General features: G+C 73.9%; 33 protein-coding genes. 10 read left to right on the top strand and 23 right to left on the bottom strand.

The genetic code is table 11. The features are described from left to right. A partial coding sequence (locus tag IEY99_RS33400; RefSeq protein WP_229799496.1) for a non-ribosomal peptide synthetase occupies nucleotides 1-4,432 on the bottom strand: 4,432 nt, incomplete at its 3' end. Nucleotides 4,433-4,466: 34 nt separating this feature from the next. Next, the gene (locus IEY99_RS33395) at nucleotides 4,467-4,670 is read right to left on the bottom strand and encodes an MbtH family protein (RefSeq protein ID WP_189208121.1); all 204 of its coding nucleotides are present in this window, start codon (nucleotides 4,668-4,670) and stop codon (nucleotides 4,467-4,469) included. Nucleotides 4,671-5,195: 525 nt separating this feature from the next. On the opposite strand from IEY99_RS33395, the gene lepB reads away from it, so the two are divergent. After that, nucleotides 5,196-5,828, top strand: a complete 633-nt coding sequence (gene lepB, locus IEY99_RS33390) for a signal peptidase I (protein ID WP_189208120.1) — start codon at nucleotides 5,196-5,198, stop codon at nucleotides 5,826-5,828. 74 nt (nucleotides 5,829-5,902) lie between these two features. On the opposite strand, the gene fahA is transcribed toward lepB, so the two are convergent. The 6 genes from fahA to IEY99_RS33360 all read right to left on the bottom strand — a co-directional run bounded on the left by fahA (nucleotide 5,903) and on the right by IEY99_RS33360 (nucleotide 12,297). Continuing rightward, a complete protein-coding gene (fahA, locus tag IEY99_RS33385; RefSeq protein ID WP_229799495.1) occupies nucleotides 5,903-7,132 on the bottom strand; it encodes a fumarylacetoacetase in 1,230 nt (409 codons plus the stop codon). After that, on the bottom strand, nucleotides 7,129-7,977 hold the full coding sequence (locus IEY99_RS33380) for a hypothetical protein (protein ID WP_189208119.1): 849 nt from the start codon (nucleotides 7,975-7,977) through the stop codon (nucleotides 7,129-7,131). The genes fahA and IEY99_RS33380 overlap by 4 nt, the downstream gene beginning before the upstream one ends. Further along, the gene (locus IEY99_RS33375; RefSeq protein WP_189208118.1) at nucleotides 7,974-9,179 is read right to left on the bottom strand and encodes a homogentisate 1,2-dioxygenase; all 1,206 of its coding nucleotides are present in this window, start codon (nucleotides 9,177-9,179) and stop codon (nucleotides 7,974-7,976) included. Before IEY99_RS33375 ends, IEY99_RS33380 begins: the two co-directional genes overlap by 4 nt. Before the next feature lie 69 nt (nucleotides 9,180-9,248). Next, nucleotides 9,249-10,454 (bottom strand): 4-hydroxyphenylpyruvate dioxygenase, encoded by a 1,206-nt coding sequence (gene hppD, locus IEY99_RS33370; protein WP_189208125.1) that lies wholly within the window; start codon nucleotides 10,452-10,454, stop codon nucleotides 9,249-9,251. Nucleotides 10,455-11,644: 1,190 nt separating this feature from the next. Next, nucleotides 11,645-11,998, bottom strand: a complete 354-nt coding sequence (locus IEY99_RS33365) for a PadR family transcriptional regulator (RefSeq protein ID WP_189208117.1) — start codon at nucleotides 11,996-11,998, stop codon at nucleotides 11,645-11,647. Nucleotides 11,999-12,108: 110 nt separating this feature from the next. Continuing rightward, entirely contained in the window at nucleotides 12,109-12,297 is a 189-nt protein-coding gene (locus IEY99_RS33360) for a hypothetical protein (RefSeq protein ID WP_189208116.1), read from the bottom strand. 99 nt (nucleotides 12,298-12,396) lie between these two features. On the opposite strand from IEY99_RS33360, the gene IEY99_RS33355 reads away from it, so the two are divergent. Both IEY99_RS33355 and IEY99_RS33350 read left to right on the top strand, forming a co-directional pair. Next, complete coding sequence (locus IEY99_RS33355; RefSeq protein WP_189208115.1) at nucleotides 12,397-12,690, top strand: hypothetical protein; 294 nt, start codon at nucleotides 12,397-12,399, stop codon at nucleotides 12,688-12,690. Nucleotides 12,691-12,766: 76 nt separating this feature from the next. Next, nucleotides 12,767-12,973, top strand: a complete 207-nt coding sequence (locus IEY99_RS33350; protein ID WP_189208114.1) for a hypothetical protein — start codon at nucleotides 12,767-12,769, stop codon at nucleotides 12,971-12,973. A gap of 24 nt (nucleotides 12,974-12,997) precedes the next feature. Here IEY99_RS33350 and IEY99_RS33345 read toward each other — a convergent pair whose 3' ends face one another. Genes IEY99_RS33345 through IEY99_RS33335 form a run of 3 tightly spaced genes read right to left on the bottom strand, consistent with a single transcriptional unit; the run spans nucleotide 12,998 to nucleotide 17,530 of the window. Then, nucleotides 12,998-14,233: an ATP-grasp domain-containing protein gene (locus tag IEY99_RS33345; protein ID WP_189208113.1), complete on the bottom strand. Its 1,236-nt coding sequence runs from the start codon at nucleotides 14,231-14,233 to the stop codon at nucleotides 12,998-13,000. A gap of 14 nt (nucleotides 14,234-14,247) precedes the next feature. Beyond that, on the bottom strand, nucleotides 14,248-15,513 hold the full coding sequence (locus IEY99_RS33340) for an MFS transporter (RefSeq protein ID WP_189208112.1): 1,266 nt from the start codon (nucleotides 15,511-15,513) through the stop codon (nucleotides 14,248-14,250). 13 nt (nucleotides 15,514-15,526) lie between these two features. Then, nucleotides 15,527-17,530 carry a PEP/pyruvate-binding domain-containing protein gene (locus IEY99_RS33335; RefSeq protein ID WP_189208111.1) on the bottom strand — a complete coding sequence of 668 codons (2,004 nt, stop codon included), beginning with the start codon at nucleotides 17,528-17,530 and terminating at the stop codon, nucleotides 15,527-15,529. 466 nt (nucleotides 17,531-17,996) lie between these two features. Between IEY99_RS33335 and IEY99_RS33330 the strand changes: the two genes are divergently transcribed. The 3 genes from IEY99_RS33330 (at nucleotide 17,997) to IEY99_RS33320 (ending at nucleotide 21,012) form a co-directional block, all read left to right on the top strand. After that, nucleotides 17,997-18,704: a 2-phosphosulfolactate phosphatase gene (locus tag IEY99_RS33330; RefSeq protein WP_189208110.1), complete on the top strand. Its 708-nt coding sequence runs from the start codon at nucleotides 17,997-17,999 to the stop codon at nucleotides 18,702-18,704. A 68-nt stretch (nucleotides 18,705-18,772) separates the two neighbouring features. Beyond that, nucleotides 18,773-19,015, top strand: coding sequence for a hypothetical protein (locus IEY99_RS34775; RefSeq protein WP_229799494.1), 243 nt, complete (start codon nucleotides 18,773-18,775; stop codon nucleotides 19,013-19,015). 266 nt (nucleotides 19,016-19,281) lie between these two features. Next, a complete protein-coding gene (locus IEY99_RS33320) occupies nucleotides 19,282-21,012 on the top strand; it encodes a CAP domain-containing protein (RefSeq protein WP_189208108.1) in 1,731 nt (576 codons plus the stop codon). Nucleotides 21,013-21,129: 117 nt separating this feature from the next. Here the strand turns inward: IEY99_RS33320 and IEY99_RS33315 are convergent, their stop codons facing one another. The 5 genes from IEY99_RS33315 to IEY99_RS33295 all read right to left on the bottom strand — a co-directional run bounded on the left by IEY99_RS33315 (nucleotide 21,130) and on the right by IEY99_RS33295 (nucleotide 26,941). Continuing rightward, nucleotides 21,130-22,191 (bottom strand): M15 family metallopeptidase, encoded by a 1,062-nt coding sequence (locus IEY99_RS33315; RefSeq protein WP_189208107.1) that lies wholly within the window; start codon nucleotides 22,189-22,191, stop codon nucleotides 21,130-21,132. Nucleotides 22,192-22,430: 239 nt separating this feature from the next. Further along, entirely contained in the window at nucleotides 22,431-23,249 is an 819-nt protein-coding gene (locus IEY99_RS33310) for an alpha/beta hydrolase (protein ID WP_189208106.1), read from the bottom strand. 264 nt (nucleotides 23,250-23,513) lie between these two features. After that, a complete protein-coding gene (locus tag IEY99_RS33305) occupies nucleotides 23,514-23,948 on the bottom strand; it encodes a VOC family protein (protein WP_189208105.1) in 435 nt (144 codons plus the stop codon). A 31-nt stretch (nucleotides 23,949-23,979) separates the two neighbouring features. Continuing rightward, the gene (locus IEY99_RS33300; protein WP_189208104.1) at nucleotides 23,980-25,503 is read right to left on the bottom strand and encodes a serine hydrolase domain-containing protein; all 1,524 of its coding nucleotides are present in this window, start codon (nucleotides 25,501-25,503) and stop codon (nucleotides 23,980-23,982) included. A 22-nt stretch (nucleotides 25,504-25,525) separates the two neighbouring features. Next, nucleotides 25,526-26,941: a DHA2 family efflux MFS transporter permease subunit gene (locus tag IEY99_RS33295; RefSeq protein WP_189208103.1), complete on the bottom strand. Its 1,416-nt coding sequence runs from the start codon at nucleotides 26,939-26,941 to the stop codon at nucleotides 25,526-25,528. 80 nt (nucleotides 26,942-27,021) lie between these two features. Between IEY99_RS33295 and IEY99_RS33290 the strand changes: the two genes are divergently transcribed. After that, the gene (locus tag IEY99_RS33290) at nucleotides 27,022-27,435 is read left to right on the top strand and encodes a winged helix-turn-helix transcriptional regulator (protein ID WP_189208102.1); all 414 of its coding nucleotides are present in this window, start codon (nucleotides 27,022-27,024) and stop codon (nucleotides 27,433-27,435) included. Here IEY99_RS33290 and IEY99_RS33285 read toward each other — a convergent pair. Further along, a complete protein-coding gene (locus IEY99_RS33285) occupies nucleotides 27,432-28,343 on the bottom strand; it encodes a 2-dehydropantoate 2-reductase (protein WP_189208101.1) in 912 nt (303 codons plus the stop codon). The two genes, IEY99_RS33290 and IEY99_RS33285, sit on opposite strands and share 4 nt — an antisense overlap. 102 nt (nucleotides 28,344-28,445) lie before the next feature. On the opposite strand from IEY99_RS33285, the gene IEY99_RS33280 reads away from it, so the two are divergent. After that, nucleotides 28,446-28,997, top strand: a complete 552-nt coding sequence (locus tag IEY99_RS33280) for a CGNR zinc finger domain-containing protein (RefSeq protein ID WP_189208100.1) — start codon at nucleotides 28,446-28,448, stop codon at nucleotides 28,995-28,997. Nucleotides 28,998-29,089: 92 nt separating this feature from the next. Here the strand turns inward: IEY99_RS33280 and IEY99_RS33275 are convergent, their stop codons facing one another. After that, entirely contained in the window at nucleotides 29,090-29,659 is a 570-nt protein-coding gene (locus tag IEY99_RS33275) for a hemerythrin domain-containing protein (protein WP_189208099.1), read from the bottom strand. A 226-nt stretch (nucleotides 29,660-29,885) separates the two neighbouring features. On the opposite strand from IEY99_RS33275, the gene IEY99_RS33270 reads away from it, so the two are divergent. Both IEY99_RS33270 and IEY99_RS34770 read left to right on the top strand, forming a co-directional pair. After that, entirely contained in the window at nucleotides 29,886-30,245 is a 360-nt protein-coding gene (locus tag IEY99_RS33270) for a PepSY domain-containing protein (protein ID WP_189208098.1), read from the top strand. A gap of 120 nt (nucleotides 30,246-30,365) precedes the next feature. Further along, the gene (locus IEY99_RS34770; protein WP_229799493.1) at nucleotides 30,366-31,088 is read left to right on the top strand and encodes a response regulator transcription factor; all 723 of its coding nucleotides are present in this window, start codon (nucleotides 30,366-30,368) and stop codon (nucleotides 31,086-31,088) included. Between the two features lie 19 nt (nucleotides 31,089-31,107). On the opposite strand, the gene IEY99_RS33260 is transcribed toward IEY99_RS34770, so the two are convergent. From IEY99_RS33260 to IEY99_RS33240, 5 genes are all read right to left on the bottom strand, one after another. After that, nucleotides 31,108-32,331, bottom strand: a complete 1,224-nt coding sequence (locus IEY99_RS33260; protein WP_189208123.1) for an aminotransferase-like domain-containing protein — start codon at nucleotides 32,329-32,331, stop codon at nucleotides 31,108-31,110. 68 nt (nucleotides 32,332-32,399) lie between these two features. After that, nucleotides 32,400-33,446, bottom strand: a complete 1,047-nt coding sequence (gene hppD / locus IEY99_RS33255) for a 4-hydroxyphenylpyruvate dioxygenase (RefSeq protein ID WP_189208097.1) — start codon at nucleotides 33,444-33,446, stop codon at nucleotides 32,400-32,402. A gap of 16 nt (nucleotides 33,447-33,462) precedes the next feature. Beyond that, on the bottom strand, nucleotides 33,463-34,455 hold the full coding sequence (locus tag IEY99_RS33250) for a methyltransferase (protein ID WP_189208096.1): 993 nt from the start codon (nucleotides 34,453-34,455) through the stop codon (nucleotides 33,463-33,465). After that, a complete protein-coding gene (locus tag IEY99_RS33245; protein ID WP_189208095.1) occupies nucleotides 34,448-34,675 on the bottom strand; it encodes an MbtH family protein in 228 nt (75 codons plus the stop codon). Before IEY99_RS33245 ends, IEY99_RS33250 begins: the two co-directional genes overlap by 8 nt. 39 nt (nucleotides 34,676-34,714) lie before the next feature. Further along, nucleotides 34,715-44,956 (bottom strand): non-ribosomal peptide synthetase, encoded by a 10,242-nt coding sequence (locus IEY99_RS33240; protein ID WP_229799492.1) that lies wholly within the window; start codon nucleotides 44,954-44,956, stop codon nucleotides 34,715-34,717. Nucleotides 44,957-44,972 lie beyond the last annotated feature (16 nt).

Here is a 44,972-nt window from a genome sequence, read left to right as displayed (position 1 = left end):
CCTTCTCCCGCTCGGCGGGAGTCAGCACGTCCACCTGGCCGATCCGGCGCTGCGGGTCGGCGGCGACCGCCTCCAGCACCCGCACCAGCCGGCCGGCCAGCGCCTCGATCGTCGGCCGGTCGAACACGTCCTCGGCGAATTCCAGGTGGGCGCTCAGCCCGGCGGGGTGGCCGGACCCGTCGAGCTCCTCCACGAAGGACGCGGTCAGGTCGAACTTGGCCACGCCGAGCGCGACCGGCTCGATCTCGGCCCGCACGCCGGGCAGGTCCAGCGCCGAGCGGGTGGCGTGCTGCAGCGTCAGCATGACCTGGACCAGGGGGTGCCGGGCGGCCGAGCGGTCCGGGGCCAGCTCCTCCACCAGGGCGTCGAACGGCAGGTCCGGGTGGGCGAAGGCGTCGAGGTCGTGGTCGCGGACCCGGCCGAGGAGCCCGCGGAAGTCCGGGTCGCCGGACAGGTCGGCCCGCAGCACCAGGGTGTTGACGAAGAACCCGACCAGCTCGTCGAGGGCCTCGTCGGCCCGGCCCGCGACGGGGGTGCCGATCAGGACGTCCGCCCCTGCCCCGATCCGGTGCAGCAGTACGGCGAACGCCGCGTGCAGCACCATGAACAGCGTCGCGTCCTGGTCGTGCGCCAGCCGCAGCAGCTCCCGGTGCAGGTCCGGGGAGACCGTGAACGGCACCTGGCCGCCGCGGTGCGACGGCTCGGCCGGGTGCGGCCGGTCGACGGGCAGCTCGAGGTGCTGCGGCGCGCCCGCGAGGGCCTTGCGCCAGAAGTCCCGTTGCCGGGTGAGCACGCTGTCCGGGTCGCCCGCGGCGCCGAGAAGCTCGCGCTGCCACAGGGCGTAGTCGGCGTACTGCACGGGCAGCGGCGTCCACGCCGGGGCGGTGCCGCCGAGCCGGGCGGCGTACGCGGCCGACAGGTCCCGCAGCAGCGGGCCGACCGACCAGCCGTCCGCGGCGATGTGGTGCAGCACGAGCACCAGCAGGTGACCGTCCGGGCCGGTCTCGCCGAGGTGGGCCCGCACCGGCAGGTCCCGGGACAGATCGAACGGGCGGTGGGCCGCCTCGGCCGTCCAGGCCGCCGGGTCGCCGGTCGCCCGCTCGATCTCCACCCCGGGCGCGTCGAGGACGACCTGGTGCGGTACGCCGTCGCGCTCGGCGAAGACGGTGCGCAGGCTCTCGTGCCGGTCCAGCAGGTCGGCCAGCGCCGCGTGCAGCGCGGGCACGTCGAGCGGGCCGGTCAGCCGCAGCGCGTACGGCATGTTGTAGGTCGCGCTCGGCCCCTGCATCTGGTGGACGAACCACAGCCGCTGCTGGGCCGGGGACAGAGGCAGCATCTCGGGGCGCGGCGCCGGCCGCAGCGCCGGGCGCGGGCCGTACCGCGCGGTCGCCACCACCTCCGCGAGCCGGGCCGGGGTGGGTGCGGCGAACACGTCCCGGATGGACAGCTCGACGCCGAGCGCGGTGCGGATCCGGCCGGTCAGCCTGGCCGCAAGCAGCGAATGCCCGCCCAGGGCGAAGAAGTCGGCGCCGGGATCGACGGCGCTCACGCCGAGCAGGTCACCGAAGAGCCGGCACAGGATCTCCTCGCGGGCGCTACGCGGGGCGCGGGAGGGCTCGGCGGCGGGAAGGAACGGCGCCGGCAGCGCCCGCTTGTCGATCTTGCCGTGGGGGGTCAGGGGCACCCGGTCGATCGGCACGATCGCCGCGGGCACCATGTGCGCGGGAAGCCGCGCCGCCGCGTGGGCGCGTACGGCGGCGGGTCCGGCGTCGCCGGTCACGTACGCCACGAGCCGCTGGTCGCCCTCGCGGTCCTCGCGCACCACGGCGACCGCCTGCCGGACCCCGGGTTGCCCGGCCAGCACGGCCTCCACCTCGCCGAGCTCGACCCGGAAGCCGCGGATCTTCACCTGGTCGTCGGCCCGGCCGGCGAAGACCAGCCGGCCGTCGGTGGTCCAGCGGACCAGGTCTCCGGTGCGGTACATCCGGGTGCCCGGCGCGCCGAACGGGCAGGCCACGAAGCGCTCGGCGGTCAGGCCGGGCCGGCGCAGGTAGCCGCGGGCCAGCCCCGCGCCCGACACGTACAGCTCTCCCACCGCGCCGGGTGGCAGCGGGCGGAGGCGGTCGTCCAGGACGTACGCCCGGGTGCCCGTGATCGGCGTGCCGATCGGCACCGGGCCGGCGGCGCCGAGCGGCTCGCTGAGGGTGGTGGTCACGGTGTTCTCGGTCGGGCCGTACACATTGATCATGCGACGGCCGGCGTGCCACTCCGCGACCAGGTGCGACGGCACGGCCTCGCCGGCCACCGCGAGCACCCGCACGCCCGCGAGCGCGTCGCCGGGCAGGACGGCGAGCGCGGCCGGGGGCAGCTTCACGTGGGTGATGCCCCGGGCGGCCACGGTGGCGGCCAGCGGCGAGCCGACCGCGAGCCGCTCGGCCGAGGGGGTCACCAGGGTCGCTCCCGACAGCAGGGTCACCCACAGGTCCGACTGGGCCGCGTCGAAGCTGGGCGAGGCGAACTGCAGCATCCGGTCCCCCGGGCCGACCCGCAGGCGCTCACCCTGGGCGGCGGCGAGGCTCGCCAGGCCCGAGTGGGTGACCGCGACGCCCTTGGGCCGGCCGGTGGAGCCGGAGGTGTAGATCACGTACGCGGTGTCGGCCACCCGCACCGGGCGCCGCAGCTCCGCGGCGTCCAGCGGGGCGGCGGACCCGGCCGCCTCCAGCAGGCGCACGGGAACCTCGGTGGACGGCAGCACCGCCGCCGTCTCCGGCACCGCCAGCAGCAGCGCGGGCCGGGCGTCGGCGAGCATGAAGCGGATCCGGTCCGCCGGGTACGCCGGATCGACCGGCAGGTACGCCGCACCGGTCTTGGCCACCGCCAGCATCGCGACGGTCCAGGACACCGATCGGGGGAAGCAGAGCGCGACCAGGTCGTCCGCGCCCACGCCCTGCGCCAGCAGCCAGCGCGCGATCCGGTTGGTCTCGCCGTCGAGCTGCGTGTAGGTGAGCGTGACGTCGTCGCCGGCGAGGGCGACCGCGTCCGGCGTCCGCGCGACCCGGGCGGCGAAGAGCTCCGCCAGCGGGGCCGGCGCGACGGCCGGTCCGCCGTCGGCCCAGTCCGCCACGAGTTGCCGCTCGCCCTCCGCGGGCAGCGCGACGTCGGACACGGCGGTGTCCGGGTCGGCGCCGGCGAACCGGGCGAGGAAGGCGAGGAACCGCGCCCGGTGGCCCGCCACGTCGGCGCCGGAGTACAGCCGCGGATTGGCGTCCACGGCCAGCAGGTAACCGTCGCCGTCGCGGTGGTCGAAGACCATCATCGCCAGGTCGTCGACCCAGCCGGCCGCCAGGTTGTGCGCGGACGCCGGGGCGGTGCCGAACCGGAGCCGGTAGTCGAAGCTCATGATGTTGGCCCGGGGCCCGACGAGCCGCGTCCGGCTCGCCGTCCGGTCGCGGCGCATCTCCTCGACCCGGTAGCCCTGGTGCCGCAGCACGGTCCGGGCATCGGCGGCGACCTGGGCGATCAGGCCGGCGACGGTGGTTCCCGGCGCGATCGGCACGCGCAGCGGCAGCAGGTTCGACACCATGGCCGGGGTCACGCGGTCCCGCGGGTCGCGGCGCGCGGCGGCGGGCAGCCCCACGACGACCTCGGGTACCGCCGTCATCCGGTGCAGGTAGCAGGCCCAGGCCGCGACGACGACCAGCGGCCAGCGGGTGCCGCGGGCGGCGGCCACCTCGTCCAGCCGGCGGGCGGTCGCGGTGTCGACCGGCCCGGTCCGGCGGATCACACCGTCGGGCGCGGTGGGCCGGCGGTGGGCCAGGCCGGCCGGCTCGGGGCAGTCCCGCAGATAGCCGGCCCAGAACTGCCTGTCCCGGGTGTGCTGGTCGGAGTCCGCGTACTCCCGTTCGCGCCCGAGCAGCTCGGCGAGCGTGCCGAACGGGTTGTCCGGCACCGGCGTGCCCGCCGCGAGCGCCGAGTAGACCTCGGCCACCCGGCGCGCCACCAGGCTCATGCCGAAGCCGTCGAGGACGAGGTGGTGGTAGCTGTGCCACCACAGGTGGCGGTCGTCGGCCAGCCGGAAGAGGGCGAACCGGAACAGCGGGCCGCCCAGGTCGAAGGGCCGGGCCAGATCGGCGCGCATCCTCGCCACGGCGGCCTGGAACGGGTCCGCCTCCTCACCGACGTCGTGGACCCCGAGCTCCCAGTCCCCGACCGCGCCGAGGTGCTGGCGCACCTCGCCGTCGGCGGTCTCGGTGAAGCGGGCGGTCAGGCACTGCGCCTCGCCGACCGTACGGCGCAGCGCGACCTCGAACAGCTCCGCCCGCACGGGACCGGAGATGTCCAGATACTCGCCGAGGGAGTGGAGCAGGCTGTCCGGGGCGAGCTGCTGGGCGTACCAGACGCCGTGCTGGGCGGCGGTGAGCGGCAGAGACATGGTGACTCGGGGACCAGGCATCACGAGGGAACCGTCAGCCCATCGCTTCGATCAGGCTCTGCGGACGCATGTCGGTCCAATGCTCGTTGACGTAGTCCAGGCACGACTGGCGCGAGCCGGGGCCTTTGGCAACGGTCCAGCCGGCGGGGACGTCGGCGAATTCCGGCCACAACGAATGCTGGCCCTCGTCATTGACCAGGACGAGATAAGTGCCGTTCTCTTCCTCAAACGGATTCACAGCGTTTCCTTAAGTTTCGGCGGGGGCAGGGGTGGCCTCATCCGGCGTGCGCCGGGTATCCGCCCGGTGGTCGAAACCGGACGCGGCGCGACACTACACGAGAAAAAAGCGGGGCATATTAGCTCGAATTGGACCTAGCGGTCCACGATGTGAGACGCCGCACTGAGTGACCTGGGCCACGACCATCGCACCCATGAATGTCTTGTCGCTAATGGAATCGAAAGCCACCTAGCGCACCGTGACCGCGGCCGGATATGCACCCGCCGTGCCGAATGCGAACCGCGGACGAACATTCACGGAATGGCTTTCCGGCGAGCCGCCGGCCGAACGGACGACAATATCCAGGTAGGGACCGCTTCCGATGGGCGCTCGTTACCGCGCCGCAACCGGAAAAAGGTCGCTCAGAACCATTCGGGCCGGTGAATAATCATCCGCGGAGGGCGGCGGCCCTCACTCATCGTGAGCAAGCGGTCCGGGCTGTTCGGGCACTGATCTTGGAGTGCGCGGGAACGGTAGGCTGCGTCCGTGCCGACACAGAACGACAGCGCGAGCGACAAGAACCGCACCACCCGGTCCGGATGGTCGCGCCTGCGGGAACTGCTCATCCTCGCCGTCGTCGGTGTCCTGGTCGCGGTCGGCGTCCGCACGTACCTGCTGCAGACCTTCTACATCCCGTCCGGCTCGATGGAGCAGACCCTGCTCATCGACGACAAGGTGCTGGTCGACAAGGTCAGCTACCGGATGGACGGCCCCGAGCGCGGGGAGATCGTGGTGTTCAGGCCGCCGTCCGGCTGGGCGGCCGGAGCCGGCCAGGAGTTCATCAAGCGGGTCGTCGGCGTGGCGGGCGACCGCGTGGTCTGCTGCGACGGCACCAACCGGATCACCGTCAACGGCCGCGCCCTCGACGAGGACTACCTGTTCCCCGGCGATGCGCCCTCGGAGCGGACGTTCGACGTCACCGTGCCGGCGGGGTCGGTGTTCCTGCTCGGCGACCACCGCAGCGCGTCCGCCGACTCCCGCGCCCATCTCGCGGAGAACGACGGGATGGTGCCCGTGGACAACGTCGTGGGTCGCGCCTTCGCCACCTACTGGCCCCCGTCCAGGGTCCGTACGCTGTCCGTACCCGAGACCTTCGCCGGCGTGCCCGCACCGCACTGACCCGGATTCGGGCAGCGGCCACGACCATCCCGGCGCGGCGCCGTCCTCACCGCGCCGTCACCGGGCCGGGCGGCTCATTCCGCCGGCAGGATGCGGCCGCGGACCTCGCCGAGACCCACGACCGCGCCGCCGGGGCCGGGCGCCGTCGCGGTGATGACCACCTCGTCGCCGTCGCAGAGGAAGGTGCGGGTCGTCCCGTCCGGCAGCGCCAGCGGCTCCGCACCGGCCCAGGACAGCTCGATCAGCGAGCCACGCTGGTCGGGACGCTCGCCGCTGATCGTGCCGGAGGCGTAGAGGTCGCCGGTGCGCAGCGAGGCGCCGTTGGCCGTCATGTGGGCCAGCATCTGCGCGCCCGTCCAGTACATGCCCTCGAACCGCGGGCGGGAGACGACGTGCCCGTTGAGCCGCACCTCGAGCCGGACGTCGAGACCCCACGGCGGCGTGGCGGCGTCGTCCAGGTACGGCAGCAGTGGCACGGTGCGCTCCGGCGGCGCCACCCGAGCCGCCTCCAGCGCGGCCAGCGGGAGGATCCACGGCGAGATCGACGTGGCGAAGGACTTGCCGAGGAACGGGCCCAGGGGCACGTACTCCCACGCCTGGATGTCGCGGGCGGACCAGTCGTTGACCAGGCAGACGCCGAAGACGTGCTCGTCGAAGCGGTCCAGGCCGACGGGCCGGCCCAGGGACGAGCCGGTGCCCACGACGAAGCCCAGCTCGGCCTCGATGTCGAGGCGCTGCGACGGCCCGAAGGTGATCTCGCCGTCGGCGCCGCGGCGCTGGCCGCGCGGGCGGACGATGCCGGTGCCCGAGGCGACGACGGTGCCGGCCCGCCCGTGGTAGCCGATGGGCAGGTGCTTCCAGTTCGGCGTCAGCGGGTCCTGGCCGGGCCGGAACATCCGCCCGAGGTTGGTGGCGTGCTGCTCGGAGGCGTAGAAGTCGACGTAGTCGGCGACCGTGAAGGGCAGGTGCATGACCGCGTCCCGCGCCGGCACCAGGTGCGCGCTCACCTCGGCGCGGTGGGTGTCGTCGGTGAGCCAGGCGGTCACCGCCGAGCGGACCTGCGACCACACCCGCGGCCCGGCGGCCAGCAGCGCGTCGAGCGACGGTCCGGCGACCGCGGGGGCCAGCGCCGGGGCCAGTGCCTGCGCGGCGGCCGCCAGGTCGAGGACCATCTCGCCGACGGCGACCCCCACCCGGGGGCCTGGCCCGGCGGCCGTGCTGAAGACCCCGTAGGGCAGGGCGGCCACGCCGAACGGGTGGTCCGCCGGGATGTCGAGCCAGGTGGCGGGGATGACGCTGGTCAACGCGAGTCCTCCGGGAGAAGTCCGTGGTGCCGCAGGCCGTCGATCGGCTCGATGACGCTGCACGTGCCGAAGCTGATGAAGTGCCGGCGGATCCGGCCGGCCGCGGAATCGTCGAGCGCGGCGACGGCGGCCGCCACCCGGGCGCCGTCCTGGTCGGCCAGGGCCTCGGCGACGGCGTCCGTGCCGGCGCCCGCCAGCGCCCGGGCCGTCGCCAGGATGACGTTCAGAAACCCGTGATGTTCGAAGCCGGTCGCGGGATCCCGGTGCCGCACCGGGTCGTGCAGCCCGGCGGTGAGCTTGAAGGCGGCACCGCCCCGCACGGCCGCCAGCAGCGCCCCGGCCAGCTCCCGCTCGCCGGGGAACGCGGCCGCGACGACGCCGCCGGTGCGGATCTTGAGGCGGAGGCCGGCGCCGGTGAGGGTGCCGACGGCCCCCTCCGTGACGTCGCCGACGGGCAGCTCGACGTAGACGGCCACCCCGGGCGGCACGTGCCGGTCGAGCGTGGCGACGGCGCCGGGCAACGCGGCGGCCGACGCCGGCACTTCCAGCGCCACCAGACGCACGCCGGGCTCGGCGCCCGCCTCCGCGATCGCGGCGGCGACCTGCTCGGCACCGCCCGGCAGGGTCAGGGAGACCGCGAGTGGCGGTCCGCCGGTCAGCTCCGCCGTCAGCTCGGCCCACCGGGGAAGGGAGCAGATGAACGGGCCGAGCAGCGGCGCCTGCGGGGTCGACCGGCGGCCGAGGTGCGCGCGTACCGCGTCGGCCATCGGCGCGTCGCCGGGAGGGAAGATGGCCGCGTCGTCCAGCAGGCCGTCGAACAGCCCGCTCGGCGGGGTCGTGGTCACGAAGCCGGGCCTCGTCCCGCCCAGGTCCAGGCGTACTTGCCGTCGTCGCAGGCCCGTCCGCCCTCGCCGAGACCGAGCGGCCGGAAGGTGTCGACCATGACCGCGAGCTCGTCGAAGCGCTCCGCGCCGAGGCTGCCCTCGATGGCGCCCGGCTGCGGGCCGTGGGAGTGGCCGCCGGGGTGCAGCGAGATGGAGCCGACGTTGATGCCGGAACCCTTGCGGGCCTCGTAGTCGCCGCCCACGTAGAACATGACCTCGTCGCTGTCCACGTTCGAGTGGTAGTACGGCACCGGCACGGCCAGCGGGTGGTAGTCCACCTTGCGCGGGACGAAGTTGCAGATGACGAAGTTGTGCCCCTCGAAGACCTGGTGCACCGGCGGCGGCTGGTGGACCCGCCCGGTGATCGGCTCGAAGTCGGCGATGTTGAACGCGTACGGGTACAGGCAGCCGTCCCAGCCGACCACGTCGAAGGGGTGGTGGGGCACCACGTGCACGGTCCCGGCGAGCCCGGCGGGGCCGTCGCCGCGATGCTTGAGGTAGACCTCGACGTCCTGCTCGTCCACCACCCGGGGTGCACCGGGCGTGCGCAGGTCGCGCTCGCAGTACGGCGAGTGCTCCAGGAACTGCCCGTAGCGCGACAGGTAGCGCTTGGGCGGTCCGATGTGGCTGTTGGCCTCGATGACGTACAGGCGCAGCGGCTCGTTGCCCGACGGCACCCAGCGGTGGGTCGTGGCGCGCGGCAGGATCACGTAGTCGCCGGGCCCGACCTCCAGGTCACCGAAGATCGTCTCCACGGTGCCGGCGCCGGACTCGACGTACGCACACTCGTCGCCGGTGGCGTTGCGGTAGAGCGGTGAGGCCTCGCCGGCCACGACATAGTTGATCCGGACGTCGGCGTTGCCGAGGACGAGCCGGCGGTCGCGCACCGCGTCGCGCGACTTCCATTCCTGCTCGCCGAAGAGCTCGTGCAGCCGCAGGTGCCGGGGCAGCAGCGGCTGGTTGGGCACGGTCGCCTGGTCGGGCAGCTCCCACCCGCGCGCGTCGACGACGGCCGACGGGACGTGCCGGTGATAGAGCAGCGACGAGTCCGAGGAGAAGCCCTCCTCGCCCATCAGCTCCTCGTAGTAGAGGCTGCCGTTCGCGTCGCGGTGCTGCGTGTGACGCTTGGCCGGGATACTGCCGGTTCGCTGGTAGTGAGCCATCCGTGACTCCGTTCGCCCGATGCCGAAGGTGCGCGAGTGCCGGGGCGGCCGGGACCGCCCCGGCGCCGATCAGAAGTTACCGCGCCGCTCCTGCTCGCGCTCGATCGCCTCGAAGAGCGCCTTGAAGTTGCCCTTGCCGAAGCCCAGGGAGCCGTGCCGCTCGATCAGCTCGAAGAAGACCGTCGGGCGGTCGCCGATCGGCTTGGTGAAGATCTGCAGCAGGTAGCCGTCCTCGTCCCGGTCGACCAGGATGCCCCGCTTCTGCAGCTCCTCGATCGGCACCCGGACCTCGCCGATGCGCGCCCGCAGCTCCGGGTCCTCGTAGTACGAGTCCGGCGTGCTGAGGAACTCGACGCCCTCGGCGCGCAGCACGTCCACGCTGCGCAGGATGTCGTTGGTGGCCAGCGCCAGGTGCTGGGCGCCCGGGCCGCCGTAGAACTCCAGGTACTCGTCGATCTGCGACTTCTTCTTGCCGATGGCCGGCTCGTTGAGCGGGAACTTCACCCGGTGGTTGCCGGAGGCGACCACCTTGGACATCAGCGCGGAGTAGTCGGTGGCGATGTCGTCGCCGACGAACTCGGCCATGTTGGTGAAGCCCATGACCCGGTTGTAGAACTCCACCCACTCGTCCATGGCGCCCAGCTCGACGTTGCCGACGACGTGGTCGAGGGCCTGGAAGATCCGCTTCGGGGCGCCCTCGCGCTTGGTGAACGACGAGGTCCGGGTGACGTAACCCGGCAGGTACGGACCGGAGTAGTTGGTGCGGTTGACCAGGGTGTGCCGGGTCTCGCCGTACGCGGCGATCGCGGCCATCCGGACGGTGCCGTGCTCGTCGGAGACGTCGTGCGGCTCCTCGATGATCGTGGCGCCCTGGGCCCGCGCGTGCGCGATGCACCGGTCGACGTCGGGCACTTCGAGGGCGATGTCGGTGATGCCGTCGCCGTGCCGCGCGTGGTGGGCGATGATCGGGCTGTCCGGCTGCACGCCGCCCTGGATCACGAAGCGGACCGCGCCGCTCTTGAGCACGAACGACACGTGGTCGCGGTTGCCGGTCTCGGGGCCCGAGTACGCCACCAGCTCCATGCCGAACGCCGACTGGAAGAAGTGCGACGTCTGCGTGGCGTTGCCGACCGCCCACACGACCGCGTCCCAGCCGGTGACGGGGAACGGGTCGCCGGCGGAGTCGTACTCGACGAGCCCGACGAGCTGCTTGAGGGTGTCGAGGTCGAGCTCCGCGAGCCGCTCCTCGTTGGTGAGCGTGTCGTGCACGGACATGGCGCTGGTCTCCTTCAGCTGAGTCGGCTGACGCCCTAGTTTTGTGAAAGCGCCTCGGGTGCACAACACGCACAGTTCGCGGCGAGCAGATTGTTCAGACTGACCGAGCCTCCGCCGTCGAGCCTGAACAATCTGCCCACCATCGTCCCACTCCGTCCGCGCCCGGGACCGGCGTTCGCGCAGGTACTGCCCGATCAGCCGAGCCAGGTTCCAGATGAGCACCACGGTCAGCGGCGCGGCCACCAGGAAGGCGGCCCACTCGTGCCCCTCGGCGCGCCAGCGCGAGAACGCGTCGACGCCCCAGCCGATGGGGATCGCCGTGCTGAGCATCTGGGCGGGCGTGCTGCGCCACCACGGCTCCCGCCGGCTCGGCTCGTGCTCGGCCAGGCGCCGGGCGTAGTCGTCGACCGAACCGAACTCCTGCTCCGGGCCGGCGGAGGCGGCGGCCAGGTGCGCGCGGGCTTCCCTGACCAGGTCGGCGGCCCGCTCGGGCGCCAGATCGAACCTGCCCACCAGCACCCCGGCGAGGCGTTCGAGCCAGTCCTCGGCGTCCGCGGGACCGCTCGCCCGCCCGCGCGGCCTGGGCGGTGTCCGCGGCCCCGGTCGAGGCGGCCTGGGCCCGCGGATCACCAGGACGAGGACCAGGACGGCGACGGCCGCGATGCCGAGGGCGGGAACCCGGCCCACCTGGTGGTCGGGCAGCACCGTGAACGCCGTGGCGCTGGACAGGCCGAGCACGCCGGTGAGAACCCAGGACCACCGGACGAGCCCGGGCCGACCGGCCGCCCGCAGCGCGCCGGGCAGCGCGCCGGACGAGAACAGGCCCAGCACCAGCAGCGCCACTCCGGCCAGGATCGCCGGGGTGACCGGGAACGTCAGCGTCCGCTCCAGGACGGCGAAGAAGAGCGAGGCCGCCAGCGCCAGCAGGGCCAGCGAGAACGCCTGCCCGCTGAGGTAGTCGGTCGAGGTCAGGCCGTGGCGGTCCACGTTCTCCAGCGCCTCCGGCGGCTGCTCCGCGGCGGCCGAGGCGGCGAAGTCCTCCGGCTCGCCGAACGCCTCGGCCGGGCTCTGCCCGGAGGACGCGCAGTGCTCCCGCACGTCGGCGATCAGGGGATCTGCCGCGTGCGGCCGGACGCCGCGCTCCGCGAGCGCGACCCGGGCCCGCAGCTCCCACCGTTCGAACGGTTCCGTCATCGCTGTGCCTCCTCGCAGTGGGAGTCGAGAAGCCGGGCGAAGGCCGCGGCGAACTCCTGCCACCGGGCGCGCTCGGCGGCCAGCCGGTCGCGCCCGTCCGCAGTGATGGAGTAGACCTTGCGGCCCGGGCCGCCCTCGCCGGGCTGCCAGGTGGCGAGCACGGCCCCGGAGGCCTCGAGCTTGCCGAGCACCGGGTAGAGCGCCCCGCCGCGCACCGCGCCCAGGCCCGCCGCGGCCAGGCGGTGGACCAGCGCGTAGCCGTGCCGGTCCTCCTCCGCCAGCGCCGCCAGCAGGGCGAGTTCCAGGGAGCCGCGCAGCCACCCGTCCGCCGGATCCGCCTGAGCCGCCACCGCACTCTCCTCGATTCGAACTAGTTTCGTTTCAGACTAGTTCGGCCGCGCAAGACGCACGATCGCCCGGGGTCGTCCGACCCCGGGCGATCTCGTGGTATCCGGCTGTCTCAGGAGTTGTCGTCGGCCGTCTTTCCGTCCGGCCCGTAGGGCGATACCTGCCCGGCGGGCGTGGCCCGGTTGCCGGTCTTGTCGTGGCTGCCGTGCGGCCCGGTGACCGGGTGGGCGTCCTCGGTGCGCTGCTTGGTGGTCGGCGACTCGCCGCTGCGCCTGAGTTCCGGCTGCTGAACATTGGTCATGAGGATCTCCTCCTTCTCGACCGACGCATACCCGGCCCCACGCCGGATATGCCGCTATCGGCGGGTGTACCCGGAGCCGGACGGGGAAGACGAGGCGGCATGGCGAAGGTACGCACGGCCGCCGTGGCCGCCTCGGACGAGCACATCGGCGGCGACGGCATCCGTCAGCCGGGCGGCGACGTGCACGCGTGGGCCCCCGGCACGAACCAGACCGTGTGCGGCCTGGCGCTGAGCCGCTCGCGACTGCGGCGCTTCCCGCACGTGCCCTTCGACTTCCGGGCGACCGACGTGCTCACCGCGGAGGACCAGGTGGGTCACATCTGCCCCCGGTGCGTCGCGGCGACCAGCCGCCGCGGCGAACGCCCGTGGACGCGGACGTCGCCCCGGCCGTGACCCGGTCCGGTGAATCCTTCGGCGCCGACCGGGTATCCGCCGCAGACAAGCGACCCAACGGCGAGAGGACTCCACCATGACCACCCACGACCGGGCGGACGACGACACCGCCGGGACCGACGCGGGCAGCAGCACCGACCAGCACGTGACGGGCTACCCGGAGTCCGGCACGCCGCTCACCGACCAGGCGCCGACCGCGACGACCCCGTCGCACGGCAGCAGCAACGCCGGCATCAACGCCACCGGCGCCAACCGCGCCGACGGCGACGAGCCCGAGTCCTGAACCGGCCGGCGGTGAGCGGCCGGCTCAGCGCGGGGCCAGCGTGACCCGGACGTCGCGGGCGGCGGCCAGCGCGGCGTTGTACGCCAGGCTCGCGCTCTCCGCCCGGGTGCGGATCTGGCAGACCGCGCCCCGGAAGTCCCGCGGCGGGTAGACCTCGTCGCCGGGTCCGGCCGCCCACACCACGTCGGTCACGAACGGGCTGCGGACCACCGCCTCCCGGCCGGGCAGCGCCGCCACGACGCCCGCCTCGGCCGGATAGACCGTGGCGGTGCTGGCGTACCGGCCGTTGTGCGTCACGTCGGGCAGCCGCTCGCCGAGCGCCGCGCGGCACAGCAGCTCCCAGCACGAGACGGTGAGGCAATCGTTCATCATCAGGGCCAGCAGGCCGCCGCCCAGGCGGGGGTTGACCTCGACCAGCACCGGGCCGTCGGCGGTGAGCACGAACTCGGAGTGCAGGAAGCCGTGGGTGAGGCCGAAATGCTTGGCGCACGCCTCGACCGCGGCGGCCATCTCGTCGGCGACGCCGGCCGGCACGGTCGCCGGGAAGGTGTACGACACCTCGCAGAAGTGCGGGCGCGGGCCGAGCTGCCGGTCGGTGATGCCGAGGGTGACGACGCGGCCGTGGTCGACCACCGTCTCGATGCTGTACAGCGGGCCGGTGACGAACTGCTCGGCCATCAGGTCGCCGCCGAGGTAGCGCTGCCGGTCGGCCAGCGTCGCGTGGTGCTCGCGCACCTCCGCGGCGGTGCGGCACAGCAGGACGTCGAGGCTGCCCGAGCCCTTCACGTTCTTGAGCACGACCGGGCCGCCGACGGCGTCGAGCAGCGCCAGCGCGTCGCGTACGTCGTCCGCCGGGGCCCACCGCGGCGAGCGGATGTCGAGCGCCGCATAGTGCTCGCGGGCGACCCGCTTGTCGCGCAGCGCGGCGATCGCGTGCGCCGGGTGGAACGGGACGCCGAGCTGCTCGGCCAGCGCCGCCGCGTACGGCAGGTGACGGTCGCCGATGCAGACGACGCCGTGCCGCGTGCCGCTGGCGCGGACCCAGTCGACCAGGCCGGCGTCCGGGACGGACGCGTCGGTGTCGGCGCTGCGGAACACCCGGCCCCGGGCGGACAGGACGGGCAACAGCCCGCCGTCGGGCACCTGGGCGTACTGCTCGGGGGCGACGCTGACCAGCCCGGCGTCCAGGCCGTGGTCGACGGCCCAGGCGAGGGCGGACAGGCCGGTGCCGGCGATGCCGGCCTCGACGAAGACGAGCATGGTGGACCTTCCTTCTAGGACGGCGACCCGGCGGTGACGCGCCGCCGCCGGGAGACGAGCGCGGACAGGGGCGCGACGAGCACGATGAGCAGGACCGCGGCGCCCGCCGACAGCAGCAGGAACGTCTGCAGGCGCCCGGTCGCCAGGTAGCTGCCGAGCAGCAGCGCCACCACGGCGCAGACGGCGCGGTCGATCAGGGACTCGATGGACAGCAGCGTGGCGCGGTAGCGGGAGTCGGTGATCGCCTCGTTGAGCAGCTTGCGCTGAACCGGGTAGACCAGGCCGGCCACCAGCGAGAAGGCGCACAGGCAGACGACGGTGAGGACGCCCGGCGCGGGTACCACCAGTGCGAGGCTGGCCGCCATGACGACGGTCAGGACCGACACGGCGGCCAGGTCGCCGGTGAACCGGCGTACCCGATGGCTGGCGGCCGCCCCGGCCACCTCGAAGACGGTCATGGCGGCGAGGACCGTGCCGTGCCAGACGACCGGCGTGTCCTTGACGGTGAGGATCGGCTGGACGAGGTTCACCTGCAGGATGCGCGACAGGGTGAAGACCGCGATGCCCTGCACCATGACGAGCATCAGCAGCGGCGACCGGCGCAGGAACCGGGCCGCGCCACCGACGGTCCGCCAGGTCGACGCCCGGGCCTCGGGGTGCTCCGGGTCGGCGCCGAGCAACGCCGGCAGGCGCAGCGCCAGGACGAGCGCCACGGCCGCGTTGAGGGCCGTCAGCCAGTAGACGCTGGCCGGCAGCCACGCCATCAGCGCGCCGGCGGCCGGCCAGCACACGATCTTGCCGACCAGGCTGTACGCCCGCGCGTTGCCCTCGGCGCGCTGGTAGAACCAGGACGCGTCGTGGCGCTGCAGATACTCGTAGAGGTAGGCGCTCGCCGCGCCGGACACCAGCGACCGCGCCAGCGCGATGAGCAGCCAGTGCACGAGGAAGCCGGCGTAGCCGGGCGCGGCCACCGGCACCAGGTTGGCCAGCAGCAGCACCGCCGCGCCGCCGATCATGCTGCGCCGCAGGCCCAGGCGGTCGGCGAGCAGCCCGGTGGGGATCTCGAACAGGCAGAACGCGACGTAGTAGATGCTCTGGATGCCGAAGATCTCCCGGTCGTCCAGGCCGACGACGCGCTGGTAGGTGTAGAACACCGGCACCCAGACCAGCAGGCCGAAGAAGAACTGGAAGCCGTAGTGGATCCAGACCACCCGGCGGACGGACTCAGGCGCCCGGCGGGGAGTGACCGGCGGCGGCGTGACGGTGGTGGCGGCGGACATGGTGACTCCAGGCTCAGATCGAGTACGGGCGCAGCTGGACGATCGCGATGCGGTCGTCGTCGGCGACCCACTCGATGTCGACCGGCGCGGAGAACGTGTAGTCGGGCGAGAAGTGCGCCTGCAGCAGGCGCCCGACCACCGCGAGCCGTTGCAGCCGCGCCCGGGCGGCCTCGGGCAGGTCCCGCTCGGCGTCGCCCAGCGACACCGTGCGTCCGCCGCCCTCGACCGTGTTGAACAGGTACTGCATCGGCGCGTGCGAGCCGGCCACCACCTCGGTCACCGAGCGCGTGGACACGTTGAGGTAGACGTTGCGGAAGTCGGCGGGCGACAGCGGGTTCGTCGTCACCATGACGCCGCCCATGGTCGAGGCGACCTCCTCCTGGATCACCACGCCCATGTACGAGTCGTCCAGCGAGATGCCGGCCTGCTGGCGCAGCCGTACGCTGCGCGGCGACAGCAGCGACGCCCACACCGTCTTGAGGCTGTCCATGACGTGGTCGGCGGTGGTGACGTGGTTGACCGACTCGTAGATGCCCGCGGCCGAGAACCCGGCCAGGTCCTCGGCGTTCGACGAGCTGCGCACCACGAAGCTCGCCACGCCGCCCAGGTGGGTGACCAGCGCGTCGTCCACCCGGGAGCGGATCGACTCGGGCACCCGGGTCCGGCGGACCAGGCGCTGCAGCTCCAGACAGAGCGACTCCACCTCGCGCGCGTCCAGCTCGAGTGCCATCTTGAGCTTGCCGATGGTCTGCTGGATCGCCGGCGACGACTCGAGGAACTCGCGCTGCAGGGAGAACGGCAGGGCGATGCCGCGTGGTACCCACACCAGCTCGCGCAGCAACCGGTTCGCCGCCTGCGACAGGCTCGCCGGCCCGGAAACGTCCAGGAGCCGCTCCAGGTAGCCGAGCAGGTCGCGGCGCGGCGGCCGGGGTGTGCGGTAGAAGCCGAGCAGGCGCTCGGAGCCGCGGGAGAGCACGTGGTGCAGCTCGCCGAGGTTGGCCGCCTTGGTGCCGTACCGGTAGCGGTCGCCCGCGCGGATCTCGTCGAGACCGGCGATCGGGCTCAGGTGGACCTCGGGCTCCTCGACGGTGACCTGCTGCGTCACCCAGGCCGGGCGCCGGTCCAGGTGGTCCGGGCGCTCGATCGGCGTCAGCGCGATGGCGTCGGCGCTGGCGGCGACCTCGTAGCGCACCCAGGCGCCGTCGAGCCCCGCGGCGTCGATGCGGCTGAACGCGTCGAGCTGGATCGCGTTGGGGATCGCCCACCCGGCGGCCAGCACGTTGGTGTGCGACAGCGGCGTCGTGTGCTGCGCGTTGATGATGCCGGCCAGGCGGGGGATGTCGTCGGGCACCCGGTCCATCGCGATGATGTCGTACCACTGCAGCGGCGGGTCGGCCCGCCGGTACGCGTCCTCGTCGCGGAACGCCCGCAGCCGGCCCTGGGCGACGCCGGTCTGCAGCGCCACGAACGGCGCCGCGGAGAAGATCTCGTGCGCGGCGATGCGCGGCATCTCGGTGGCCGGCACGTCGCTGAGCTGCAGCTCCTGACGGTGGGTCGCGGGCTTGAACAGCAGCGGCAGGCCGGGGTCGAGGTGCTCGGCCACGAACGCGTAGAAGTACCGCAGCATCTCGGTCGACATCGTGTCGACCTCGACGGTCTCCAGGCAGAGGAACCGCCGGGTGCCGGTGTCGTCCTCCCGCGTGTGCAGCGACAGCAGGCCCAGGTAGAGCCGCCGGTCCGGGTCGGCGTAGAAGGCGTGGTTGTACTGGTCGACGTTCGCCTCCAGCTCCTCGCGCGGGATGTGCAGGATGTGCTCGGCGATGTAGTAGCCGTGGAAGGCGTACCGGCTGTTGTCGATGAAATGGATGACTCCCGCCGGGCGGTCCACCACCACCTTGACGAAACGGTGTCCCGACAGCGTCCCGGCGAGCTGCTCGAACGCCTCGAGGGTCAGCCGCTCTCCGACGAGGGCGGGCGGTGCCTGGTAGTCCTGGGAGATCAGAGTGTCCACTGTCATCATTCCTTCGCGCATCACGGAACGTGCGGGCTCGGGTCGCCGAGTCGCACAGGGGTGGGCCGGTTCACAGGCGCCCGTCGGGCAGGCGGAGACGCGGGGTGCCTACGGGCACGCCTCGCGGTGGGGGCGGGTGCGGCGGTGCGGCATCCGCGGACGCGTCGTCCCGCGTCGCGTCACGACGCGGTCGGGGCTCCGGGGCGCGGTTCCCGGGCGCGGCGGTGGACGGTCGGACGTCCGAGAGTCGAAGGATCGGCACCGGTCACGGCGGTGATCGCGGCGGGCCCGGACAGTGCGATGCGCTTGGTGAAGTGCAACGTCTCTCCTCGAAGCGATGACGGCGGACAGGTCATGTCGCCGATGCGATGACTCTAGAGATCGACATAGTCGCTCTCCGCAAGCTCCCCCGGCCGATCGACGCATCTATCTTTGTTAAGGGTCAGCGGCGTGCGGCCGCTACGCTGCGCGGATGTTCACGGACGTGCGGTTCACCGGAATCCCTACCCTCGGCGCCGACCCGGAAACCGTGGTCGTCATCGACGTCATGCGCGCCTTCACGGTGGCGGCGTGGGCCTTCGCCCGGGGAGCCGAGCGCATCCTGCTCGCCTCGGACGTCGCGCACGCCCTGACCCTCAAGGCGGACCACCCGGCGGCGGTCACCGTGAAGGACGGCCCGCCCGCCGCGGAGTTCGACACGGTCAACTCGCCCGGCCTGGTGTCCACACTGGACCTTACGGGCCGCACGGTGGTGCAGACGACCACCTCCGGCACGCGCGGCGCGCTCGCCGCCCGGCACGCCCGCCGGATCCTGTGCGCCGGCTTCACGGTCGCCGCCGCGACGGCCCGCACGCTGCGCGACGACCGGCCCGCAAGCGTCACCTACCTCGTCACGGGCGACGACGGCACGGCCGAAGAGGACCGCGCCTGCGCGAAGTACATCGCCGCGCTGGTCGAGGACCCCGCGACACCCGCGGCTCCGTTCGTCCACCGTGCGCGGACGTCGCCCGCCGCGAAGTCCCTGGCCGCCGGCGTACGGCGGGGCTACCGCGGCATCCACGCCGACGACGTCGCGCTGTGCCTGGAGGCGGACCGGTTCGACTTCGCCATGGAGGTCGAGGACACCGACGGTACGGCGGCGCTGCGACCCGTCGCGGCGCGGCTCACGCAACCCGATTGATCTTCGTACGGGATATTTACGTTCTTCTCCTTGACTGGGCGAGGCCGCGCGAGTGGAGGGGGAACATCGTGGGTCGGCGAGACTGGGCGCTGGTCAATCTGAAACGGGACGCGGGTCCGCGCCCGGACGAGCCGGCCGCCGCGCCCCGATCGGCCCCTCACGCGGTGCCGACCGGCCCGGTCCTCGGCGCCCACCGGGCCGGGCCGCCGCTGCGCTCCGCGCTCGGCGCCGGCGTCACCGCGCTCGTCACCGTCGGCATCATCGTCTTACTCCTGGCGACGGCGCCGGCCTGCTCAGGGGCGGGTTTCTGATCGACCGTCGACTACCCGGGGCGACCAGATCGGCAACTGCGCAACGGCCGGTGACGATCCGTCACCGGGAAGAACCGGGCCGCGCGACCCCGGCCCTTCCAGTGACCGACGTCTCAGTAAGGTGCTTCCTGACGACGTGTTCTGAACGTTGCCTAAGCCGTTTCTTAGGTTTTCCTGTGCCCGCATCCGCCGCCCGGCGGGCGACGTAAGAGTACCGGGGTCACGCCGCGGGACGCCCGGTGATCCATACCGGACCGTCACGCCTGGTGACGACCTACCGGCATCCGTCGGTGGTGTGCTGTGACGGAAGGGTGGAGATGCAGGCGAGACGGATCGTCGCGACGGTGGCAATGGTGTCCGCGGCGGGGCTGGCGGTCGTGCTGACCGTGCCGGCCCTGGCGGGAACCGAGGCGCGGCCGCAACGGTCGGGTGCCGCGCAGGCGCCGGGAGCGGCGCAGAGCGTTCCGGGCCCCGCGGACGCGTTGCTGGCCGCCATGGCGCGCGACCTCGAGCTGAGCCGGGGCGACGCGGCGCAGCGGCTCGGGGCGGAGGCGGTCACTCCGGAGCTCGAGTCCCGGCTGCGTACGGTCACCGGCGGCGCCTTCGGTGGCGCCTGGATCAGCTCCACGACCGGGCGGCTGACGGTCGCCGTCACCGACTCCCAGCTGGCCGACGAGGTGCGCGCCGCGGGAGCGGACGCGAAGGTGGTCGAGCAGAACCGCGGCGAGCTCGAGGCGGCGCAGAGCCGGCTGGACCGCCGCGCCGGCAAGGCACCGGCGCAGGTGTCCGGCTGGTACGTCGACCCCAGCACCAACAGCGTCACGCTGCTGGCCCGCGACGGCGGGGAGCAGAAGGCGCGCAGCTGGGCGCGCAAGGCCGGCCTCGGCGGCGACGCGGTGCGGGTGCAGACCGTCCCGGCCGACTTCACGGCCATGTTCGACGTCCGCGGCGGGGACGCCTTCATCATCAACCGTTCCTCGCGCTGCTCGGTGGGCTTCCCGGTGACCACCGGCTTCGTCACCGCCGGGCACTGCGGCGCCCGGGGCGCCACCACGGTCGCCTCGAACAACGCCCAGGGGACGTTCCGGGTGTCGAAGTTCGGCAACGGCGGCGGCAACGACTACGCCGTCGTCGACGTCAACCGCAACTGGACGCCGAAGCCCGTGGTGGCCACCACCGGTGGCGAGGTGCCGATCGCCGGGTCCAAGGAGGCTCCGGTGGGCGCGTCGGTGTGCCGTACCGGCTCCACCACCGGGACCCGCTGCGGCGTCATCACCGCCCGCAACGCCAGCCTGACCGTGAGCGGGCGGGCCGTCAAAGGCTTCGTGATCACCAGCGCCTGCGCCCAGCCCGGCGACTCGGGCGGCTCGCTGCTCGCCGGCAACCAGGCGCAGGGTGTGCTCTCCGGCGGATCCGGCAACTGCTCCGGGGGCCGGGCGACGTCGGTCTACCAGCCGATCAACCCGGTCCTGCAGACCGAGGGGCTGAAGCTGGTCACCACCGGCGGCGCCGTTCCGGCGCCCCGGCCCACCCCGACCCAGGGCGGCACCTCCCCCAAGCCCTCCCCCCGGCCGACCGCCGGCGGTTCGGCCGTGCAGAAGGCCGAGGCGGAGGTCGTGCGCCTGGTCAACCAGGAGCGGGCCCGGGCCGGATGCGCGCCGGTGACGGTCGACAGCCGGCTCGCCTCGGCGGCGCGCTCCCACTCGCAGGACATGGCCGCCAACCGGTTCTTCTCGCACACCAACCGGCAGGGCAGGAGCCCGGCGCAGCGGGTCACCGCGGCCGGCTACAAGTTCCGGCTGACCGGCGAGAACATCGCGTTCGGCCAGGCCACCCCGGCCGCGGTGATGCAGGCGTGGATGAAGAGCGCCGGCCACCGGGCCAACATCCTCAAGTGCGGTTACCGCAACATCGGCGTGGGACTGGCCTTCCGCAACGACTCCGGGCGCCAGGTGCCGATGTGGACCCAGGAGTTCGGGGCCACCTTCGACCGCTGATCCGGCTCGCGTGACCGAACCGCCCGTCCCGCCGTCAGGGACGGGCGGTTCCGCCGTTCCGGGAGCCGCCGCGCCGCAGGCAACGCGCCGAGCGCGGCCACCCGGAGCGGCGAGCGCTCAGCCCCCGGTGATCGACCAGTGCCACGGTTCGGACGGCAGGTTCACATAGCCGTACTTGCGGGCATTCGCCGACAGCCAGCGGAAGCCGGCGCTGTCCGCGGTGAGCGACCTGCCCCCGGAGGTGATGTCGACGGCGAGGCCGATCTCGTGCAGCGACCGGCCCGGAATCGCCGTCGGCACCCGGCACGACGAGGCCGGCGCCGTCCACACGTCGGGACAGCCGTTGATCTTCCGCAGCTCGATCTGCCGCTGCCTGGTCCGGAACCCGCCGCCGGAGAGGACGACCCCGTCCGCCTTCGCGTCGGCCAGCATCCGCCGGAACGCGAACGTGACGCTCTTGTGCACGATGATGCCGTTCACCGAGGCGGTGTCGGCGACCGTGAACCCGGCCCGTACCTCGGTCACCACGTCGCGGCTGAGCGCGGCGGCCTGCCGGGCGTACTCCGCGGACCGGTCGAGGCTGATCAGCTTCTGCTGGTTGGTCCGTACCGTCGCCGACGCCGCCTGCCACGCGGCGGTCGCCCGGTCCAGGCCGGCGGTGGCGGTCCGGGCGGTGGACTGCGCCTTGCGCAGCGCCGCGGCGGCCGCGCTCGCCTGGCCCCGGCGGATGGCCGCCGACCTGGCCGTGGCGGTCACCCGGCTCTTCGCCGCGGTCACCGCGGCGGGGTCGCGCGGCCGCTGCTGCGACACCACCGTCAGCCGGTTCCTCGCGCTGGTCAGTGCCTCCCGGGCGAGCGCATAGCGGGTACGGGCGCCCGCGTCGGCGGAGATGGCCCGGGCCAGCGCGTTCTGCGCGGCGGAATGCGTGGCCGTGCGCTGGCCGACCAGCTCGCCGCGGGCCCTGAGGGTGGCCCGCTGGGCGGCCAGGGTCTTGCGCAGCTGCACGTACTCCGGGCTCGGCGTGAGGCTGCGGTACATCAGCGAGGTCCACCGCTGCGCGACCCGCGGCACCGCGGCGGACGCCGGATCGGCGACGGCGGGCACGGCGGCGACCGCCGCGACCATCGCCGCACTGAGAAAACGCCAGGTCCGCTGGCCGCGTTCCGGTCGTGTCGTCATCGGTGTCGTACGCTCCTCGGCCTGGGGTCGGGGCGGAACAGATGGCAGACCACCGCAGGCCCGGGACACGGGCCTGGAAAGTGGCGTTCCTGCGAGTCTCGGGCCCGCCAGGTGCAGTCCCGGCCCCCGAGCGGAGCGGAGAGGTTGCCACGGCGCGCGGTCACCGGCCCGGCGATGGTCGGCATCACCGCGGAAACGGCCGGCCGGCTCGGTGCCACGAGCCGGCCGGCCGCGGTGCGTCAGCCGGCCGCGCAGGCCCCGAGGAAGCCTTCCGCGCCGAGCCACGCCTCGCATGCCTGCGCCCAGCGGGCCGTGTGCGGGATGTGGACGTCGCCGTGCTCGCCGTACGCGACGCCGTTCGCCAGGCCCAGCCCGTGCCGGCCGCGCGGGTAGATGTGCAGCTCCACCGGGATGCCGGCGTCGAACAACGCGGACGCGTACGCGAGCGCGTTCGGGAAGCCGGGCGGGTCCTCGGCGGTGGCCCACAGGAACGTGGGGCAGGTGCCGGCGTCGATGTTCCTCGCCGGGGACAGCTCCCCGCGCAGCTCCATCCGCCCGTCGAGGATCCACTCCACCGGCTCGTCCGGCAGCAGGTACAGGTCCGCCGGGGAGTAGGCGAGGACGGCGAAGTCCGGGCGCGGCGGCGGACCGGCGAGCCGTTCCGTCGACAGCACCGTGCCGGTCGCCAGCAGGCCGGCGAGGTGCCCGCCGGCGCTCGAACCGATGACGCCGACCTGGTCGCCGACCGTCAGCCCGTGCCCGCCCCGGCGGATCCACTCCAGGGCCGCACGGCAGGATTCGAGCGGTGCGGGAAAACGGTGGTCGGTCATCAGCGGGTACCGCAGAACGAACGCGTGCAGGCCGATGCCGCTCAGCCAGCGGGCGTAGCCCTCGCCCTCGTGCTCGGCGTGGAACCGGTAGGCGCCGCCCGGCAGCACCAGCACGGCCGGGCGCGGACCGCGGAAACGCTCGTCCGCGGGGTAGGTGGTGATGTCGGGTTCGCCGGCGGCATGCTCGCGCCGGGCGCTGGACGTTCCGGTGGTCGTGTCAGTGGTCATCTGTCCCTCTCGTCGCAGGTGACGACGAGGCGGCGACAGCAGGGCGCCGGAGATCCGTGCGAGCTACTAGCCGGGGCAGCGCGCACCCATCCGGCGCGGCGGGCGCCGGGGTGGGAGCGAGAAAAGAATTCCGGATAGGCCCGACCGGTGAGCGACGCGCATCGCGCGTCACCGCTCAGCGGCGGCTGATGTCACTGCCTCCATCGTGTCGGCCCATCCGGGGCACGCCGCAATGCTAGCGATCATCACCGCCGCCGTCCACACTCACCCCTGTGACGAACCTTCCCCGGGCGCCTGCCGGCGGGCGTACTCGTCCTTCTCGGCCTGGCTGCGCTCGACGCAGAACTCGTTGCCCACCGGGTCGGCCAGCACGATCCAGCCGCGGCCGTCCGGCCGACGCTCGTCGGAGACCAGCTTCGCGCCCAGGCGCAGCAGACGCTCGTACTCCTCGTCGCGGGTGGTGGACGGCTCGATGTCGAGGTGCACCCGGTTGCGCTCCGCACCCTTGGCGTCGGGCACCCGGATGAACAGCATCATCGGCCCGCCCTCCACGGCCGGCAGCAGACCCACCTCGTCGTCGCCGCGCTCGTCCTCGGGGTGCACCGGGCAGCCGGTCACCGCGCTCCAGAACTCGGCCAGGTCGTACGGCTCGTACGGCTCGGCGCAGTTCACCGTGATGTGCCGGATGGCGGACGGCATACGTTTCTCCTCGATCGACGAGCTCTAGTGTTCAGTACGGCAGGGTGTTCAGGCGCAGGGCCGCCCGGCGGGCCGAGGGGGCCCGATCTCCGGCCGGCGCCGGGCCGCGGCGGAACAGCCGGCCGCCGAAGCGCAGCCAGGCGATCTCGCCGCGCTCGCGCACGAAGTCGACCCGGGTGTGCGCGGGCGCGCCACCCGGGTCGAGCACCAGCGCGTAGTCCTTGCGGTAGAAGGCCAGCCGGCCGGCCTCGGCACCGCCGAACCGGATGCTCAGCCCGCCGGCGTCGGGGACCAGGTCCAGGGCGATGGCCACGGTGGCGCCGTCCGGGCCGATCTGCTCGCCGGAGTACGTACCCGCATAGGGCGCGAGGGCCGACCCGCTCAGCGTGCGCGGCACCGCCCGGAGGTTGTGCACACCGGCGAAGCGTGCGAGCGCCCAGTCGTCGGCGAACAACTCGGCGACCAGCGCCGGACCGGTCTCCGCGTTGGTCAGGACGGTCAGCGCGAAGTCGCGCTCCGGCACCATCAGGAAGCCGGAGTGCTGCCCGGTCCAGTCGCCGCCGTGCTGGACCACGACGGGCCCCTCGGCGGTCGGCCGCAGCATCCAGGTGACGCCGAAGCCGTCGACCTCCACGAACAGCGTGCCGCCGGGGCCCGGGCGCGACTGCATCCGGCGGATCGACTGCCGCGTGAGCAGCCGGCCGCCGTGGCCGAGGTGGAAGTTCGCCCAGCGGAGCTGGTCGCGGGCGCTGGAGATGAGGCCGCCGGCCGGGTTCAGGCTGCGCCAGACGCGGAAACCCTCCGGGTACGCGACGGGCCCGCCGGTCTCGTCGTACACATGGGACATGGCCACCACCGCGCCGGGCAGCTCGGCCAGGGTGAACGCGCTGTGCCGCAGGCGCAGCGGGTCGAGCACGAGAGACCGCACGGCCCGCTCGTACGGGTCCCCGGTGACCACCTCGATCAGCCGCCCGGCCAGGCCCAGCGCGGCGTTGTTGTACGCCATCACCCGTCCCGGCGGGGTTAGCTGCGGCAGCCGGGACATGTCAGCCACGTACCGGGCGAGCGCGTCGTCGCCCTCGCCGGTGTCGAGGAAGAAGTCGCCGAGCCAGCCGGCGCTGTGGTCGAGCACCTGGCGCACGGTCACCCGGGTCGACGCCGCCGGGTCGCCGGTGCGGAAGTCCGGCAGATAGCTGCGGACCGTACGGTGCAGATCGAGGTCTCCCCGCTCGACCAGGCGCATGACGGCGGTGCCGGTGAAGGTCTTGCTGGTCGAGCCGACCCGGAAGACGGTGTCCTCGTCCACCGGCCGGGGGTCGTCCACGTTGGTCACGCCGAAGCCGCCGGCGTAGTCGACGCCCCGCAACCGCAGGCCGTAGGCCACGCCCGGGATCCGGTAGGCGGCCATGCCGGCCTGGATCTTCTCCTCCAGCTCGCGCACGGCCCGCGGCTTGGCGGCCGCGCTCGCGGACCGGCTTCCGGCGAGCGCGGCCGCGCCCCCGGCCGCCGTGGCACCAAGGAGCGTGCGGCGGGACAGCGTCAGATTCTTCGGCATCGCCTCACTCTATGCACAGTGGTCAATCACGCGCAGGGCGCAGCAGCACCGCGCCCAGGACCGCGGCGGTCAGGACGATGCCGGTCGCGGCGGCGAATCCGGCGTCGTACCCGCCGTCCAGGGCGGTGAGGCGGTCGGCGCCCCGGCCGAGCAGGTCGGCGCTGCGGGCGGCGGCGGCCGTCGCGAGCACCGCGAGGCCGAGGGCGCCACCGACCTGCTGCACGGTGTTGTTGACGCCCGAGGCCAGTCCCGAGTCCTCCGGGCCCGTTCCCGACATCGCGATGGTGACCAGCGCGGGGAAGGCGAGGCCGCCGCCGACGCCCAGGCAGAGCAGCGCGGGCAGCACGTCGGTCAGGTAGTCGCCGCCGACGCCCGCGCGGCCGAGCAGCGCCAGCCCGGCGGCGATGAGCACCAGGCTGGTCACGGCGACCCGGCGCGGGCCGAAGCGGGCGTTGAGCGGCGCGGAGGCGCCGACCGAGAGCAGGCCGATGGTCACGGAGACCGGCAGGTAGGACAGGCCGATCTGCACCGGGGTGTAGCCGAGCACCAGTTGCAGGTAGAGCGAGCCGAGGAACATCTGCGCCAACATGCCGGCGAGCATCAGGCCGAGCACGAGGTTGCCACCGGAGAAGCTGCGGGAGCGGAACACGCGCAAGGGCAGCAGCGGCGTGCGCGCGGTCGCCTGCCGCACGAGGAACGCGCCGAGGAGCACGAGCGCCACGGCTCCGGACGTCAGCGTGTGCCCCGAGCCGAGGCCGCGGTCGGTCGCCCCGACGATCGCGTACGAGCCGATCATGAGTGCCCCCGTGACCAGCACCGCACCGGTCGCATCGGCGCCGTGGCGCAGGCCGGGGCCGCGGTCGTCCGCCAACGACCGGAGGCCGGCCAGCACGACGAGGGCGCCGAGCGGGACGTTGACGAAGAAGATCCAGTGCCAGCTCAGCGCCTCGGTGAGGACGCCGCCGAGGAGCAGCCCGGCCGATGCTCCACCGGCACCCACGAAGCTGTAGACGCCGATCGCCCTGCCGAGCTCGCGGGGGTCGGGGAAGAGCGTGACGATCATGCCCAGGATGACGGCGGAGGTGATCGCGCCGCCGGCGCCCTGGACGAAGCGCGCGACGATCAGCATGGTCCGGTCCGTGGCCAGGCCGCACCACAGCGAGGCCAGCACGAACACCGCGATGCCGGTGAGGAAGACGCGCCGGCGGCCGACGAGGTCGCCGATCCGGCCGGCCAGCAGCAACAGCCCGCCGAACGGGATCAGGTAGGCGTTGACCACCCAGGTCAGGTCCGCCGCCGGGAACGCGAGGTCCGCCTGGATCGACGGCAGCGCCACGGTGACGATTGTCTGATCCAGAATGATCATGAGAAACCCGGCGCAGAGCACGGCGAGCGCCGCCCATCGTGAGCGCCGGACCGCAGGTGCGGTGCTGGTCATGAAGGTGCCTCCAATAGGGAACTGTTTGTTACAGCAGCCATGATGTGTGACCATGGGGCCGCGCGTAAGGAGGCACATTCATGTCACAGCGGAACATCTGTGTGTCCGACCAGGTCGTTCACGCCAAGGCCTGCACGGTCCGCGAGGTCCTCGACCGGGTCGGCGGCAAGTGGAGCATCGGCGTGATCATCGAGGCGAGCCAGGCGCCGGTGCGCTTCACGGAGCTGGAACGCAGAATCACCGGGATCAGCCGGCGGATGCTCACGCTGACCCTGCGCAACCTGGAACGCGACGGCCTGCTGACCCGCACCGTGTATCCGACGGTGCCACCGAAGGTGGAGTACACGGCCACGGACATGGCGCGCGAGCTCTACGACTCCCTGGTCACGCTGACCGAGTGGGCGGACCGGCACCGGGAGGCCATCGCCGCGTCCCGGGAGGCCTACGACCGCGGCCGCACGACGGCCGGCGCGACGGCGCCCGGCGCGGGCTAGCCTTCGCGCAGGCTGAGCACTTCGTGCACGACGTCGTGCACCGGCGTCGGGGTGCCCGTGCGGGCACCCAGCCGTACGACCGCGCCGGTCCAGGCGTCGAGCTCGGAGCGCCGGCCGGCCCTGATGTCGCGGTGCAGCGACGTCGTCCCCTCGGCCGGCTGCTGGTCGACGAACGCCATGGTTCTCGCCACGATGTCGTCCGGCAGCGCGACGCCGTGGGCCCGGGCGAGCGCTTCGATCTCGGCCATCGCGGCCCGCAGGAGCCGGCGCGTGCCCGGCCGTTGCCTCAGGACCCCGAAGGTCGCGTCGGTGACCGCTCCGAGGCCGCCGGAGGGCACCACGAACAGGAACTTCGCCCACAGGTCGGCCCAGATGTCGGCCGGCGGTGTCGTCGCGATGCCGGCGCCGGTGAGCGCGGCGCGGATCCGCTCGGCCCGCTCGGTCGGCCGGTTGTCCCATTCGGCGAGGTCGAGCGCGCCCGGGCCACCGACGTGACGCACCGTGCCGGGTCCGGCGAGCATGGCGATCACCTTGGCGACGCCGGGCAGGACCGCGGGCCGGCCGACCGCCTCGGCGACCCGGTGCGGGGCCTCGACGCCGTTCTGCACGGTGATGACGGCGGTGTGCGGGCCGGCGAGCGGCGGCAGCGCGGCGAGTGCCTCGTCGAGCTGCCAGGTCTTGACCGCCAGCAGGACGGCGTCGACGGCGCCGACGGTGTGCGGGTCGCCGGTGGCACGGACGGGGGTGACCGTCGCCGTGCCGTCGACGCCGATCGTCGTGAGCCCCGCGCCGCGCAGGGCCGCCAGATGGGCGCCCCGGGCGAGCAGTGTGACGTCGTGGCCGGCGCGGGCGAGCCTGCCGCCGAGATACCCGCCGAGGCCCCCGGCCCCAATGACGGCGAACTTCATGACAACCTCCGAGACGGGTGAGCGCCGCCCACACGCTACCGGTTCGACCGGTAACAGGAGGAGGTGATCTTTGTTACTCCTTCAAGTGGTAACGTGGTCGCCGTGACGTTCCGTTTCCACGGCGGCCGGCCGTCGGTGAATCTCACGGCGACCGTGGGCGAGCGCTGGCGCGACGGTGGGTTCGAGCGCCTCACCGAGCCGGCCGCACTGGCCCGATGGTTCACCGGGGCCGGGCTGGCCGGGCGGGCACCGCACTGCTCGCCGGCCGACCTCCGCCACGCCCGCGAGCTGCGGGAGGCCATCTACCGGCTGATGCTGGCCCGGATGGGCCGGTGCCGCCCGGCGCCGGACGACGTCGCCACGGTGAACGCCTGGGCAGCGAAGCCGCCGCCGGCGGTGGAGCTGCGCCCGGAAGCGGGCGGACTGCGCGCCGAGCCGGCGTGGGTGACGGCACCCGCCCTGCTCGCCCAGCTGGCCCGCGACGCCGTGGAGGTCATCGGCGGCGACGCCGGGCAACGGCTGCGCGAATGCGACAACCCCCGGTGTTCGCTGCTCTTCGTCGACACCTCACGGGCGGGCGCCCGGCGCTGGTGCACCATGAGCGCCTGCGGCACCCGCGACAAGATGGCGCGGTACCGCTCGGCCGGCACCTGATCGGCCGCGGGCGCGGCCGGCCACCGCGAGGCGGACGGCCGGCCGCGCCCGGTCGGCGGGTGGCGCGTCCCGCGAGCGGGCGGCGCGCCGGGTCAGCGGGTGGCGCGTCCGGTGAGCTTGTCGCGGAGCCGGTCGACCAAGCCCACGCCGGGCCCCACCAGCTTGTGGAACAGCTCGTTGTTCGGAGCGCCGGGGTGCGGCCGGGTGGGCGCCAGCTTCTTCGCGGTCTCCACCTTCTCGGCCAGCTCGGTGAGCTCCTCCCGCGGGATGCGGCGCCGCAGCTCGGGGAACTGCTCGGCCTCCTCGTCCTGCACGTGGTCGGTCAGGATCGCCTCGAGCCGGCGCAGCGCCTCCTCGAACTCCGCGCTGGAGACGTCGAGGTCCTCCAGCTTCTTCATCGCCTCCTCGAGCTCCTTGTGCTCCTCCACGTCGTGCTCGACGGCCTTGTCGCCCTCGGGCAGGTGCTTGCGCATGGCCGGGTAGACGTACATCTCCTCGGCGACGGCGTGGCGCACCAGCTCGCTGATGGCGGTGTCGGTCAGGTCTCGGCGGATCATCGGGTCCGTGATCGTCCAGATCTCGCCGATCAGGGCGGTCACGTCGCGGTGGTCGGCGGTGAGGACGTCGATGACGTCCCGCTCGCCGGCGGGGGTGGTGGTCATGAATCCTCCATGGTTGCCGTCCGGAACGGAACACGTGCGGTCTACCCGCTTCCGCACCGCCTACACCCTCCCTGCAGGACACTGCCGGGAAGCCCTACCCGCGCGGCGCCTGTGCCAGGGGACGGCCAGGAATCGGCCAGCGCACGGTCAGAACGGTCCCCGGCACCCATCCGCCGGTCACCGGGGCGCGTACCGCACGGCACACGGAGCAGCAGAGGAGCAGCCCATGCGCAAGGCCGTCATCACCGCCGCCGCCGGATTCGCCCTGGTACTCACCGCCGGGACCGCCGTCGCCAGCGCCAAGGACCGCGACGAGCGGCGCGTCGCCGTACCGGCGGCACCGGCCCGGCCGTCCTTCGACCTGGAGATCGACCCTGAGCTCGACGCCCGGTTCGGGCCCCGCCGGGTCAACGCCACCCAGGCCGCCGCCATCGTCGAGAACGCCTTCCCCGGCGCCCGCGTCACCGAGGCCGAGCTCGACGAGGCCGGCGGCGCACCCATCTGGGAGATGAAGTTCGAGCGCAACGGCCGGGAGGGCGAGGTCGACGTCGACGCCACCACCGGAGCGCTGCTGGCCGACGACTGACCGATCGGAGCGTGCCTTCGCCACCGGCCCCGCCGGGACCTCGCTCAAGCCCAACTCAACGCCGGAGAGACCGGGCGGCTCGGACGGTTACCGTGTGAACAGTCATACGGGGAGGCCGACATGGAGCACGGGACACGGTATGCGGACCCCCGGGATCCCGTCCCGGCGGCGCGGCCCGGGTTGCGGATCCTGCCGCCCTACGAGGAGCAGATCGGCGGCACCGGCCCGGACGTGCTCCGGGTGCTCGTCGTCGGGTCGGCGCCGCTGATCCGCGGCGGGCTGCGGGCGGCGCTCGATCAGCACGACGACCTGGTCACGGCGGGCGAGTGCGAGCCTGCCGGCGTCGCCGGCGCGGTCGCGGCCCGCTCGCCGGACGTGCTGCTGCTCAACCTCGGCGGCGAGGACGCCAGGGCGTGCGCCGACGCGGCCGCCGCCGCGCACGCCGCGGCGCCGGGCCTGCGGGTGGTCGCCCTCGAATGCGCGGGCGTGCCGGTGCCCCCCGGCGTGGACTGCACGCTGCCGCCGTTCGTCACGCCCGCGCATCTCGCCTCCGCGATCCGCATGGTCGCCGCCGGATACCAGGTCCGCTGGCCGGACACGCCCGCCGCCGCGCGCCCGGAGGCCGCGCGGCCGGCCGCCGACGGGCTGAGCCGGCGGGAGCGCGATGTGCTGGCCCTGATCGCCCGGGGCCTGTCGAACGCGGAGATCGCGCGGACGCTGACGCTGTCCGAGCACACGGTCAAGACGCACGTGCAGAACCTGCTGGGCAAGCTGGACGTCCCGAACCGGCTGCACGCGGTCATCCACGCGTACGAGTCGGGTTTGTGCGGGCGGGACAGCTGACGCCGCCCCGCCCGCCGGCTCAGCCGCTGCGCTCGCGGATCAGTGCCGCCAGCCGGTCCAGGCCGTCGTCGATCTCATCCGCCCGGACCGCGCTGCTGGACAGCCGCAGCTGATACTCCCCGCCGTCGCCGTGGTAGAAGTGGCGCATCGGCGTGAACAGCACCCCGTGCCGCTCGGCCGCGTGGTGCAGCAGGGCGTCGTCGACCGGGAACCCGACGGTGACGACCGTGAAGAAGCCACCCGCCGGCCGGTTCCACCGCACGCCCGGCACGCCGGTGAGGCGGGCCGCCAGCCCCTCGCCGATGCGGCGCAGTCCGGCCAGGTACTGCCCGGTCACCCGGCGGGTCGACGCGACCAGGCTGCATCCGTCCTCGAGGAGCTTGCCGCCGATCACCGCCTGGGCGATCGGTGAGGTGTTCACCGTCAGCATGCTCTTGAGCTTCGCCAGCTCGTCGGCGAGCAGGCCGCCGCCGCGCACCGGCTGGTCGGCGACCGCGTAGCCGATGCGGGCGCCGGGCAGCACGGTCTTGGCGAAAGAGCCGACGTACACCACCACGCCGTGGCGGTCCAGCGCCTTGAGGGTCGGGGGCCGGGTGGCCGCCGGCTGGAACATCCCGTACGGGTTGTCCTCGATCAGCAGCAGCTCGTGCTCGGCGGCGAGGTCGAGCAGGCGCCGCCGGACGTCCACGGGCATGCTGGTCCCGGTCGGGTTGGCGAAGTCGGGCACCAGGTACAGCGCGCGGGGGCGCCGGCCCGCGTCGCGGGCCCCGGCCAGCACCCGCGCCAGGTCGTCCAGGTCGACGCCGGTGCCGTCGTCGCGGACGCCGTGCACGGGCACCCCCACCAGCCGGGCGGCGCCGGTGAAGCCGACGTACGTCGGGTCGGCCGCGAGCACCACGTCCCGCTCGTCGGCGGCGAGCGCGCGCAGAAGCAACACCATCGCCTCCTGCGCGCCGGAGGTGATGACGACCGCCTCCGGGTCGGTCACGATGTCCTCGTCCCGGGCGAGGGCGCGGGCGACCAGGTCGTGCACGATGCCCTTGGTACGCCCGTACTGCAGCAGCTCGGCACGCACCTGCCGGTCCGTGTAGCCGCGGTCCCGGGCCAGATGGGCGCAGTAGAGGTCCAGGTACCGGTGCACGTCGGCGACCTCGATGCCCTCGTCGGCGGGCCGGCCGGCGGCGAACGAGATGGCGCCCGGGTGCCGGGCGGAGACCTCGTTGAGCAGGTTCATCGAGGTCATGGCGGGATCGGCGAGGCTGGGGTGCAGGCCGTCGACGACGGCCCGCACCCCGCTCAGCAGGCCCGTGCTCACGGCCGGCTCAGGGCGCCGCTGCGCTCGAGCTCGACCGCCTCGTACAGCGCCTTGACGTTGCCGCTACCGAAGGTCTGCGCCCTCAGGCGCTCGATGACCTCGAAGAACAGCGTGCGCCGGGGATGGGTGGAGCTGGTGAAGATCTGGTACAGCTGCCCGTCATGGTCCTCGTCGGCCAGGATCCCCCTTTCGCGCAGCTCCGGCAGGGTGTGCGCGAGCGGTTCCAGGCGGGAGGTGAGCAGCTGGTAGTAGGCCGCCGGCGGGTCCAGGAAGGACACGCCGCGGGCCCCGAGCGCGCCCACGGCCGCGACGATGTCGCCGGTGGCGAAGGCGACGTGCTGCACGCCCGGCCCCTGGTGGTGGGCGAGGAACTCGTCGATCTGCCCCGGCGTGGCGGCCGGGTCCGGCTCGATCAGGGTGAAGGTGACCCCGCCCGATGCGCTCTGCACCGCGGTGGAGTTCATCGCCTGCTCCCCCACCGCGATCCGCTCCTCGAAGATCGCCGCGAAGCCGAGCGACTCGTAGAACCGCACGGTGGGTGCCAGCCGGCCGGCTTCCAGGCAGACCGCGAAGTGGTCGACGGCGCTCAGGTGCCCGGCGGCACCGGCGTGCGACCCCCACGGCCCGAAGCCCGGCAGGCGCCTGCCGTCCTCGCGGGCCGGCGGCTGCACATAGGTGTGCAGCACGTCGCCGAAGGCGCCGATCCGGGCCGTCACCCATCCGTCCTGGCTGCGCGGCGGCGCGACCGGGCGGGCACCGGCGGCGACCGCGTGCGCGTACGCCGCCGCGGCGTCGCCGGTGCGCAGCGCGATGTCGCCGACCCCGGCGCCGTGCCGCTCGACGTACCCGGTGGCCGGATGCCCCGCGGTGCGCCCCTCGGTGACCACCACGACGATCTCGCCCTGGTCGAGGACGATCGATCGGTGATCCGGCGACTCCTGCGTGCCCCGCGGGGTGAAGCCGTAGTGGTCGGTCAGTTCGGCCGCCTGCGCCGCGGCGTCCGGCGCGTACAGCTCGATGTGATTCACGCTGATTGCGTTCATGACAGTCTGTCTCCGATCAACGGGCGGTGATGACGCTGAAGTGGGACTCGGGAAGGGCACGAACCGACTCGACCGCCCAGCCGGCGTCGGTGAGCAGGTCGGCGAACTCGGCCCGGGTGCGTTCCCGCCCGCCGGTGAGCACCATCATGCCGAGATCACTCCATTTGCTCGGGTGCCAGTCGTTGCCGGGTGGCACCAGCATCTCGACGATGTGCAGGCGGCCGCCGGGCCGCAGCGCGGCGCGGCTGCGGGCCAGGATCGTGCGGGCCTGCTCGTCGGTCCAGTCGTGCAGCACGCTGCAGAGCAGGTGCGTGTCGGCCCCCTCGGGCACCGCACGGAAGAAGTCGCCGGCGACCAGGCGCATCCGGTCGGCGGGCCGCACCACGTCGATCACGGCCGGCCGGTCGAAGAGCACGCCCTCGACGTGCGGCGCGGTGTCCAGCACCGTGCCGAGCACGTAGCCGTCGCCGCCGCCGATGTCCATGACGACCCGGCTGTCGCGCCAGTCGACCACGGACGCGAAGCGCGGATAGGTACGGCTCACCCGCTCCCGCATGCGGCGCAGGAACAGCCGGTTGGCCTCCGGGTCGTGGTCCTTGTGGGCGAAGAACTCGCCTCCGCTCGAGTCCCCGAAGACCGACCGGTTGTCGCGTACGGTGTCGCCGGCGCGCAGCCAGGCCCGTTGCGAGTCGGCGTTGACCACGCAGGCCCAGGCGCTGGAGGGGTGCCGGGAGCACAGTCGCTGGCCGGCCGCGGTGAGGTGGAAGGTGGCGTCGGTGCTTTCCCACACCAGCCGGACGCTGGCGAGCGCCCGCATCAGCCGGTAGAGCGCCTCGGGATGGGCGCCGACGCGTTCGGCCAGCTCGGCGGTGCTCAGCGGGCCGTCGGCCAGGGCGTCACCGATGCCGAACTCGGCGGCGAGCCGCAAGGCGTGCGGCAGCACCGCGACGCAGCTGTCGTCGACGAGGGTCAGGTAGTCGCCGAGGACCGCGCTGGACAGTTCACTCACGGTCGCCACCGGCGCCCGCCATCGCCTCGACCAGGCTGCGCGGGCGCAGATCGGTCCAGGTCGCGTCGATGTGGTCGAGGCAGGCCTGCCGGTCCGCGGCGCCGAAGCTCACGGTCCAGCCGGCCGGCACCTCGGCGAAGACCGGCCACAGCGAGTGCTGGCCCTCGTCGTTGACGAGCACGTAGAACTCGGCCTCGTCGTCGTCGAACGGGTTCGTCATGACAGTTTCCCTTCCTGGGGCGTGGCCTGATCGGGTCCGTCAGGCCGGGGGGTCGGTGTCGAGCACGCGGGCCACCTCGGCCAGCGCGGAGGGCCGGGTCATGCCGCCGTGGTTGGCGTCGACGGCGTGGTCGGCGATGGTCCCGGTGACGAAGCGGCGCCAGGCCTCGGCGGTGGGGCTGCCGGCGTCGCGGCCACGGGCGGCGGTGAAGAAGGTGAGGTCGCCGTCGTACCGGGAGATGCGGTGGTCGCGCATCAGCCGGCTGTTGTTGGTGAAGACGGCGAGCATCGCGTCGATGTCGGCGCCCGCCAGGTTCGCCAGGGCGCTGCCCTCGGCGCGCAGCACCTCCCGGACGCTCTCGCGGGTCAGCGGCCGCGAGCCCAGCGCGTCCGGGGACTGTCCGACGGCGTTGAGCAGGAGTTGCAGGATCTGCCTCTCGGTCAGCTCGACACCCTCCTCCCAGGTGTCCGGGAACGCGTCCAGCAGGGCGAGCCGGGCGACCCGGGCCCCGCCCTCGCGCAGCCGCACGGCGACCGCCTGGGCGACCAGGCCGCCGAAGGACCAGCCGAGCAGGTGGTAGGGGCCCTCGGGCCGCACCCGCCGGATCTGCTCGGCGTAGTCGGCCGCCATCTCGTCGATCGAGGCGGGCAGGGCACCGCGGCCGTCGAGGCCGCGGGCCTGCAGGGCCACGACGGGCCGGTCGGTGAGGTGCTGCAGCAGTCCGGAGTAGATCCAGCCGATGCCACCGGCCGGGTGCACGCAGAACAGCGGCGGCCGGCTGCCCCCGGAGCGCAGCGGCAGCACCACGTCGAACGGGTCGGTGGCGACGCCGGCGTCCAGCCGCTCGGCCAGGGCCGCGACGGTCGGCGCCTCGAACAGGTCCCGGATGCCGACCCGGACCCCCAGCTCGGCGGTGATCCGCCCGGCGAGCCGGGCCATCAGCAGCGAGTGACCGCCCAGATCGAAGAAGTCGTCGTCGCGGCCCACCCGGTCGACGCCGAGGGTACGGGCGAACAGCCGGCACAGGATCTCCTCCCGGGGCCCGACCGGCCCGGCCGCCGCGGCGACCGTGACCGGGTGCGGGGCCGGCAGGGCCGTGCGGTCGAGCTTGCCGTTGCCGGTCAGCGGGAGCCGGTCCAGGCTCACGTACGCCGACGGGATCAGGAACTCCGGGAGCGACGTCGCCAGGTGCGCCCGGAGCCCCGCCGGGTCGGGGCGCGCGGCGCCCGGGACGATGTACGCGACCAGCCGCGGGCCGGCCGCCCGGTCCCGCCGCACCACCACGGCGGCCCGGGTGACGTCCGGGTGCCGGGCGAGCGCCGCCTCCACCTCGCCGGGCTCGACCCGGAAACCGCGCAGCTTCACCTGGTCGTCGGCGCGGCCGGCGAAGTGCAGCACCCCGTCGGCGGTGCGGCGGACCAGGTCACCGGTCCGGTACATGCGCTCGCCCGGAGCGCCGTGCGGGTCGGCGACGAACCTTTCCGCGGTCAGCGCGGACCGGCCGACGTAGCCGCGGGCCAGGCCGGCCCCGGCCAGATACAGCTCGCCCACGACGTTCGCCGGCACCGGGCGGAGGCGCTCGTCGAGCACGTACGCCCGGACGCCCGCCAGCGGCCGGCCGATCGGCACGGTGTCCGGGACCTCGCCGGCGTCCCGCAGCGTCAGCGCGGTGACGCCGAGCGTCGTCTCGGTCGGGCCGTAGAGGTGCTGCACGACGGTTCCCGGGCAGCGCTCCAGGACCCGGCGAACGGCGCTGGCGGAGACCACGTCGCCGCCGGTCCAGACCTCGCGCACGCCGGCGAAGCAGTCCGGGTACTCGTCGGCGAGCAGGCCGAACAGCCCGGCGGTGAGCATCACGCAGGTCACCGCGCCGTCGCGGATCGCCTCGCTGAGGTCGGCGCCGTCGAGGTCCCCGGCCGGGGCGACGACGATCTCCGCGCCGGTGAGCAGCGGCATCCACAGCTCGTAGGTGGAGATGTCGAAGGCGTACGGGGAGTGCATCAGCACCCGCTCGCCCGGACCGGAGCGCCAGCAGGGGTCGGCGACCAGCTGGAGCACGTCGGCCTGGGTGACGCCGATGCCCTTCGGAGCGCCGGTGGAGCCGGAGGTGAACATGACGTACGCGAGCGCGTCCGGGCCGGTCCCGGCGGGCAGGCCGGCGTCGGGCGCCGGGCGGTCCCCGGGGTGGACGTGGACGCACGCCTCGGCGCCGGGCACCGGGTCGTCCCCGACGACGATCCGGGCGCCGGTCTCCCGGAGCACCGTCCGGATCCGCTCGGCCGGGAAGCCGCCGTGCAGGGGCACGTACGCCGCGCCGGCCGCGACGACCGCGAGGGTGGCGACGACCAGCTCGGGCGATCGGCGCACCCGCACCGCGACGGCGTCCCCGGGGCGCACGCCGTGCGCGACCAGGCGGCGGGCCAGCCGGTCCGCGCGCTGCGCCACCTCGCGGAAGGTGAGCACCGTGGCGCCGCTGCGCACGGCGACGGCGTCCGGGGTCCGCCCGGCCTGGGCGGCGAAGGCCTCGGCCAGGCCGCCGGTCACCGCGGGCGCGGGGGAACCGGCGACCGGCGCGGCGCGCTCGCCGGCGGTCCGGACGTCCACCCGGCTGATCGGTGCGCCGGGTGCGGCGACCACGGCGGTCAGCACCGTGCGGAAGCGGTCCGCGAGGGCCTGCGTGGTGGCGGGTGCGAACAGGTCGGTGCGGTACTCGACGACGCCGTCGATGCCCTGCGGGGTGCCGCCGGCGCGGCGCTCGGTGAGGTTCCAGGTGAGGTCGAACTTGGCGACGTCGAGGTCGACCGGCTGGACGCCGGTGTCCAGGCCGGGCAGCGACACGTCGTGCTCCGGGGTGTTCTGCAGCGCCAGCATGACCTGGAACAGCGGGTTGCGCGACAACGACCGCTCCGGCGCCAACCGCTCCACCAGACGCTCGAACGGCAGATCCTGATGCGCGTACGCCGCCAGATCCGTCTCCCGCACCCGACCCAGCAACTGCGCGAACGACGGATCGCCCGACATGTCCGTCCGCAACACCAACGTGTTGACGAAGAACCCGACCAACTCGTCCAACGCCTCATCGGTACGACCCGCGATCGGACTCCCGATCGGCACGTCGTCACCCGCACCCATCCGCGACAACAACACCGCCAACGCCGCCTGCAACACCATGAACAACGTCACGTCATGCTCACGAGCCAGGCGCAGCAACGCCCGGTGCAGCTCGGCGTCGAGGTGGAAGAGAGTCACGTCGCCGACGGCCGTTCCGGCCGCCGTGCGCGGGTGGTCCACCGGCAGGGTGAGCTGGTCGGGCAGGCCGGCCAGTGCCTCGGTCCAGTAGGACAGCTGGCGGCTGAGCAGCCCGTCCGGGTCGTTCTCGTCGAGCAGGTCACGCTGCCAGAGCGCGTAGTCGGCGTACTGCACCGGCAACGGCGTCCACTGCGGAGCGTCCCCGGCGAGCCGGGCCCCGTACGCGGTGCCGAGATCGCGCACCAGCGGGCCGAGCGACCAGCCGTCACCGGCGATGTGGTGCAGCAACAGCAGCACGACGTGGTCCTCGGGGCCGGCCCGGAAGACCGTGGTGCGCAGCGGCAGCTCGGTGGCGAGGTCGAAGCCGTGCCGCACGGCCGCGGACACCGCCGCCCGCAGGCCGCCGGGCGCGACGTCGCGAACCTCGATCTCCGGCCCGGGCTCGGGGACCTCGCGCACCAGCTGGTAGGGCATGCCCTCGTCGTCGGGGAAGACGGTGCGCAGGGTCTCGTGGCGGCGCATCAGGTCGCCGATCGCGGCGCGCAGGGCGGCCAGGTCGAGCGCCCCGGTCACCCGCAGCGGGTACGGCAGGTTGTAGGTGGGGCTCGGCCCTTCCAGCCGGTGCAGGAACCACAGGCGCTGCTGGGCGTACGAGAGGGCGGCGCGCTCACCCCGGCTGCGGGGCGTCAGCGGCGGGCGGCTCACGGCGCCCGCGCCGGTGCGGGCGGCGAGGCCCGCCGGGGTGGGCGTCTCGAACAGGTCGCGCACGGACAGCTCGACGCCGAGGGCGGCGCGGGCCTTGCTGACCAGCCGGGTGGCGAGCAGCGAGTGGCCGCCGAGGGCGAAGAAGTCGTCGTCCACGCCGACGCAGGGCCGGTCCAGCACCTCTCCGAACAGTCCGCACAGGATCTCCTCCTGCGGCGTGGCGGCCGCGTGCCGGACGGCGCCGGCCTCCGGCACAGGCAGCGCGGACCGGTCGAGCTTGCCGTTCGGGGTGAGCGGCAGCGCGTCCAGCACGACCACGGCGGCGGGCACCATGAAGTCGGGCAGCCGGCGGGCGAGCAGGGCCCGCAGCGCCGCCGGGTCGGGCGGGACCGCGGCGTCGTCCGGCACGACGTAGGCCACCAGCACGTCGCGGAGCACGACGGCGGCGCGGCCCACGCCGGGCAGAGCCGCCACGACGTTCTCCACCTCACCCGGCTCGATCCGGAAGCCCCGCAGCTTGACCTGGTCGTCGGCGCGGCCGAGGAAGTGCAGGGAGCCGTCGGCACGCCAGCGGGCCAGGTCGCCGGTGCGGTACATCCGCTCGCCGGGCGGGCCGTACGGGTCGGCGACGAAGCGTGCCGCCGTCAGCCCGGGGCGTTCGTGGTAGCCGCGGGCCACCCCGGCGCCGGAGAGGTACAGCTCGCCGGCGACGCCGGGCGGGACCGGCCGCAGCCGCCCGTCCAGCACGGAGACCCGGGTGTTGGCCAGGGTGCCGTGGATGGAGGCCGCGGCGGGCCAGGCCGCCACCCGTTCCGGCAGGGAGTTGGTGGTGACCGCGTGCGTCTCGGCCGGGCCGTAGACGTTGTGCAGACGGCGGCCGGGCCGGGCGAAGAACTCGCGGACCGCCCGGGTCAGGGTGAGCGCCTCGCCGCCCTGCAGGACGTCGGTCAGGTCGGGCAGGTCCGTCCCGGCCTCCGCGGCGGCCCGGCACAGCGTCTCGACGACGACGTTGGGGGCGAACAACTCGTTGACCCGGTTGTCGGCGAGCCAGCGGACCAGCCGGGCGGGGTCGCGGCGCACGTCCTCCGAGGGCACCGCGAGGGTGCGCCCCGACACGAGGGCGGCGAGGATCTCCTGCACCGAGAAGTCGAACCCGATCGCGGTGTACTGGGCGGTGACCGTGCCGAGGCCGCCGGGGAACCGCGAGACGTGCCAGGTGAGCAGGTTGAGCAGGCCGGCGCAGGGCATCACGACCGCCTTGGGCCGGCCGGTCGATCCGGAGGTGTAGACCAGGTATGCGGGATTGCCCGGCCGCAGCGGCGCGACCCGGTCGGCGTCGCGGGGCGCGGTGGCCGGTGCCCGGCGCAGCGCGGCGCGGACCTCGGCGGAGTCCAGCCGTACGGCGTCCGCCGGGACGCCGGGCATGCCGAGGACGGTGAGCACGCCGTCCGGCGAGCCGTCCGCCAGCAGGTACGCGATCCGCTCGGCCGGATACTCGACGTCGACCGGCAGGTAGGCGGCGCCGGCCTTGAGCGTCGCGAGCAGGGCGACGATCAGGTCCACGCCGCGCGGCAGGACCAGCGCGACGACCGACTCCGGGCCGATACCGCGGGCGGCCAGCAGGTGCGCGAGCCGGTTGGCCCGTTCGTCCAGCTCGGCGTAGGTCAGCTCGGTCCCGGCGGCGCGCAGCGCCACGGCGCCGGGGGCGGCGGCCACCTGCGCCTCGAACAGCTCGGGCACCGTGCCCGCCGGCGGCGGGACGCGGCGGCCCGCGCCGGCGGCGAGCAGCGCCGCGCTGCCCGCGGTGGTGAGCAGCTCCAGCGTGCTGACCGGACGGTCGGGCGCGGAGACGGCGGTGTGCAGGATCCGGGTGAACCACTGCGTCATCGCCTGGACCGTGGGCCGGTCGAACAGGTCGGTCCGGTATTCCAGGGCGCAGGTCACCCCCGCCGGTCCGCCGTCGCGGGTCCGCTCGGCGACGCTCAGGTGCAGGTCGAACTTGGCGATGCCGACGCCGACGGTCTCGAACGCGACGGTCAGGCCGGGCATCCGCAGGTCGCCGTCGGCCGTGCTCTGGAACGCCAGCATGACCTGGAACAGCGGGTTGCGCGACAGCGACCGCTCCGGCGCCAACCGCTCCACCAGACGCTCGAACGGCAGATCCTGATGCGCGTACGCCGCCAGATCCGTCTCCCGCACCCGACCCAGCAACTGCGCGAACGACGGATCGCCCGACGTGTCCGTCCGCAACACCAACGTGTTGACGAAGAACCCGACCAACTCGTCCAACGCCTCATCGGTACGACCCGCGATCGGACTCCCGATCGGCACGTCGTCACCCGCACCCATCCGCGACAACAACACCGCCAACGCCGCCTGCAACACCATGAACAACGTCACGTCATGCTCACGAGCCAGGCGCAGCAACGCCCGGTGCAGCTCAGGGTCCAGCTCGAAGCCGATCGCGTCACCGGCGTGTCCGGCGACGGCCGGACGGGGCCGGTCGGTGGGCAGGTCGATCTGCTCCGGCATGCCGTCGAGGGCCTGCGTCCAGTACCGCATCTGGCGTTCCATCAGGCCCTGCCCGTCGAGCAGGTCACGCTGCCAGAGCGCGTAGTCGGCGTACTGCACCGGCAACGGCGTCCACTCCGGAGCGTCCCCGGCGAGCCGGGCCCCGTACGCGGTGCCGAGATCGCGCACCAGCGGGCCGAGCGACCAGCCGTCACCGGCGATGTGGTGCAGCAGCAGCAACAGCACGTGCTCGCGCGGGCCGAGCCGGTAGAGCCAGGCCCGCAGCGGTGTCTCGCGGGCCAGGTCGAACGTCGAGCCGGCGGCCGTACGCAGCTGGCCGGGCAGCCGCCGCTCGTCGGTGTCCACGAGCGGCAGGTCCGGCGTCGCGGCGGCGGCGTCCAGGATCTCCTGGTACGGCGTACCGTCCTCGGCGGGGTAACGGGTGCGCAGCGCCTCGTGCCGGGCGACCACGTCCGCCAGCGCCTGGCGCAGGGCGGGGTGGTCCACCGGCCCGTGCAGGCGCAGCGGCATCGGAATGTTGTACGTGGCGCCGGGCCCCTCCAGCTCGTCGAGGAACCACAGGCGCTGCTGGGCGAAGGACAACGGGATGCGCGCCGGGCGCTCACCGGCGACCAGCGGCGGCCGGCCGTCCTGGGCGCCGCGCAGGCACGCGGCCAGCCCGGCCGGGGTGGGCGACTCGAACAGGTCGCGGACGGCCAGCTCCACACCGAAGCGTTCGCGGACCGCGCTGAGGATGCGGGTGGCGAGCAGCGAGTGGCCGCCCAGGGCGAAGAAGTCGTCGTCGGCGCCGACCCGGGGACGGCCGAGCACGCGGGCGAAGATCTCGCACAGCGCGGTCTCCTCGGCGTCCCGGGGAGCCCGCCCGGCGGCCGGGGCGGCGGCCGTGCCGGGTGCGGGGAGGGCGGCCCGGTCCACCTTGCCGTTCGGCGTCAGCGGCAGCGCGTCGAGCACCACGATCGCGGTGGGCACCAGGGCGGCGGGCAACCGGTCGGTGAGCCGGGCCCGCACCGCAGCGGGCAGCCCGGCGCGGGTTCCGGACACGGCCGGTTCACGGGTACGCGGCCCGCCCGGTCCCGGGCGGCACAGCCCGTCGAGCGGCCCCGGGTCGGTGGTGAAGACGACGTCGAGGCAGGTGGTGCCCGACCAGGTCACCGCCGTGCGGTAGCCGAGCTCGGCACCGATCGCGGCGAAGCGTTCCGGATCCACACCGGGACCGACCTCGGGGCTCTCGCCGGTGAGCCGGCCGTTGGGCACGTCGCGGACCCGCAGCACGGCCGGCCGCTCGGCGAGGGCGGCGCGCAGCGAGTCCTCGTCGCGCCAGTCCACCGACGGGGCCTCGGCGACCCGCAGCACGCCGGTCGCCTGCTTGTGCAGCACCACGTGGTAGCGGTACCGGGTCAGCTCGTTGTGCGCGGTGCCGCGCTGCAGCTGGATGTCGACCGCCGAGATCTCCGGGCGCCCGGCGGCCAGGTCGTGGAAGTAGTCGGGGTCGACCAGCAGCTCGCGCTCGGCGGCGACGGCCGCCTCGACCGCCCGGGGCAGGTCGGCGGCGGGGGTGCCGCGGCGCATCTCCACCGCGGTCCGCAGCAGCCGCAGCAGCCGCGGGTTGCGCACGTCGCCCACGAGGATGCGGCCGCCGGGGGCCAGCTGGGCCAGCGCCACGTCGAGCACCCGGGTCAGGTAGTCGGCGCCCGGGAAGTACTGGATCACCGAGTTGACGACGACGAGGTCGAAGCCGCCGGGCAGCCCGTCGGCGACGTCGGCCGCCTGGGCGCGCAGGGTCACCACGCCGTCGAGCTCGGGGCGGCCGGACACGACCCTGGTGAGGGCGTCGACGACCCGGGGTGAGAAGTCGGTGCCCCAGTACCGCTCGCACTGCGGCGCCACCTGGGACATGATCAGGCCGGTGCCGACGCCCAGCTCGAGAACCCGGCGCGGGCGCTGCTCGAGGATGCGGTCGACCACCGCCCGGCGCCACTCGCGCATCTCGCCGAGCGGAATGGGCTCGCCGGTGTAGGTGGAGTTCCACCCCTCGAACTCCTCGCCGAACTCGGCGGTGCCGGCGTCGGCGTACACGTCGTCGTAGGTGCGGCGCCACTCCTCGACGCGCTCGTCGTCCGCGGTGTCCGGCCCGGCCGCGACCACATAGCCGACGAGCTCGCCGTCGTGCACCGTGGCCGCGCCCTGCGCCACCTCGGGGCAGCCGGACAGGGCCGCGGCCACCTCACCCAGCTCGACCCGGTGGCCGCGGACCTTGACCTGGTCGTCGCCGCGGCCGGCGAACGTGAGGCTGCCGTCGTGGTGCAGGCGGGCCAGGTCGCCGGAGCGGTACATGCGCGCGCCGGGCGGGCCGAACGGGTCGGCGACGAACCGGTGTGCGGTCAGCGCCGCGCGCCCGAGATAGCCCCGAGCGAGGCCGTCACCGGCGAGATACAGCTCTCCGACGACCCCGGCGGGCACCGGCCTGAGCCACTCGTCGAGCACGTACACGCGGGCGCCCGCGACCGGCGTGCCCAGCGGTGCGACGACGCTGCCGGACAGCGGCCCGCTCATCGTGGCGCAGACGGTGGTCTCGGTCGGGCCGTACGCGTTGATCATGGTGCGGTCGCGGGACCACTCCCCCACCAGATCGGGCGGGCACGCCTCGCCCGCCACGACGAGCGTGCCGTCCCCCGGCCACCGGCCGGCGTCCAGCACCGGCAGCACGGCCGGCGGGAGGGTGGCGTGGGTGACGCCGTGCTCGGCGACGAGCCGGTGCAGCGACTCTCCCGGCAGGAGCCGCTCGGCGGCGGCCAGCACGAGCGTGGCCCCGCACAGCAGGCCCATGCTCAGTTCCCAGTACGCGGCGTCGAAGCTCGGTGAGGCGAACTGCAGCACCCGGCTGCCCGGGCCGACGCCCAGCCGGTCCCGCTGCGTGGCGGCGAGGGCGGACGCGCCGGCGTGCGACACCACCACGCCCTTGGGCCGGCCGGTCGATCCGGAGGTGTAGATGACGTAGGCCGCGCTCTGCGGCGACACCGGCGGCCGCGGGGCCGCGGGCGCGTCCTCGGGCCACGGCAGGTCCACGACGAACACGGGCACGGCGCCGAACCGGTCCGCCGAGGCCTGGTCGGTGAGCACCAGCGCGGGCCGCGCGTCGCCGAGCATGTAGGCGATCCGGTCGGCCGGATACTCCGGGTCCAGCGGCAGGTACGCCGCGCCGGCCTTGAGGATGCCCAGTTGGGCGACGACCAGGTCGACGCCGCGGGGCAGCGCGATCGCCACCAGGTCCTCGGCGACGATGCCCCGCTTGTGCAGGAGCCGGGCCAGCCGGTCGGCGCGCGCATCGAGCTCGGCGTAGGTGAGGGTCCGGTCCTCGTGGACCAGCGCGGGGGCGCCGGGCCGGGCGGCGACCTGCGCGGCGAACAGCTCCGGCACGGTCCTCGGCCCCGGTGCCGGCTCGCCCTCGGCGATCCGGTCGGTGGGGAGCAGGATGTCGTGCCGGCCGACCGGGGCGCCGGGATCCGCGACGCAGGCGGCGAGCAGGGCGCGCAGCCGGTGGCCGAACGCGGCGACCGTGGGCCGGTCGAACAGGTCGGTGTCGAACTCGAAGTCGCCCTCGATGCCGTCGGCGCCACCGTCGGCGGCGCGGCGCTCACGCACCGCCAAGGCCAGGTCGAACTTGGCGAAGTCCACGCGGACGGGCTCGTCCGCCACGGTCAGGCCGGGGAACTCCGGGGCGCCGCCGGGCATGTTCTGCACCACCAGCATTACCTGGAACAGCGGGTTGCGCGACAGCGACCGCTCCGGCGCCAACCGCTCCACCAGACGC

The sequence above is a fragment of the Couchioplanes azureus genome, assembly GCF_014648355.1.
Lineage (GTDB): Bacteria > Actinomycetota > Actinomycetes > Mycobacteriales > Micromonosporaceae > Actinoplanes > Actinoplanes azureus.
The sequence above is the reverse complement of the archived record's forward strand: the minus strand, read 5'-3'. Positions and strand labels throughout refer to the sequence as shown.

What these genes read in the sequence shown, in the direction of transcription:
- IEY99_RS33375 (WP_189208118.1), bottom strand. Translation starts at nt 9,179, where the DNA reads ATGGCTCACTACCAGCGAACCGGCAGTATCCCGGCCAAGCGTCACACG.
- hppD (WP_189208125.1), bottom strand. Translation starts at nt 10,454, where the DNA reads ATGTCCGTGCACGACACGCTCACCAACGAGGAGCGGCTCGCGGAGCTC.
- IEY99_RS33360 (WP_189208116.1), bottom strand. Translation starts at nt 12,297, where the DNA reads ATGACCAATGTTCAGCAGCCGGAACTCAGGCGCAGCGGCGAGTCGCCG.
- IEY99_RS33355 (WP_189208115.1), top strand. Translation starts at nt 12,397, where the DNA reads ATGGCGAAGGTACGCACGGCCGCCGTGGCCGCCTCGGACGAGCACATC.
- IEY99_RS33350 (WP_189208114.1), top strand. Translation starts at nt 12,767, where the DNA reads ATGACCACCCACGACCGGGCGGACGACGACACCGCCGGGACCGACGCG.
- IEY99_RS33345 (WP_189208113.1), bottom strand. Translation starts at nt 14,233, where the DNA reads ATGCTCGTCTTCGTCGAGGCCGGCATCGCCGGCACCGGCCTGTCCGCC.
- IEY99_RS33340 (WP_189208112.1), bottom strand. Translation starts at nt 15,513, where the DNA reads ATGTCCGCCGCCACCACCGTCACGCCGCCGCCGGTCACTCCCCGCCGG.
- IEY99_RS33335 (WP_189208111.1), bottom strand. Translation starts at nt 17,530, where the DNA reads ATGACAGTGGACACTCTGATCTCCCAGGACTACCAGGCACCGCCCGCC.
- IEY99_RS33330 (WP_189208110.1), top strand. Translation starts at nt 17,997, where the DNA reads ATGTTCACGGACGTGCGGTTCACCGGAATCCCTACCCTCGGCGCCGAC.
- IEY99_RS33315 (WP_189208107.1), bottom strand. Translation starts at nt 22,191, where the DNA reads ATGACGACACGACCGGAACGCGGCCAGCGGACCTGGCGTTTTCTCAGT.
- IEY99_RS33310 (WP_189208106.1), bottom strand. Translation starts at nt 23,249, where the DNA reads ATGACCACTGACACGACCACCGGAACGTCCAGCGCCCGGCGCGAGCAT.
- IEY99_RS33305 (WP_189208105.1), bottom strand. Translation starts at nt 23,948, where the DNA reads ATGCCGTCCGCCATCCGGCACATCACGGTGAACTGCGCCGAGCCGTAC.
- IEY99_RS33300 (WP_189208104.1), bottom strand. Translation starts at nt 25,503, where the DNA reads ATGCCGAAGAATCTGACGCTGTCCCGCCGCACGCTCCTTGGTGCCACG.
- IEY99_RS33295 (WP_189208103.1), bottom strand. Translation starts at nt 26,941, where the DNA reads ATGACCAGCACCGCACCTGCGGTCCGGCGCTCACGATGGGCGGCGCTC.
- IEY99_RS33290 (WP_189208102.1), top strand. Translation starts at nt 27,022, where the DNA reads ATGTCACAGCGGAACATCTGTGTGTCCGACCAGGTCGTTCACGCCAAG.
- IEY99_RS33285 (WP_189208101.1), bottom strand. Translation starts at nt 28,343, where the DNA reads ATGAAGTTCGCCGTCATTGGGGCCGGGGGCCTCGGCGGGTATCTCGGC.
- IEY99_RS33275 (WP_189208099.1), bottom strand. Translation starts at nt 29,659, where the DNA reads ATGACCACCACCCCCGCCGGCGAGCGGGACGTCATCGACGTCCTCACC.
- IEY99_RS33270 (WP_189208098.1), top strand. Translation starts at nt 29,886, where the DNA reads ATGCGCAAGGCCGTCATCACCGCCGCCGCCGGATTCGCCCTGGTACTC.
- IEY99_RS34770 (WP_229799493.1), top strand. Translation starts at nt 30,366, where the DNA reads ATGGAGCACGGGACACGGTATGCGGACCCCCGGGATCCCGTCCCGGCG.
- IEY99_RS33260 (WP_189208123.1), bottom strand. Translation starts at nt 32,331, where the DNA reads ATGACCTCGATGAACCTGCTCAACGAGGTCTCCGCCCGGCACCCGGGC.
- hppD (WP_189208097.1), bottom strand. Translation starts at nt 33,446, where the DNA reads ATGAACGCAATCAGCGTGAATCACATCGAGCTGTACGCGCCGGACGCC.
- IEY99_RS33245 (WP_189208095.1), bottom strand. Translation starts at nt 34,675, where the DNA reads ATGACGAACCCGTTCGACGACGACGAGGCCGAGTTCTACGTGCTCGTC.